This window comes from Cutibacterium avidum ATCC 25577, from assembly GCF_000227295.1.
GTDB classification, from domain to species: Bacteria; Actinomycetota; Actinomycetes; order Propionibacteriales; family Propionibacteriaceae; genus Cutibacterium; species Cutibacterium avidum.
The window spans coordinates 502,425-558,507 of sequence record NZ_JH165054.1 but is presented as its reverse complement, the minus strand read 5'-3'; the positions used below and the strand labels follow the sequence as shown (position 1 = coordinate 558,507).

General features: G+C 63.3%; 57 protein-coding genes, 4 tRNA genes and 1 pseudogene (2 of these 62 only partly in view). 52 read left to right on the top strand and 10 right to left on the bottom strand.

Features of this window, described 5'->3' with window-relative positions; genetic code table 11:
• Window positions 1–1,469, top strand: the 3' portion of a protein-coding gene (gene mptB / locus HMPREF9153_RS02525; protein ID WP_004809096.1) for a polyprenol phosphomannose-dependent alpha 1,6 mannosyltransferase MptB. It extends 121 nt beyond the left edge of the window; 1,469 of the gene's 1,590 nt are visible here — the last part of the coding sequence; its start codon lies off the left edge, out of view; the stop codon is at window positions 1,467–1,469.
• 16 nt (window positions 1,470–1,485) lie between these two features.
• Window positions 1,486–2,160 (top strand): metal-dependent transcriptional regulator, encoded by a 675-nt coding sequence (locus HMPREF9153_RS02520; protein WP_171023536.1) that lies wholly within the window; start codon window positions 1,486–1,488, stop codon window positions 2,158–2,160.
• Here the strand turns inward: HMPREF9153_RS02520 and HMPREF9153_RS02515 are convergent.
• The 3 genes from HMPREF9153_RS02515 to HMPREF9153_RS02505 are packed head-to-tail and all read right to left on the bottom strand — an operon-like array spanning window position 2,067 to window position 4,662.
• Window positions 2,067–3,008 carry a metal ABC transporter permease gene (locus HMPREF9153_RS02515; RefSeq protein ID WP_004809094.1) on the bottom strand — a complete coding sequence of 314 codons (942 nt, stop codon included), beginning with the start codon at window positions 3,006–3,008 and terminating at the stop codon, window positions 2,067–2,069. The genes HMPREF9153_RS02520 and HMPREF9153_RS02515 overlap by 94 nt on opposite strands.
• Complete coding sequence (locus HMPREF9153_RS02510; protein ID WP_004809093.1) at window positions 3,005–3,745, bottom strand: metal ABC transporter ATP-binding protein; 741 nt, start codon at window positions 3,743–3,745, stop codon at window positions 3,005–3,007. Before HMPREF9153_RS02510 ends, HMPREF9153_RS02515 begins: the two co-directional genes overlap by 4 nt.
• On the bottom strand, window positions 3,742–4,662 hold the full coding sequence (locus tag HMPREF9153_RS02505; RefSeq protein ID WP_004809092.1) for a metal ABC transporter substrate-binding protein: 921 nt from the start codon (window positions 4,660–4,662) through the stop codon (window positions 3,742–3,744). The genes HMPREF9153_RS02510 and HMPREF9153_RS02505 overlap by 4 nt, the downstream gene beginning before the upstream one ends.
• 196 nt (window positions 4,663–4,858) lie before the next feature.
• Between HMPREF9153_RS02505 and HMPREF9153_RS02500 the strand changes: the two genes are divergently transcribed.
• The gene (locus tag HMPREF9153_RS02500; RefSeq protein WP_023031891.1) at window positions 4,859–5,794 is read left to right on the top strand and encodes an enoyl-CoA hydratase/isomerase family protein; all 936 of its coding nucleotides are present in this window, start codon (window positions 4,859–4,861) and stop codon (window positions 5,792–5,794) included.
• 1 nt (window position 5,795) lies between these two features.
• On the opposite strand, the gene HMPREF9153_RS02495 is transcribed toward HMPREF9153_RS02500, so the two are convergent.
• Both HMPREF9153_RS02495 and HMPREF9153_RS02490 read right to left on the bottom strand, forming a co-directional pair.
• Window positions 5,796–6,689, bottom strand: coding sequence for an exodeoxyribonuclease III (locus HMPREF9153_RS02495; RefSeq protein WP_004809090.1), 894 nt, complete (start codon window positions 6,687–6,689; stop codon window positions 5,796–5,798).
• A 52-nt stretch (window positions 6,690–6,741) separates the two neighbouring features.
• Window positions 6,742–7,056 (bottom strand): GNAT family N-acetyltransferase, encoded by a 315-nt coding sequence (locus HMPREF9153_RS02490; protein ID WP_004809089.1) that lies wholly within the window; start codon window positions 7,054–7,056, stop codon window positions 6,742–6,744.
• A gap of 289 nt (window positions 7,057–7,345) precedes the next feature.
• Between HMPREF9153_RS02490 and HMPREF9153_RS02485 the strand changes: the two genes are divergently transcribed.
• The 19 genes and pseudogenes from HMPREF9153_RS02485 to HMPREF9153_RS12560 form a co-directional block, all read left to right on the top strand.
• Window positions 7,346–7,426 (top strand) — tRNA-Tyr (locus tag HMPREF9153_RS02485).
• Window positions 7,427–7,630: 204 nt separating this feature from the next.
• Window positions 7,631–7,703, top strand: a tRNA-Thr gene (locus tag HMPREF9153_RS02480).
• 63 nt (window positions 7,704–7,766) lie between these two features.
• A tRNA-Met gene (locus HMPREF9153_RS02475) sits at window positions 7,767–7,841 on the top strand.
• 56 nt (window positions 7,842–7,897) lie between these two features.
• Window positions 7,898–8,068: a 50S ribosomal protein L33 gene (gene rpmG, locus HMPREF9153_RS02470; protein ID WP_004809087.1), complete on the top strand. Its 171-nt coding sequence runs from the start codon at window positions 7,898–7,900 to the stop codon at window positions 8,066–8,068.
• Window positions 8,069–8,184: 116 nt separating this feature from the next.
• Window positions 8,185–8,613, top strand: a complete 429-nt coding sequence (locus HMPREF9153_RS02465; RefSeq protein ID WP_015582144.1) for an FAS1-like dehydratase domain-containing protein — start codon at window positions 8,185–8,187, stop codon at window positions 8,611–8,613.
• Window positions 8,610–9,026 (top strand): MaoC/PaaZ C-terminal domain-containing protein, encoded by a 417-nt coding sequence (locus tag HMPREF9153_RS02460; RefSeq protein ID WP_004809085.1) that lies wholly within the window; start codon window positions 8,610–8,612, stop codon window positions 9,024–9,026. Before HMPREF9153_RS02465 ends, HMPREF9153_RS02460 begins: the two co-directional genes overlap by 4 nt.
• On the top strand, window positions 9,023–10,153 hold the full coding sequence (locus HMPREF9153_RS02455; protein WP_004809084.1) for a UDP-N-acetylmuramate dehydrogenase: 1,131 nt from the start codon (window positions 9,023–9,025) through the stop codon (window positions 10,151–10,153). The genes HMPREF9153_RS02460 and HMPREF9153_RS02455 overlap by 4 nt, the downstream gene beginning before the upstream one ends.
• Window positions 10,154–10,255: 102 nt before the next feature.
• Window positions 10,256–11,521: an aspartate aminotransferase type Ic gene (locus HMPREF9153_RS02450; protein ID WP_004809082.1), complete on the top strand. Its 1,266-nt coding sequence runs from the start codon at window positions 10,256–10,258 to the stop codon at window positions 11,519–11,521.
• Window positions 11,522–11,652: 131 nt separating this feature from the next.
• Complete coding sequence (locus tag HMPREF9153_RS02445) at window positions 11,653–12,849, top strand: LCP family protein (protein ID WP_004809081.1); 1,197 nt, start codon at window positions 11,653–11,655, stop codon at window positions 12,847–12,849.
• Between the two features lie 108 nt (window positions 12,850–12,957).
• Window positions 12,958–13,030, top strand: a tRNA-Trp gene (locus HMPREF9153_RS02440).
• 93 nt (window positions 13,031–13,123) lie between these two features.
• Window positions 13,124–13,783 (top strand): preprotein translocase subunit SecE, encoded by a 660-nt coding sequence (gene secE / locus HMPREF9153_RS02435; RefSeq protein ID WP_004809080.1) that lies wholly within the window; start codon window positions 13,124–13,126, stop codon window positions 13,781–13,783.
• 23 nt (window positions 13,784–13,806) lie between these two features.
• Window positions 13,807–14,709 (top strand): transcription termination/antitermination protein NusG, encoded by a 903-nt coding sequence (nusG, locus tag HMPREF9153_RS02430; RefSeq protein ID WP_004809079.1) that lies wholly within the window; start codon window positions 13,807–13,809, stop codon window positions 14,707–14,709.
• A gap of 233 nt (window positions 14,710–14,942) precedes the next feature.
• Window positions 14,943–15,374, top strand: a complete 432-nt coding sequence (rplK, locus tag HMPREF9153_RS02425) for a 50S ribosomal protein L11 (protein ID WP_004809078.1) — start codon at window positions 14,943–14,945, stop codon at window positions 15,372–15,374.
• A 74-nt stretch (window positions 15,375–15,448) separates the two neighbouring features.
• Window positions 15,449–16,147, top strand: a complete 699-nt coding sequence (gene rplA, locus HMPREF9153_RS02420) for a 50S ribosomal protein L1 (protein ID WP_004809077.1) — start codon at window positions 15,449–15,451, stop codon at window positions 16,145–16,147.
• Between the two features lie 466 nt (window positions 16,148–16,613).
• Window positions 16,614–17,228, top strand: coding sequence for a 50S ribosomal protein L10 (gene rplJ, locus HMPREF9153_RS02415; protein ID WP_015582149.1), 615 nt, complete (start codon window positions 16,614–16,616; stop codon window positions 17,226–17,228).
• Window positions 17,229–17,241: 13 nt separating this feature from the next.
• Window positions 17,242–17,637, top strand: coding sequence for a 50S ribosomal protein L7/L12 (rplL, locus tag HMPREF9153_RS02410; protein WP_004809075.1), 396 nt, complete (start codon window positions 17,242–17,244; stop codon window positions 17,635–17,637).
• A 326-nt stretch (window positions 17,638–17,963) separates the two neighbouring features.
• Window positions 17,964–21,443 carry a DNA-directed RNA polymerase subunit beta gene (gene rpoB, locus HMPREF9153_RS02405; RefSeq protein ID WP_004809074.1) on the top strand — a complete coding sequence of 1,160 codons (3,480 nt, stop codon included), beginning with the start codon at window positions 17,964–17,966 and terminating at the stop codon, window positions 21,441–21,443.
• Window positions 21,444–21,611: 168 nt separating this feature from the next.
• Window positions 21,612–25,493 (top strand): DNA-directed RNA polymerase subunit beta', encoded by a 3,882-nt coding sequence (locus tag HMPREF9153_RS02400; RefSeq protein WP_004809073.1) that lies wholly within the window; start codon window positions 21,612–21,614, stop codon window positions 25,491–25,493.
• 228 nt (window positions 25,494–25,721) lie between these two features.
• Window positions 25,722–26,226, top strand: a pseudogene (locus HMPREF9153_RS12560) (choice-of-anchor M domain-containing protein); the annotation flags it as partial.
• Between the two features lie 18 nt (window positions 26,227–26,244).
• On the opposite strand, the gene HMPREF9153_RS02390 reads toward HMPREF9153_RS12560, so the two are convergent.
• Window positions 26,245–26,769, bottom strand: a complete 525-nt coding sequence (locus HMPREF9153_RS02390; RefSeq protein ID WP_004809070.1) for an EXLDI protein — start codon at window positions 26,767–26,769, stop codon at window positions 26,245–26,247.
• 63 nt (window positions 26,770–26,832) lie between these two features.
• On the opposite strand from HMPREF9153_RS02390, the gene HMPREF9153_RS12300 reads away from it, so the two are divergent.
• The 6 genes from HMPREF9153_RS12300 (at window position 26,833) to tuf (ending at window position 33,082) form a co-directional block, all read left to right on the top strand.
• On the top strand, window positions 26,833–26,994 hold the full coding sequence (locus tag HMPREF9153_RS12300; RefSeq protein ID WP_004809069.1) for a hypothetical protein: 162 nt from the start codon (window positions 26,833–26,835) through the stop codon (window positions 26,992–26,994).
• A 207-nt stretch (window positions 26,995–27,201) separates the two neighbouring features.
• Window positions 27,202–27,753 (top strand): hypothetical protein, encoded by a 552-nt coding sequence (locus HMPREF9153_RS13010; RefSeq protein ID WP_023031883.1) that lies wholly within the window; start codon window positions 27,202–27,204, stop codon window positions 27,751–27,753.
• Window positions 27,754–28,086: 333 nt separating this feature from the next.
• On the top strand, window positions 28,087–28,458 hold the full coding sequence (gene rpsL / locus HMPREF9153_RS02380) for a 30S ribosomal protein S12 (protein ID WP_004809066.1): 372 nt from the start codon (window positions 28,087–28,089) through the stop codon (window positions 28,456–28,458).
• 3 nt (window positions 28,459–28,461) lie between these two features.
• A complete protein-coding gene (rpsG, locus tag HMPREF9153_RS02375; protein WP_004809065.1) occupies window positions 28,462–28,932 on the top strand; it encodes a 30S ribosomal protein S7 in 471 nt (156 codons plus the stop codon).
• Between the two features lie 132 nt (window positions 28,933–29,064).
• Window positions 29,065–31,158 carry an elongation factor G gene (gene fusA / locus HMPREF9153_RS02370; RefSeq protein WP_004809064.1) on the top strand — a complete coding sequence of 698 codons (2,094 nt, stop codon included), beginning with the start codon at window positions 29,065–29,067 and terminating at the stop codon, window positions 31,156–31,158.
• A gap of 730 nt (window positions 31,159–31,888) precedes the next feature.
• Window positions 31,889–33,082 carry an elongation factor Tu gene (gene tuf, locus HMPREF9153_RS02365; RefSeq protein ID WP_004809063.1) on the top strand — a complete coding sequence of 398 codons (1,194 nt, stop codon included), beginning with the start codon at window positions 31,889–31,891 and terminating at the stop codon, window positions 33,080–33,082.
• 167 nt (window positions 33,083–33,249) lie between these two features.
• On the opposite strand, the gene HMPREF9153_RS02360 is transcribed toward tuf, so the two are convergent.
• The 3 genes from HMPREF9153_RS02360 to HMPREF9153_RS02350 all read right to left on the bottom strand — a co-directional run bounded on the left by HMPREF9153_RS02360 (window position 33,250) and on the right by HMPREF9153_RS02350 (window position 38,896).
• Window positions 33,250–34,911 (bottom strand): alpha/beta hydrolase, encoded by a 1,662-nt coding sequence (locus HMPREF9153_RS02360; RefSeq protein ID WP_004809062.1) that lies wholly within the window; start codon window positions 34,909–34,911, stop codon window positions 33,250–33,252.
• A 214-nt stretch (window positions 34,912–35,125) separates the two neighbouring features.
• The gene (locus HMPREF9153_RS02355; RefSeq protein ID WP_004809061.1) at window positions 35,126–37,081 is read right to left on the bottom strand and encodes a bifunctional metallophosphatase/5'-nucleotidase; all 1,956 of its coding nucleotides are present in this window, start codon (window positions 37,079–37,081) and stop codon (window positions 35,126–35,128) included.
• A gap of 102 nt (window positions 37,082–37,183) precedes the next feature.
• Window positions 37,184–38,896 carry a glutamine--tRNA ligase/YqeY domain fusion protein gene (locus HMPREF9153_RS02350; RefSeq protein WP_004809060.1) on the bottom strand — a complete coding sequence of 571 codons (1,713 nt, stop codon included), beginning with the start codon at window positions 38,894–38,896 and terminating at the stop codon, window positions 37,184–37,186.
• Window positions 38,897–39,024: 128 nt separating this feature from the next.
• Between HMPREF9153_RS02350 and gltX the strand changes: the two genes are divergently transcribed.
• Together gltX and HMPREF9153_RS02340 are read left to right on the top strand one after the other, a co-directional pair.
• On the top strand, window positions 39,025–40,449 hold the full coding sequence (gltX, locus tag HMPREF9153_RS02345; protein WP_036979948.1) for a glutamate--tRNA ligase: 1,425 nt from the start codon (window positions 39,025–39,027) through the stop codon (window positions 40,447–40,449).
• Window positions 40,450–40,846: 397 nt separating this feature from the next.
• Entirely contained in the window at window positions 40,847–42,109 is a 1,263-nt protein-coding gene (locus HMPREF9153_RS02340; RefSeq protein ID WP_171023538.1) for a hypothetical protein, read from the top strand.
• Here the strand turns inward: HMPREF9153_RS02340 and HMPREF9153_RS02335 are convergent.
• Entirely contained in the window at window positions 42,090–44,012 is a 1,923-nt protein-coding gene (locus tag HMPREF9153_RS02335; protein ID WP_004809057.1) for a 6-carboxyhexanoate--CoA ligase, read from the bottom strand. The genes HMPREF9153_RS02340 and HMPREF9153_RS02335 overlap by 20 nt on opposite strands.
• A 560-nt stretch (window positions 44,013–44,572) precedes the next feature.
• Here HMPREF9153_RS02335 and rpsJ point away from each other — a divergent pair.
• The 22 genes from rpsJ to HMPREF9153_RS02225 form a co-directional block, all read left to right on the top strand.
• Window positions 44,573–44,884, top strand: coding sequence for a 30S ribosomal protein S10 (rpsJ, locus tag HMPREF9153_RS02330; RefSeq protein ID WP_002514870.1), 312 nt, complete (start codon window positions 44,573–44,575; stop codon window positions 44,882–44,884).
• 11 nt (window positions 44,885–44,895) lie between these two features.
• A complete protein-coding gene (gene rplC / locus HMPREF9153_RS02325) occupies window positions 44,896–45,567 on the top strand; it encodes a 50S ribosomal protein L3 (protein ID WP_015582162.1) in 672 nt (223 codons plus the stop codon).
• Window positions 45,564–46,469, top strand: coding sequence for a 50S ribosomal protein L4, sunset domain variant (gene rplD, locus HMPREF9153_RS02320; protein WP_004809054.1), 906 nt, complete (start codon window positions 45,564–45,566; stop codon window positions 46,467–46,469). The genes rplC and rplD overlap by 4 nt, the downstream gene beginning before the upstream one ends.
• Window positions 46,466–46,774, top strand: a complete 309-nt coding sequence (gene rplW, locus HMPREF9153_RS02315; protein WP_004809053.1) for a 50S ribosomal protein L23 — start codon at window positions 46,466–46,468, stop codon at window positions 46,772–46,774. The genes rplD and rplW overlap by 4 nt, the downstream gene beginning before the upstream one ends.
• Before the next feature lie 26 nt (window positions 46,775–46,800).
• Window positions 46,801–47,637 carry a 50S ribosomal protein L2 gene (rplB, locus tag HMPREF9153_RS02310; protein WP_004809052.1) on the top strand — a complete coding sequence of 279 codons (837 nt, stop codon included), beginning with the start codon at window positions 46,801–46,803 and terminating at the stop codon, window positions 47,635–47,637.
• A gap of 15 nt (window positions 47,638–47,652) precedes the next feature.
• Window positions 47,653–47,934, top strand: a complete 282-nt coding sequence (gene rpsS / locus HMPREF9153_RS02305; protein ID WP_002544164.1) for a 30S ribosomal protein S19 — start codon at window positions 47,653–47,655, stop codon at window positions 47,932–47,934.
• Between the two features lie 17 nt (window positions 47,935–47,951).
• Window positions 47,952–48,413 (top strand): 50S ribosomal protein L22, encoded by a 462-nt coding sequence (rplV, locus tag HMPREF9153_RS02300; protein ID WP_004809051.1) that lies wholly within the window; start codon window positions 47,952–47,954, stop codon window positions 48,411–48,413.
• A 1-nt stretch (window position 48,414) separates the two neighbouring features.
• Window positions 48,415–49,227, top strand: a complete 813-nt coding sequence (gene rpsC, locus HMPREF9153_RS02295) for a 30S ribosomal protein S3 (RefSeq protein WP_004809050.1) — start codon at window positions 48,415–48,417, stop codon at window positions 49,225–49,227.
• Between the two features lies 1 nt (window position 49,228).
• Window positions 49,229–49,648 carry a 50S ribosomal protein L16 gene (gene rplP, locus HMPREF9153_RS02290; protein ID WP_002516060.1) on the top strand — a complete coding sequence of 140 codons (420 nt, stop codon included), beginning with the start codon at window positions 49,229–49,231 and terminating at the stop codon, window positions 49,646–49,648.
• Window positions 49,648–49,896, top strand: coding sequence for a 50S ribosomal protein L29 (rpmC, locus tag HMPREF9153_RS02285; protein ID WP_004809049.1), 249 nt, complete (start codon window positions 49,648–49,650; stop codon window positions 49,894–49,896). Before rplP ends, rpmC begins: the two co-directional genes overlap by 1 nt.
• Window positions 49,897–49,898: 2 nt before the next feature.
• Window positions 49,899–50,171 carry a 30S ribosomal protein S17 gene (gene rpsQ / locus HMPREF9153_RS02280; protein ID WP_004809048.1) on the top strand — a complete coding sequence of 91 codons (273 nt, stop codon included), beginning with the start codon at window positions 49,899–49,901 and terminating at the stop codon, window positions 50,169–50,171.
• Between the two features lie 619 nt (window positions 50,172–50,790).
• On the top strand, window positions 50,791–51,159 hold the full coding sequence (gene rplN, locus HMPREF9153_RS02275; RefSeq protein WP_004809047.1) for a 50S ribosomal protein L14: 369 nt from the start codon (window positions 50,791–50,793) through the stop codon (window positions 51,157–51,159).
• Window positions 51,160–51,528, top strand: coding sequence for a 50S ribosomal protein L24 (gene rplX / locus HMPREF9153_RS02270; protein ID WP_004809046.1), 369 nt, complete (start codon window positions 51,160–51,162; stop codon window positions 51,526–51,528).
• On the top strand, window positions 51,525–52,157 hold the full coding sequence (gene rplE / locus HMPREF9153_RS02265; protein WP_004809045.1) for a 50S ribosomal protein L5: 633 nt from the start codon (window positions 51,525–51,527) through the stop codon (window positions 52,155–52,157). The genes rplX and rplE overlap by 4 nt, the downstream gene beginning before the upstream one ends.
• A gap of 7 nt (window positions 52,158–52,164) precedes the next feature.
• Window positions 52,165–52,350, top strand: coding sequence for a type Z 30S ribosomal protein S14 (locus HMPREF9153_RS02260; RefSeq protein ID WP_002515981.1), 186 nt, complete (start codon window positions 52,165–52,167; stop codon window positions 52,348–52,350).
• A 165-nt stretch (window positions 52,351–52,515) separates the two neighbouring features.
• Window positions 52,516–52,923: a 30S ribosomal protein S8 gene (gene rpsH / locus HMPREF9153_RS02255; RefSeq protein WP_004809044.1), complete on the top strand. Its 408-nt coding sequence runs from the start codon at window positions 52,516–52,518 to the stop codon at window positions 52,921–52,923.
• 28 nt (window positions 52,924–52,951) lie between these two features.
• Window positions 52,952–53,494 carry a 50S ribosomal protein L6 gene (gene rplF, locus HMPREF9153_RS02250; RefSeq protein WP_004809043.1) on the top strand — a complete coding sequence of 181 codons (543 nt, stop codon included), beginning with the start codon at window positions 52,952–52,954 and terminating at the stop codon, window positions 53,492–53,494.
• A 1-nt stretch (window position 53,495) separates the two neighbouring features.
• Window positions 53,496–53,879 (top strand): 50S ribosomal protein L18, encoded by a 384-nt coding sequence (gene rplR, locus HMPREF9153_RS02245; protein ID WP_004809042.1) that lies wholly within the window; start codon window positions 53,496–53,498, stop codon window positions 53,877–53,879.
• A 24-nt stretch (window positions 53,880–53,903) separates the two neighbouring features.
• On the top strand, window positions 53,904–54,551 hold the full coding sequence (gene rpsE / locus HMPREF9153_RS02240) for a 30S ribosomal protein S5 (RefSeq protein WP_004809041.1): 648 nt from the start codon (window positions 53,904–53,906) through the stop codon (window positions 54,549–54,551).
• Complete coding sequence (gene rpmD / locus HMPREF9153_RS02235) at window positions 54,551–54,733, top strand: 50S ribosomal protein L30 (protein WP_004809040.1); 183 nt, start codon at window positions 54,551–54,553, stop codon at window positions 54,731–54,733. Before rpsE ends, rpmD begins: the two co-directional genes overlap by 1 nt.
• A 1-nt stretch (window position 54,734) precedes the next feature.
• Window positions 54,735–55,175, top strand: coding sequence for a 50S ribosomal protein L15 (gene rplO, locus HMPREF9153_RS02230; protein ID WP_004809039.1), 441 nt, complete (start codon window positions 54,735–54,737; stop codon window positions 55,173–55,175).
• A gap of 329 nt (window positions 55,176–55,504) precedes the next feature.
• On the top strand, window positions 55,505–56,083 hold the 5' portion of the coding sequence (locus HMPREF9153_RS02225) for an ABC transporter permease (protein ID WP_004809038.1). It continues 405 nt past the right edge of the window; the window shows 579 of its 984 coding nt (coding positions 1–579); its start codon is at window positions 55,505–55,507; the stop codon falls past the right edge of the window.

Sequence of the window (56,083 nt, the reverse complement as noted above, 5' to 3'; positions counted from 1 at the left end):
CCCTGACCCCGGCATATCTACCGTTGAACTCACCGTGGTGGTCCCGGCTCGACGAGGCCGGGCTGCGTGGCTCGACCTGGCGCATCGTCGGAACCCTCCTCGTCCTTGTCGGCGTCGGTCTGCTGGTGGATTCCTGGCTTTGCTTGCGTCCCGGCCGTGAGCCCCGTGACCTCGGCGCCGAGCCGCTTCCCAAACATGTGCGTCGGTACTTCAAGCGTCGTCCGGGAATCCGCGCCGGGCTGCGCCCGTGGGCCGTCCTCGGCGTATGGGGCCTGCCCTTCCTACTCGCCCCACCCATCTTCAGTCACGACGCCTACTCCTACGCTGCGCAGGGGTGGCTGCTGGAGAACGACATCAGCCCTTATGAGGGGTACCCAGGTCTGCTGCCGGGGGCCTTCGCCGACCAGGTGGCCCAGGAATGGCGGTACACCAAGACCCCCTATGGCCCGTTGGCCCTGGCCGTGCAGCACCTGATCGTTCATCTCACCGGTGACAACCCATACTGGTCCGCGGTGTTCATGCGGATCCCAGCCGTTCTCGGCGTCATCGCCATTGGCCTGCTGATGTCTCGGGTGGCCCGCAGGGTCGGCCGGGACCCGCACTTTGCCGCATGGTTCTCCACCCTCAACCCGATCCTCGTCGTCGACTTCATTGGCGGAGCCCACAACGACTCCCTCATGATGGGGCTGGTCGTCATCGGGTTGTGGCTGGCATGCATGACGAGCTGGTCGTGGCTCCTCGGAGCAGTCCTCGTCGGGGCGGCGGCGGCCGTCAAGCAGCCGGCCCTCATGGTGGCCGTGGCATTGCCATTCATCCGTCATCCCATGGAGTCGTGGCATCCCCGTCACCTCTTCCCAGCCCTGGGGCGAGCGGTGTGGTCGCTCGCTGTCTCGGTGGCGGTGTTCGCGGGTATTTCATGGGCATCCGGTCTGGGATTCGGCTGGTACCACGCCGTCGACGTCCCGGGCATGGTGCTGACGGTTTCGCCATTCACCCTCGTCGGCATGGGGGTGCGCATGATTCTCGGGCTCTTCGGGGCTCACCAGGCCGCGGCTGCCGTCATCCCCATCGCCCAGGCGATCGGCGTGCTCGTGGGAGCCGCGCTCCTCGTCGTCATGGCGATTCGTCTGCTGCCCCGCAAGCCGCTGTCCTTCCTTGCCCTGGGATTCCTCGCCGTCGCACTGTGCGCGCCCGCCCTGCACTCCTGGTACGTGCTGTGGGGAGCGCTGTTGCTGCCCTTGATCGACAAAGCCGCCCGGTACGTGCGCCCGGCAGTGTGGACCACCGTCATCCTGCTGTCCTTCGACGCCGTCAACCTGTCGTGGCGCAATAGTGCGGTGTCCCTTGGGGTCGCTCTGGTCCTGGTGCTGGCGGCCCGACTGGTCTGGCACGAGCGCAGCCTGGGACAAGGGTGGACGCACAAGGATGTCCACGTTCCGCATCGGCACACAGCTCACGAACAGTCGTGACCGGTATTCTGCTGCCATGTCTGTGACCAGTCTGACTGCGAGCTCCCAGACCTACCTTAAAGCGATCTGGAATCTCCAGGAGTGGTCTGACGACCCCGTCGGCACCTCGATGTTGGCTGCCAAGGTGGGGGTGCGGCTCTCGACCGTCTCCGAGGCCGTTCGAAAGCTGACCGAACAGGGGATGCTTCAGCACACCCGGTATGGGTCAGTTGCCCTGACCGAGGAAGGCGCCCAGCACGCCGTGGCGATGGTGCGCCGCCACCGTCTCATCGAGACCTTCCTGGCAGAAACCCTGGGATACCGCTGGGATCAGGTCCATGAGGAGGCCGAGGCCCTCGAGCACGTCGTCTCCGACTTCATGGTTGACCGTATCGACGAGTTGCTCGGGTACCCCACCAAGGATCCCCACGGCGACCCGATTCCCAGCCGAGCTGGGGACATTGAGCATCCGGACGGGGCGGTGCAGCTGTCGGCCGTCCACCCCGGGGTGGTCGTGCGCGTCGAGAGGGTGGCTGACGGTGACCCTGGTCTCCTGCAGTTCCTGGCTGAATGCGGCATCGGCGTTGGTACCCGGATGGAGCCGCGCCCGGGTGCCCCTTACTCCGATTCGATCGAGGTTACCGTGGCCGATCGGACCATACCGCTGGGCCGTTCAGCGACCGACGCCGTCTGGGTGAGCGTCGAGGGCTGAGATCGCCTGTGGCGACGTGCCCGCGTGACAACGCCGTGGCGCGGGCTGAAGAGGTAGACGAGTAGGAATGCCACGCCCTGCACGACGACGACCAGGCCGCCGGGGGAGACGTCGAACCAGTAGCTGAGGTAGATGCCGACCACCGTGCACAGCGCCGACAGGCTCGGCGCGATGACGAGCATCCGTGAGAATCGGTCGGTGAGCAGGTAAGCCGTTGCTCCCGGAATGATCAGCATCGCCACGACGAGAACGACCCCGACGATCTGCAGGGCGACGACCGCCGTCAGCGCCAGCATCCCGAGCAGGAGAGCCCCGAGGAGGCGTGGGGACAGACCGATGGCGTGGGCATGGACGGGGTCGAAGGCGTAGAGGGTGAGATCCCGACGCTTGAGCAGCAGCACGAGCAGGCTGATCCCGGCCAGGATCGCTACCTGAACCATGTCGGCCTTCGTGATGCCCAGCACATTGCCGAAGATGATGTGATTGAGGTCGGTCTGGCTCGGGGTCGTCGAGATCAGGATGAGACCGAGGGCGAACATCGTCGTGAAGACGATGCCGATCGCGGCATCCTCCTTGACCCTGCTGGTGCCGCGGACCACCCCGATCAGGATGACGGCGAGGAAGCCGAAGACCACGGCGCCGAGGGCGAAGGGCAGGTCGAGGATGTATGCCAGAGCCACTCCAGGTAGTACGGCGTGGGAGACGGCGTCCCCCATGAGAGACCATCCGACCAGTACGAGCCAGCACGACAGCAGGGCACAGACGACGGCCGCGACGACGCTGGTCGTCAGAGCGCGAACCATGAACTGGTAACTCAGTGGTTCGGTGAGCCACACGAGGGCATTCATGCCATCCTCCCGGATTCGGTGACGTCGACCCCGAAGGTCAACGCGAGGTTTTCTGGACGTAGTGCCTCGGCGACCGGTCCGTGGAACAGGATGGTGCGCAGCAGCAGGACCGCGTCGTCGGCGAGGTCGGGCAGGGCGTGGAGGTCATGGGTGGACACGATGAGGGTTCTTCCCTGGTCGGCAAGGTCACGCAGGAGTCTGACGATCGTCGCCTCGCTGCGTTTGTCGACCCCGGCGAAGGGCTCGTCGAGGAGCATGACGCGAGCTCCCTGGGCAATACCACGAGCGACGAAGGCGCGTTTGCGTTGGCCGCCCGACAGCTGGCCGATCTGACGATCCGTCAGGTCAGCCAGCTCGACCCGTTCCAAGGCCTCTGCCACGGCCTCGCGATCCTCGGCGCGTGGCCGTCGGGTGAATCCCTGCTGGCCGTAGCGACCCATCATGACGACATCGCGCACCGACACCGGGAAGGACCAGTCGACGTCCTCGGCCTGTGGGACATATCCGACGATGCCGTGACGACGAGCCTTGGCGGGGGAGTCGCCGTCGATGAGGACCCGGCCATGTTCGGGCCGAACCATCCCCATGATCGCCTTGAAAAGGGTGGACTTGCCTGACCCGTTCATCCCGATGAGACCGGTGACGCGACCCGGCTCGACGGAGACGGTGACGCCCGACAAGGCGACCACCTCCCCGTAGCGCACTGAGAGATGGTCGACGTCAACACATCCGGTCATGACTTCTTTCCGGTGAGGGCAGTGGTGATGGTGCGGGCGTCGTAGTTGATGAGATCGAGGTAGGTCGGGACCGGTCCGTCGGCCTTGGAGAGGGAATCGACGTAGAGGGTGCCGCCGAACTTCGCCCCGGTGGAGTTGACGACCTGCTTCATGGGTTTGAGGGAAACCGTGGATTCGCAGAACACGGCCGGAACCTTGTTCTTCCTGACGAAGTCGATCGCCGAGGCGATCTGCTTCGGTGTGCCCTCCTGATTGGCATTGACGGCCCAGAGGTACTTCTCGGTCAGGTCGGTGTCCCGAGCGAGGTAGGAGAAGGCGCCTTCGCAGCTGACCAGGGCACGCTCATTGCGCGGCAGGGCAGACAACTGGTGGGTCATGTCATCGGTGACCTTCTGGAGTTTCTCCTTGTAGGTGTCTCCGTTGGACTTGTAGTCCTTGGCATGGTCGGGGTCGAGTTTGCTGAAGGCCTTGACGATGTTGTCAGTGTAGATCTGGACATTCTTCGGGCTCATCCAGGCGTGCGGGTTCGGCTTGCCGGCGTACTCGTCCTCGGCGATGTTCATCGGTTCGACGCCCTCGGAGACGACGACGTGCGGGACGTCGGCGGATTCCACGAACTTCTGGAACCAGCGCTCCAGGCCCAGCCCGTTGTCGAGAATGAGATCGGCCTTCGACGCCTTCTTGATGTCGTCGGGGGTGGGTTCGTAGTCGTGGATCTCGGCGCCGGGCTTGGTGATCGACTCGACCGTCAGGTCGTCGCCGGCAATGTTCCTCGCGATGTCCTGCAACACGGTGAAAGTGGTGAGGACGACGGGTTTGTTGTGTGACTTCGGGGGATTGGCAGCGCCGCAGCCAGTTAGGGCGAGCGCGACTGCCGCGACGAGCCCGATGACCATGGCGTGAAGGGAGCGATGCATGGAGACCTCCTTGGAGTTGTGAAACTTAAAAGTTCGGTCAACCTAAGTTCAAGGCGAGGCTACATCGTGAGGATGGCGGGTGCCACCGTGAGTTTCTGGTGGGATGGGTGCAGGAGACATGTCCTCGCCATCGGCGAAGGCCTTCGTCAACCAGCTTTTCTGGGTGGTGATTCGGCAAGGTGGCAGGCTTGAGGTCATGGATGAGGTGAAGATCAGCGGTACCGACGATGTGACGATCACCCTGGATCGCCCCCGAGCCATCAATTCGTTGTCCGGCGAGATGCTGGCGGCCATCGGGAAGGCCGTCGAGGATTCGCCGCGCAGTATCGACCTGTCAGGCGCGGGAGAGCGCGGTTACTGCTCCGGGGCTGACATCCGTGAGCTCAGGTCGCTGGCTCTGGAGGATCCCGAGGCTGCCGGCGACTGGTTGGATTTCGAGTACGACGTCGATGCGGCGATCGCGGCGGTCCACTCCGGAACCGCGCATCTGCACGGGATCTCCATGGGCGGCGGTCTTGGTCTGGCCCTTCGCCTCAAGCAGGTCGAGGCACGAGAGGACCTCGTTCTGGCGATGCCGGAGACGGGTATTGGGCTGTGGCCCGACGTCGGTGTGTCTTTCGAGCTGTCCCGCGCCCCGCGGTATGTCGGGCGCCACCTGGCCATGACGGGAGCCTCCATCGACGCAGCCTCGGCGCTGTGGGCTGGTCTGGTGGACGAGGTCGTTGACGCCGACGGCAATCCTGCTGACGTCGATCCAGTTGCATGCCAGCTGGCCCGCGACGCGGTGTGGATCCAGGAGTGCTACGACACCGACGACCCGGTTGAGGTGTGTCGTCGACTGGCTGATCGCCCGGAGGAAGCCGCACGCAAGACCGCTGGGCATATCGCAACCCGCTGCCCGTTGTCGGTGGCCGTCGCGCTGGCAGCCGTCATCAAGGCTGAGAGTGCGTCAGGACTCGCTGAGGTTTTGGAGACTGATCGAGCCTTGGGGCGCTCCTTCATGCGCGACTCGGACTTCTGCGAGGGGGTGCGGGCTCAGCTGGTCGACAAGGACCGCAACCCCCACTGGTCACACGAGAGCCTGGCCGACGTCCCCGCGCGTCGTGTCGAGGAGATGTTCGACCCGTCCTGAGTCACAGGTCGTAGTCGACGACGACGGCCGCGTGGTCGGAGGTGCGCTCGGCATAGGAGGGGTCTCGGTCGATCTCGGCTGTGACGGCCTTCCTCGCCAGCTCCGGTGAGGCCAGGTGATAGTCGATACGCCATCCGGCGTCATTGACGAAGGCCTTGCCACGCCAGCTCCACCAGGAATAGGGGCCGTTGACGTCAGGGTGCTGGGCGCGCACGACGTCGACGAGGGTCTCGGGAGACAGGATGGTGTCGAACCACTGCCTCTCCTCGGGCAGGAATCCCTCGTTGCGTTGGTTGGACTTCCAGTTCTTGAGGTCGGCGTTCTCATGGGCGATGTTGAAGTCGCCCATGAGAAGGACATGACGCCCCTGGGCCGCGCACTCCTGGCGTCGGGTCGCCAGGTACTCACGGAACCCGGCGAGGAAGGTCATCTTGCGGTCCTGCTTGGCTATGGACTTCTCGTCCTTGGGGTCCGGAGTGGCTCCCTTGGGCAGGTACAGGCAGGCGACGGTGACGGGTGCGTCGGCGAGATCAACCTCGATGTAGCGCCCCTCGTCAGCGAAGGGAAGCAGCTCAGCTGGTAGTCGATCGGTGATTCCGGTGCGGACCTCGTCGAGATTGGGTGTCTCCCCGGGGGTCATGACGAGGTGGGTGCCCCAGGATCTGACCTCGGCCGGAGCGGTGCGGGTGAGCAGGGCGACGCCATTGCGTCCGGCCAACGAACCCGGCGCCCAGGAGACGTGACGATCGCCGAACGCCCCCTCCGGGAGATCGGCGGGACGGCAGCGCACCTCCTGCAGGCCGATGACGTCGCAGTCACGGGTCTCCATCCAGTCGGAGAATCCCCGTTTCAGGGCAGCTCGGATGCCGTTGACGTTGAAGCTGGCGATGCGCATGGGGAGAGTCTGTCACAGGGTGACGACGCAGTGACGCGACGGCTGTTCGGCATCACTCGTAGAGGTACCCGACGAAGGCCTTTCCCTCCTCGCGGGCGATGTCATGGAGTCCACACGACTCGTAGAAGGCGACGATCTCGGGGATGTCGTCGGAGAGCAGGACGATCTGGCGCAGCCCCGAGTAGTGCTCCATCATCGACGTCAGCAGGTGGCGGCCAATCCCATGCCGCTGCCACTTCGGATGAACCAGTAGGTCCTGGATGAGGGCGACCTGGACGCCGTCAGAGATGGCTCGTGAGAAACCGATGAGTTCATCGTCGATCCTGGCGCATCGCACCTGGTCGACTCGGTCGAGCAGCCCTTCCATCTTGTACGGGTGGGTGGTGTAGGCGGTTCAGCCAACCGAGTTGTACAGGGTCATCAAGTTGTACAGGGTCATCAATTCTTCGATGTGAGGGTGCTGATGGTCATAGGAGACACCCTGACATGTTGGTCCTGACATGTCGACATTGTCCAACTCGGCGTGCGGACGGGGAGCCTCATCACAAGGCCACATGCGGTGGTCCTGGCTGGTCCGTCGGGCTTGGTGACGGGCCGGATTGGTCACGACGCCGGCACGCCTGCTAGTATTTTCGATCGCTGGCTCGCGCCAGCAAGGCAGGTTGCCCGAGTGGCCAAAGGGAGCGGTCTGTAAAACCGTCGGTTCGCCTACGTTGGTTCGAATCCAACACCTGCCACGCAACCCCCGGGTCGGATGGATTCGGGGGTTGATTTCGCCAAAGCAAGATTCTTGGCCGACTCGTTCGGTCGGGGAAACGGTAGAGGTGAAACGGCCTGGTTCGATTGATTACCGGTTCCCACAGGGGATTTCATTCCGGGGTCAGGAGATTCGGGTTTCAATTTGCCAACGACTGGAAGCTCGTGTAGCTTTCTCATTCGTTGCCCCTATAGCTCAGTAGGCAGAGCGTCTCCATGGTAAGGAGAAGGTCAGCAGTTCGATTCTGCTTGGGGGCTCTGAGTGTGAATCGGCCCCACTTGCCCGGTGGGCCGGGCCCGAATGGGTGCCGAGGATCACATGGCGGGGTAGCTCAGGGGTAGAGCAAGCGGCTCATAATCGCTGTGTCGCGGGTTCGATTCCCGCCTCCGCTACCAAAACAAACCGGGGAAACTCGGGAGCGCACACTCCACACGGCTCGAAAGTAGGAAAGATGGCCAAGAAGTCCGGCGACGTTCGCCCGAAGATCACGCTCGCCTGCACCGAGTGCAAGGAGCGCAACTACATCACCAAGAAGAACCGCCGTAACAATCCTGATCGCATGGAGATGGCGAAGTTCTGCCCGCGCTGCCACAAGCACACCGCGCATCGCGAGACCCGCTGACGTCGGGTTTTCAATCCAAGAACCTTTGATGAGGGGTCACCTGAGGGTGGCTCCTCGTCTTTTCGCTCGTTCTCAAGGGTTCTGTGGCGTCGGGGGTCTGGGATAGCCTGAACGACATGCCGATCAGTCCTGATGACGTCGGGCGCACGTATCCGACGACAGATCCCTACCTCGTTACCGCGGAGAAGATCCGGGAGCTCGCCACCGCCTTGGGTGACACTGCTCCGGCCTACCGGGGGGACGACCCCATTGCTCCGCCCACATTTGCCATGGTGTTGGCGTCCCGGGCGTGGGAGGCACTGTTCGACGACGAGCAGCTTGGCCTCCAGCTGGAGCACATGATTCACACCGATCAGTCCTTCAACTGGATCCGTCCGCTCCACAAGGGTGACGAGGTCACCTCGACCTTGAGGATCACCTCGGTTCGCATCCGGGGCAACACCGACATCATCGGCATCGACGTCTCCTTGGACCACGTCAATGGCGAGCATCTCGGCAACGCCACCTCGACCTTGTGGCACACCCGTCCGGAGGCGAATGCATGAGCGCGCAGCTGACGGAAGGTCAGACATTCGGGCCGCGAGCCATCGGTGTCACCCGGACCACCTTGGTCCGCTATGCCGGTGCGTCAGGGGACTTCAATCCGATCCACCACAGCGACCGTGCTGCCCGGGAGGCCGGCATGGATGGCGTCATTGCCCACGGCATGTGGACGATGGGGGCGGCTCTGGGCGCCGTCATCGAGTGGGTCGGGGGGCCTGAGCAGGTACTCTCCCAGAGAGCTCGCTTCACCCGCCCGGTGCTCGTCCCCGACACCAAGGAGGGGGCCTCCATCGAGGTCGCCGCCACGGTTCGCAGGGTCGTTGATGACACCGCGACCCTTGGTGTCGACGTCAAGTGCGGCGGGCAGTCCGTTCTCGGACGAGTTGAGGTCGTCGTCAAGCAGGAGGAGCAGTGAGTACCACTGTCATCGGCCCCTACGAGGACGACGACCTCACCGAGGCGTGCAGCACCATCCATCACGAGGCGATCGGCACGAAGGCCACCCTCACCGGAGGGGATGACGTCCCGCTCGCCCCGCTCACGACGTTCAAAGTGGGTGGCCCGGCCCGTCATCTCGTCATAGCCACGACCAATGACGAGCTCCTGCAAACCGTCCGCGACTGCGATCGACGCGGCGAGCTCTGCCTTGTGCTCGGAGGCGGCTCCAACGTCCTCGTCGGCGACGACGGATTCGACGGCACCGTCGTGCGCGTCGCGACCTCGGGGCTGTCCGCCGAGGTGTCCTCATGCGGTGGTGCCCTGGTGACGGTTGCCGCCGGTCAGGTCTGGGACGATTTCGTCGTCCACGCCATCGAGCAGGAGTGGATCGGCCCGGAGTTCCTCTCCGGCATCCCCGGCCTCGTCGGCTCGACGCCCATCCAGAACGTCGGCGCCTATGGCGTGGAGGTCTGCGAGTTCATCGCCCGGGTGCGTACCTGGGATCGTGTCGATGACACTCAGCGCACCTTCACCGCGGACCAGTGTGGCTTCGGCTACCGCTCCAGCCGGTTCAAGGCCGAACCAGACCGCTATGTCGTCCTGGACGTCACCATGCAGTTCAACCTCGGTACTCGGTCGCTGCCGGTGCGCTATGCCGAGCTGGCGCGTCGTCTGGGGGTCGAGCCAGGGGAGAGGGCCAACACCTCCGAGGTCCGTGAGACCGTCCTGGAGGTGCGTGGTGGCAAGGGTATGGTCCTCAACCCTGATGACCACGACACCTGGAGTGCGGGGTCCTTCTTCACCAACCCGCTGGTGGCTCCCGACGAGGTTCCGGAGGCTGCACCCGCCTTTGTCCAGCCTGATGGTCGTGTGAAGACCAGCGCCGCATGGCTCATCGACCACGCCGGATACGGCAAGGGGTTCATGGTGGCCGAGGACTCCCCGGCCAGCCTGTCGACCAAGCACGTGCTGGCCCTGACCAACCGCGGCAGCGCCAGCTCCGATGACCTCACTGCTCTGGCGCGCACCATCATCGAGGGAGTTCGCGACGCGTACGGCATCACCTTGGTGCCCGAACCACGCCTCGTCGGTTGCGCCATCTGAGGTCGGTGGAACTCGTCCAGACCGACGACCCTGCCAACCTCGTATGGCCGAGTGTGGAGGGTCGTCTGTCATTGTGGTGGGCCCAGGGGCCAGAATTGGCCTATGACGACCCCGCTGACCGACTTGTCCCCCGATGACCTGTCCGCCCTGCACGAGCAGCTGAGCGATGAGCATGCCGAGCTCGTCGCCCGTGGTGTCTCTCTTAACATCACCCGCGGCAAGCCTTCCCCGGCGCAGCTTGATCTCAACGCGGACCTGTTGACGATTGATGTCCCTTCCCACGCCGAGGATGGCCAGGATGTCCGCAACTACGGAGGCAACCGCGGACTCACCGAGATCCGCCGCATCTTCGGTGAACTGCTGGGGGTCGACGTCGACCACATCATCGCTGCCGACAACTCCAGCCTGTCGATCATGCACGATCTCGCGATGTTCGCCTTCGTCCATGGCATCGCGGGTGAGAAGCCGTGGTTCGGCCAGAACGTCAAGTTCATCGCCCCAGTCCCCGGCTACGACCGCCACTTCGCCATCTGCGAGCACCTCGGCATCGAGATGATCCCGGTGGAACTGGGGGAGCACGGCCCTGACGTCGACGAGGTGGCCAAGCTGGCCGCCGACCCGTCCGTCAAGGGCATGTGGGTGGTGCCGATGTATGCCAACCCGAACGGCGTCGTCTACGACGAGGAGACTGTTCGTGCCCTGGTGTCCATGCCTGCCGCCCCCGATTTCCGTATGTGGTGGGACAATGCCTACGCCCTGCATCACCTGACTGACACCGAGCGTCCACCGCTGCCGGTGCTGCAGTGGGCTGAGGAGGCTGGTAACCCTGACCGCGTCTTCGAGCTCGCCTCGACCTCCAAGATCACCTTCGCCGGCGACGGCATCTCCTTCCTGGCCTCCTCGAAGGCCAACCTGGACTGGTACCTGGGACATGCGGGGATCCGCTCGATCGGCCCTGACAAGGTCAATCAGTTGCGTCACGCGAAGTACCTGGGTGACGCCGAGGGTGTTCGCAAGCTCATGCGTGCCCACCGCGAGATCCTCACCCCGAAGTTCGCCCTCGTCGACGAGATCCTCACCAACCGCCTCGGTGGTCGTGAGGTCGCCACGTGGACTCATCCGACCGGCGGTTACTTCATCACCCTCGACGTCATGGATGGCACGGCTTCTCGCGTGGTGGCCCTGGCCAAGGAAGCCGGCATTGCCCTCACCCCGGCCGGGGCGTCTCATCCGCTCCACGATGACCCGCACGATCGCACCATCCGTCTGGCGCCGTCCTTCCCTGGCATGGACGAGCTGCGAGAGGCCATGGAGGGTGTCTCGACCTGCGTCCTGCTGGCAGCCGCTGAGAAGCTTCTCGCCAACTGAAAGAGGCCTTTCTGCAATTCGGCGAAACCCTTATTATGGCCCCACACGCGCGAGAAGTGTGTGGGGCCATTGGCGTTGCGTATTCTGAAGGCCTACTGGTCCGCTGAGTTTCAGCAGGAAGGGGCATACCCGTGGCTCACGACGACGGACTCAATCTGTTCGACGACCCGGACGATTTCGAGGGCGAGAACGACGTCGAGCCTGACGCCAGTGACACACCTCGTCGTGGATTCCCCGCCGGGGATGCTGAGCCGACTGCCGGACGGCGCGGTTATGACCCGGACGAGGAGGACGCCACCGTCGACGAGCTTTTCGAGGAGCGCTCCGACGACGATGATGAGGACCGTGCCGCATCGGCAACGGCGGCCAGGCGCAAGCGTCGTTGGCCGAAGGTCTTCCTCGTCATCGTCCTGGCGCTGCTGCTCATCGTCGTCGGCATCATCGCCTACTACCTGCGGTCGATCAATGTCGGCATGAACAACGTCAATCGCGCCCCGGTGGCGGTGCAGGGCACTCGTCCGCCGTCGGTCGAGACCGGTGCGCAGACCTTCGTCCTCGCCGGGTCGGACTCCCGCGGATGGGATCGTGGCCGTTCGGACACCCTCATCGTTGCCTACCTGCCCGCCAATCGCGAGAAGCTCTACCTCATCAGCTTCCTGCGTGACATGTGGGTGACGATCCCGGCTAATGACGTCGTCAAGAAGGATTCCAAGGCCAAGATCAACGCCGCCTACTCGTGGGGTGGCATGCCTTTGACGATCAAGGTGCTGGAGGGGCTGACCAACGTCAAGATGAACCATGGTGCCGTCATCGACTTCAACGGGTTTAAGCAGCTCAGCAGCGACCTTGGTGGCATCCAGGTCTACAACCCGCAGGAGTTCGACAGCATGGGTCATCACTTCGACAAGGGCAACGTGACCCTCGAGGGGGATGCTGCCTTGGCGTACGTCCACGAGCGCAAGAGCCTCAAGCACGGCGACCTGGATCGTGCTGCCAACGAACGAGCCGTCCTCACCACGATGATTGACAAGATCTTCTCGGCCGGCACACTGACGAATCCGAAGAAGTTCTCCGAGGTGGTGTCCGACGTTGGTTCCACGATGACGGTCGACGACGCGCTCACCAACAAGGAGGTGCGCAAGTTGGCTACCAGCCTCAAGTTTGGCTCTGGGGCCGACGTCGTCTCCCTGCAAGCTCCCATCAAGGGGTTTAGTAGGTCGAAAGACGGCCAGCAGTACGACATCGTCGACGAGGCCGGTATGCAGGAGTTGGCACAAGCGATGAGGACTGACACCATGGATCAGTACGCGGCCAGACACCCTGCGTGATGGATGACCGGCGGGGAGTTTTGGAGAGGACCTGCGAGTCTGATTCGACGTGAGACCGAATCCTCTCCTATACTCCCTGTGCTGGCGTTGCCAACCAGGCAGCGCCGAAGGGCACTAGCTCAATTGGCAGAGCAGCGGTCTCCAAAACCGCAGGTTGGGGGTTCAAGTCCCTCGTGCCCTGCGAGACGCATGTGCGGGGCGTATCCCTGGTGCGCAGCCGTGGCGAAGTCCTGGTCCACGGCACCAACCGTCAGGCAGGACCCGAAGGAACAGCGTGACCGACGAGAAGCGAAACCTCAGTGACGGAGACGATCCTTCCGTCGAGGGCGAGCTGTCTCCGAGAGGGGAGGATCTCGCATCCCGCAACCTTACGGAGGCTGAGGAGTACGACGTCGTCGATCCCGAGGCTGAGGAGTTGACGACTCCTGACGATGTCGTCGACAAGACTCCTGACAAGGCCGACCCCGAAGACATGGTGGTCGACGATCCCGAGCAGCTCGAGGAAGCCGAGAAGGCTGCAGTCTCCGCTCGTTCCAGCCGTCCGGTTCGCAAGAAAGACGCCGCTGGCAAGCCGGCTCGGCGTGGCAAGCCGGTGCGCAAGGGTACCAAGGAAGCTGACGCCGTGGATGGGAAGCCCGCAGCTGCTTCTGCTGCCAAGCCTGCTGGCCCTGGGCCGAAGCGCGAGTTGACCAAGGCTCCCGTCCGCAAGCAGAGCAGCAAGCAGGAGGCTGCCGAACAGGGCAGCCATCGCACCGGCCCGGTAACCTTTACGAAACAGTCGGTTGCCGAGCTGCGCAAGGTCAAGTGGCCCACCGGCGACGAGCTGGGTCAGTACTTCCTCATCGTCCTCGTTTTCGTTCTGCTCATCATCGCTTACGTCAGTGGCTTGGACGTCCTCTTCGGATGGATCATCATCAAGCTCTTTGGCAACTGACGATCACATTGGAGAATTGACCTGTGACTGACAGCCCCCATTTCAGCGAGAACGACGACGTCGAGATCAACCTCGACGTGTTAACCCCTGACGAGACCGAGAAGAAGGACGACCAGGTCGACATTGACCTCGGAGACCTCGGCGAGGAGGACTCCGCCAAGGAGCCTGAGATTAACCTCGACTTCGGTGACGACAAGTCCGAGGAAGCGTCGGATGACGACATCGCCCGTAACCTCGGCATCGGCCAGGCTGCCGACGGCGAGGAGAAGTCCGACGAGGACGAGCCAGCCGATGCCGGAAACCAGGACGCCGTCGACGCCGCCATTGAGGAGTTGCGCGACGAGCTGTCCTCGAAGTTCGGCGAGTGGTACGTGCTCCACACTTACTCCGGCATGGAGAACAAGGTGAAGCAGAACCTCGATGCCCGCGTGCAGAACTTCAACATGGAGGACTACATCTTCGAGACGGTCGTCCCCACCGAAGAGGTCGTCGAGATCCGTAACGGCACCCGCCGCACGATCACCAGGGTGTACCTGCCCGGTTATGTGCTGGTGCGCATGGACCTGACCGATGACTCGTGGGGCATTGCGCGTCACACCCCGTCGGTGACCGGGTTCGTCGGTCAGTCGACCACCCCGATCCCACTGACCTTCGACGAGGTCGTCACGATGCTGACGCCGTCGGTCGTCGCCAAGGTCGCCCACGAGAATGCTGACAAGGCCCCCTCGCCCAAGGCCAAGCCGAAGGTCGAGGTTGCTGATTATGAGGTCGGCGAGTCGGTGCAGATCACCGATGGCCCCTTCGCCGGAGTCCCGGCTCAGATCACCGAGATCAACACCAACAATCAGCGTGTCAAGGCCTTGGTCGAGATCCTCGGACGTTCCACCCCGGTGGATCTCGAGTTCAACCAGATCGAGAAGATCTGAGAATTTTTCGATTCTCTACGCGAGCCGGACCGTGATGGGTTCGGCTCGCGTCGTCCAGGCCGACCGAGCCCCGGTGTGATGCCTGCTGGTCATACCGTCGACCCCTTGATTTTGGACCCACCGGCCGAGTCGCTTAGACTTGATCGGTGCGTCTGTGTCCGGATGCTCGTCACGCCCGGACTCGCACTGGCGGCATCAACCGATGCCGTCACGACCGAAAGAAGGACCCATCAATGCCTGCTAAGAAGAAAGTAGCGGCTCTCGTCAAGGTCGCTCTCCAGGCTGGACAGGCCACCCCGGCCCCGCCAGTCGGTACCGCTCTTGGTCCCCATGGTGTCAACATCATGGAGTTTTGCAAGGCCTACAACGCTCAGACCGAGGGGCAGCGCGGAAACGTCGTCCCGGTTGAGATCACCATCTACGAGGACCGCACCTTCAGTTTCGTCCTCAAGACCCCGCCGGCTGCTGAGCTCATCAAGAAGGCTGCCGGAATTAAGAAGGGCACCGAGAACCCGCTCACCCACAAGGTCGGCAAGATCACCAAGGATCAGGTCCGCGAGATCGCCGAGACCAAGATGCCTGACCTCAATGCCAACGACGTCGAGGCCGCCATGAAGATCGTGGCCGGCACCGCCCGCTCTATGGGCGTCGAGGTCGAGGCCTGAAGCTCACAACCCACAGACAGTTCTTGTGGAGGGGCACGCGCTGCCCTCACCACACCTGGTGAAAGGAACCAGACATGAAGCGCAGTAAGGCATATCGCGCAGCCGCTGAGAAGGTGAACTTCGACCAGCTCTACTCCCCGGAGGAGGGTCTGGCCCTGGTCGCATCCGGTGCATCGGCCAAGTTCGACGAGACCGTCGACGTGGCCATCCGTCTCAGCGTCGACCCCAAGAAGGCCGACCAGATGGTTCGCGGTACCGTCAACCTTCCCAACGGCACTGGCAAGACGGCACGGGTCCTCGTCTTCGCCACCGGTGAGAAGGCCGAGGCCGCCCGTGCTGCGGGCGCCGACGAGGTCGGTGACGACGACCTCATCGCCAAGGTCCAGGGCGGATACCTGGACTTCGACTCCGTGGTCGCCACCCCGGACATGATGGGCAAGGTCGGTCGTCTGGGCCGCGTCCTCGGTCCCCGCGGCCTGATGCCGAACCCCAAGACCGGCACCGTCACCATGGACGTCGCCAAGGCCGTCTCTGACATCAAGGGTGGCAAGATCGAGTTCCGTACCGATCGTTACGCCAACCTCCACTTCCTCATCGGGAAGGTGTCCTTCGGGCCGGAGAAGCTGGTTGAGAACTACTACGCCGCTCTTGACGAGATCCTGCGTCTCAAGCCGAACTCCGCCAAGGGTCGTTACCTGCGCAAGGTGACCGTCTCCTCGACGATGGGTCCGGGCGTGCAGATCGATCCTGCCTCCGCTCGCGTCGCTGAGTGACGTACTGACTGACGACGGCCCCTGCAGCCATGGTGCTGCGGGGGCCGTTCTGTGATGTCGGGGGGCGGGATCATGCAAAGGACCAGATACGGACAACATCCGCGTCAACTCCGTCTTCGGGGCTGACTGGTACGTCGGCGTCCGTGACGTGGACGAGGCCTTCTCCCACACGGCATGGGTGATGCCGAGAGTGGTCGGCCCGTGCCGCTGGGGCGGGCAACGGGGGCCTCCCGCTCAATTTGGTCCACCGCTCTCCGTCAGTTACACTGTACAAGTTGCCGTAGACCGCTGGCCGGGTTTCCCGCCAAGCACCCGGAGTGACGGATGGCCCGCGCAGGTGAACGCCGAGATGCTTTGCTACCCCGTCGTGCGCCTGTGCACCGGGGTTTTCTTTTGTCCTCCCTGCGGCTCCGGTGCTGACAGCCCAGCTGCCAGCATGACGTACGAGAAGTGGGAAGGAGACCCAATGGCTAGGCCTGACAAGGTCGCCGCGGTCGCTGAGCTGAAGGAGAAGTTCTCCTCGGCCGACGCCACCGTGCTGACCGAGTACCGCGGTCTCTCCGTGTCGGCGCTCAAGGATCTGCGCCGTTCACTGGGGAGTGACGCCACCTATGCCGTTGCGAAGAACACCCTGACCCGCATTGCCGCCAAGGAGGCGGGTATTGAGGGACTTGACGAGCAGCTCGTCGGCCCCACCGCCCTCGCCTTCATCAACGGTGACGTGGCCTCCGTGGCCAAGGGTTTGAAGAACTTCGCAAAGGACAACCCGCTCCTGGTCATCAAGGGCGGCGTGATGGACGGCAACGTCCTCGACGCCGACCAGGTCAAGAAGCTTGCCGATCTCGAGTCCCGTGAGGTCCTCCTCGCCAAGCTCGCCGGTGGCCTCAAGGCCAACCTCACGAAGGCCGCTGTGGTCTTCAACGCCCTGCCGTCCAAGGCCGCCCGCGGCCTCGGCGCCCTGCAGGAGAAGGCTGCTGCTGATCCGTCCGTGATCGGTGGAGCTGGAGAGGCTTCCGACCAGGAGCCCAAGACAACCGAGACCCCTGAGGCGTCCGCCGCCCAGGACAACACCAACGAGTGAAAGGACGCCCATCATGGCGAAGCTCAGCAACGAAGAGCTCCTTGACGCTTTCAAGGAGATGACCCTCATCGAGCTCTCCGAGTTCGTGAAGCAGTTCGAGGAGACCTTCGACGTCTCCGCTGCCGCCCCCGTGGCTGTCGCCGCTGCTGCCGGTGCTCCGGCTGCCGGTGGCGAGGCCGCTGCCGCTGAGGACGAGAAGGACGAGTTCGACGTCATCCTCGAGTCGGCCGGCGACAAGAAGATCCAGGTCATCAAGGAGGTCCGTGGCCTCACCAGCCTGGGTCTGAAGGACGCCAAGGACCTCGTCGAGGGCGCTCCGAAGCCCGTCCTCGAGAAGGCCAAGAAGGAGGACGCCGAGAAGGCCAAGGAGGCTCTCGAGGCCGCCGGCGCCACCGTCACCCTCAAGTGACGATCCTCGCGTAGCGACTGTCTCGACAGTTCAGGAGATCCGCGTCAACCCCTGGGGTTGGCGCGGATCTTCGTTGTCATGGGGGGAGTGGGGCCGTACCCGTGCGGCTCTGCATCGTGACGCCTGGCGCGTTGGGTTGCGTCCCTGGCCGCTATCGGGCACAGTTTGGGTGCAGCATTGGCGCCGATTTGCAAGATACGTTAACGGTGACGTAAAATCATTCCTTGCACCATAGCCAGCGATCGCCCATGCTTGACATGGGCGGTTCGTCATGCCCCCAGGCCGGCCGACGGGTCGGTTGTAGGAGTTCTCGGAAGGACCGCACATTGGCCGCCACGCGCACTGCGTCGAAGAACACCAACGCCATTTCGCCCCAGTCGGGACGAATCTCATTCGCCAAGATTCACGAGCCGTTGGAGGTTCCCAACCTTCTCGACCTGCAGGTTGAGTCGTTCAACTGGCTTGTTGGCAACGAGATATGGCAGTCCCATGTGGACGCCGCCCTTGCAGAGGGACGCACCGATATCAACACCAAGTCAGGCCTCGAGGAGATCTTCGAGGAGATCTCCCCGATCGAGGACTACTCCCAGACGATGTCCTTGTCTTTCCGGGATCACCGTTTCGAGGATCCCAAGCACAGCGTCGACGAGTGCAAGGATCGCGACACCACCTACGCGGCCCCGCTGTTCGTGACCGCGGAGTTCATGAACAACGAGACCGAGGAGATCAAGTCCCAGACGGTCTTCATCGGTGACTTCCCGCTCATGACCTCGAAGGGCACCTTCATCATCAACGGCACCGAGCGTGTCGTCGTCTCCCAGCTGGTGCGTTCCCCGGGTGTCTACTTCGAGAAGACGGCCGACAAGACCTCCGACAAGGACATCTTCACGTGCAAGGTGATTCCGTCGCGTGGCGCTTGGCTCGAGTTCGAGATCGACAAACGCGACACCGTCGGAGTTCGTCTGGACCGTAAGCGCAAGCAGAACGTCACCGTTTTCCTCAAGGCCCTCGGCTGGACCGCTGACCGCATCCTCGAGGAGTTCGGCGACTACGAGTCGATCCGTCAGACCCTCGAGAAGGATCACGGTGTCGAAACTCAGGATCAGGCGCTGCTGGACATCTACAAGAAGCTGCGTCCTGGCGAGCCGCCGTCCCGTGACGCCGCCCAGCAGCTGCTCGAGAACTACTACTTCAACCCGAAGCGCTACGACCTGGCCAAGGTTGGTCGTTACAAGATCAACAAGAAGCTCGGTCTGTCCCTGCCGTTCGACCAACAGGTGCTGACGATCGACGACATCGTCGCAGCGATCCACTACGTGTGCGCCCTGCACGAGGGCACCGAGATGCTCCCGCGCGAGGGACGCGACGACATCGTCGTCGAGGCCGACGACATCGACCATTTCGGCAACCGTCGTCTGCGCACCGTCGGTGAGCTCATCCAGAATCAGCTGCGTACCGGTCTTGGTCGGATGGAGCGTGTCGTGCGTGACCGCATGACCACCCAGGACATCGAGGCCATCACCCCGCAGACCCTGATCAACATCCGTCCGGTGACGGCCGCGATCAAGGAATTCTTCGGAACCTCCCAGCTGTCGCAGTTCATGGACCAGAACAACCCGCTGGCCGAGATGACCCACAAGCGTCGTCTGTCGGCCCTGGGACCCGGTGGTCTGTCCCGTGACCGCGCCGGCATGGAGGTTCGAGACGTTCACCCGTCGCACTACGGTCGTATGTGCCCGATTGAGACCCCTGAGGGTCCGAACATCGGTCTGATTGGTTCGCTGGCCTCCTTCGCCCGCGTCAACGCCTTCGGCTTCATCGAGACCCCGTACCGTAAGGTCATCGACGGTCAGGTCACCGACCAGGTCGTCTACCTGACCGCAGACGAGGAGGATCGTCACGTCATCGCCCAGGCCAACGCCAAGGTCGATGACGACGGTCGTTTCGTCAACGATCGCGTCCTGGTGCGTCAGCGTCACGGCGAGGCCGACGAGGTCCCGAACTCCGAGGTCGACTACATGGACGTCTCCCCGCGCCAGATGGTGTCGGTGGCGTCCGCCCTCATCCCGTTCCTCGAGCACGACGATGCTTCCCGAGCCCTCATGGGCGCCAACATGCAGCGTCAGGCCGTGCCGCTGGTGCGTACCGAGGCTCCGTTCGTCGGAACCGGTATGGAGTACCGCTGTGCGGTTGACGTCGGTGACGTCACCCTTGCCGAGAAGGCAGGTTCGGTCCTGTCGGTGAGCGCTGACCTCATCGACATCGCCTGCGACGACGGCACCTACCAGACCTATAAGCTGGAGAAGTTCCGCCGTTCCAACGCCGGTACCTGTATCAACCAGCGTCCGCTGGTCACGGTGGGGCAGCGCGTCGAGGTCGGTACCCCGCTTGCTGACGGCCCGTCGACGGACAAGGGCGAGCTCGCCCTCGGCCGCAACATGCTGGCTGCCTTCATGCCGTGGCAGGGCCTCAACTACGAGGACGCCATCATCCTGTCTCAGCGCATCGTCTCCGACGACGTCCTCACCTCGATCCACATCGAGGAGCACGAGGTCGACGCCCGTGACACCAAGTTGGGCGCCGAGGAGATCACGCGGGACATCCCGAACGTCTCCGAGGACATGCTGGCCAACCTGGACGAGAACGGCATCGTGCGCATCGGAGCCGAGGTCGGTACCGGCGACATCCTCGTCGGCAAGGTCACCCCGAAGGGCGAGACCGAGCTGACTCCTGAGGAGCGTCTGCTGCGCGCCATCTTCGGTGAGAAGGCCCGCGAGGTCCGCGACACCTCCCTCAAGGTCCCCCACGGCGAGGAGGGCACCGTCATCGGCGTGCGCGTGTTCGACGCCGAGAACGGTGACGAGCTGGCCCCCGGAGTCAACCAGATGGTTCGCGTCTACGTCGCCCAGAAGCGCAAGATCTCGATCGGTGACAAGCTCGCCGGACGTCACGGTAACAAGGGCGTCATCTCGAAGATCCTGCCCGTCGAGGACATGCCGTTCCTGCCGGACGGCACCCCGGTTGACATCATCCTCAACCCACTGGGTGTGCCTTCCCGCATGAACGTCGGTCAGGTGCTCGAGATGCACCTCGGTTGGATCGCCCACTCCGGCTGGGACATCACCCAGGCCGAGGGCGACTGGGCCGAGCGTCTGCGCGAGGTCGGTCTCATCGACGTCCCCGAGGAGTCCCGTCTGGCCACCCCGGTCTTCGACGGTGCCACGGAGGAGGAGATCACCGGTCTGTTGCAGTACGGTCACCCGACCCGCGACGGCGACATGCTCGTCGACGCCGACGGCAAGGCCACCCTCTTTGACGGCCGTACCGGCGACCCCTTCCCGTCCAAGGTGGGTGTCGGCTACATGTACATGCTGAAGCTGCACCACTTGGTCGACGACAAGATCCACGCCCGTTCCACCGGTCCGTACTCGATGATCACCCAGCAGCCCCTTGGTGGTAAGGCTCAGTTCGGTGGTCAGCGATTCGGCGAGATGGAGGTGTGGGCCATGGAGGCCTACGGCGCCGCCTGGGCGCTGCAGGAGCTGCTCACCATCAAGTCCGATGACGTTCCGGGCCGTGTCAAGGTCTACGAGGCGATCGTCAAGGGCGAGAGCATCCCGGAGCCGGGCATCCCCGAGTCCTTCAAGGTACTCGTCAAGGAGATGAAGTCGCTCTGCCTGAACGTGGAGGTGCTCAACTCGGAGGGCCAGGAGATCGATCTGCGCACCTCCGACGAGGACACCCGGTCCGGTCTGGGTATCGACATCGGGCGTCGCCCCGGTGCCGACAACGCCATGGCCGACTGACCTGCCCATTCTGCCGGGGCGACGACGTCGCCCCGGCCCCCTGAACACAGTCCGTTTGACGGGGGTGGGGACGGGCCCGGACAACCCGCCCCACACAGACACCCCGACTGGAACCTCTCCTGACGAGGAGGGGCTACCACCCACCCAGGTGGGGGAAAGAGAACAATCGTGCTGGACACCAACTACTACGACCGGTTGCAGATCGGCCTGGCCACGGCCGACCAGATCCGTGCGTGGAGCCACGGCGAGGTCAAGAAGCCCGAGACCATCAACTACCGCACCCTCAAGCCCGAGCGTGACGGCCTCTTCTGCGAGAAGATCTTCGGCCCGACCCGTGACTGGGAGTGCTACTGCGGCAAGTACAAGCGCGTCCGCTTCAAGGGCATCATCTGTGAGCGCTGTGGCGTCGAGGTGACCCGTTCCAACGTGCGTCGTGAGCGCATGGGACACATCGAGCTGGTCGCCCCAGTGACCCACATCTGGTACTTCAAGGGAGTTCCCTCCCGCCTGGGTTACCTGCTCGACATTGCCCCGAAGGACCTCGAGAAGGTCATCTACTTCGCGGCTTACATGATCACCGCCGTCGACGAGGAGGCTCGCCACCGCGACCTGCCGTCGCTGGAGGCCAAAGTGCAGACCGAGCGCTCCCGCATGGAGCAGCGTCGTGACTCCGAGATGGAGGCCCGCCGGGTCAAGCTCGAGGAGGACATGGCTCAGCTCGAGGCCGACGGTGCCAAGGCTGACACCCGCCGCAAGGTCAAGGACGGTGCGGAGAAGGAGCTCAAGCACATCGAGACTCGCGCCCAGCGCCAGATCGATCGTCTCGACGCCGTGTGGGATCGCTTCAAGAACCTCAAGGTCCAGGACCTCGAGGGTGACGAGATCCTCTACCGCGAGATGAAGTCGCGCTTCGGCAAGTACTTCGAGGGTTCGATGGGCGCCGAGGCGATCAAGCGTCGTCTCCACGACTTCGACCTCGCTGCCGAGTCCGAGAAGCTGCGCGAGATCATCAAGACCGGCCGCGGGCAGAAGAAGACCCGCGCCCTCAAGCGCCTCAAGGTCGTGCAGGCCTTCCTCGAGTCCGGCAACTCGCCGGAGGGCATGGTCCTGGACTGCGTCCCGGTCATCCCGCCGGATCTGCGCCCGATGGTGCAGCTCGACGGTGGCCGCTTCGCCACCTCGGACTTGAACGACCTCTACCGTCGCGTCATCAACCGAAACAACCGCCTCAAGAGGCTGGTTGACCTCGGCGCCCCGGAGATCATCGTCAACAACGAGAAGCGCATGCTCCAGGAGTCCGTCGACTCACTGTTCGACAACGGTCGCCGTGGGCGCCCGGTGAGTGGCCCGGGCAACCGTCCGCTCAAGTCGCTGTCCGACATGCTCAAGGGCAAGCAGGGTCGTTTCCGTCAGAACCTGCTCGGTAAGCGAGTCGATTACTCCGGCCGTTCGGTCATCGTCGTCGGCCCGCAGCTCAAGATGCACCAGTGTGGCCTGCCGAAGGCCATGGCCCTGGAGCTGTTCAAGCCCTTCGTCATGAAGCGTCTCGCCGACCTCGAGCACGCCCAGAACGTCAAGTCCGCCAAGCGCATGGTCGAACGCCAGCGTCCCGTGGTGTGGGACGTCCTCGAGGAGGTCATCAAGGAGCACCCGGTTCTGCTGAACCGTGCACCTACCCTGCACCGTCTGGGTATCCAGGCCTTCGAGCCCCAGCTCATCGAGGGCAAGGCCATCCAGCTTCACCCGCTCGTCTGCTCGGCCTTCAACGCTGACTTCGACGGTGACCAGATGGCCGTGCACCTGCCGCTGAGCCCTGAGGCCCAGGCCGAGGCCCGCGTCCTGATGCTGTCGACGAACAACATCCTCAAACCGGCTGACGGTCGCCCGGTCGCCCTGCCCTCGCACGAGATGATCATCGGCGCTTACTACCTGACGATGGCCCTCGACGGCCTCAAGGGTGAGGGACGTGCTTTCTCCTCGCTGGCCGAGGCAATCATGGCCCATGATCTTGGCGAGCTCGAGATCGGCGCCAAGATCAAGCTGCGTCTCAAGGGCGTCGTGCCGCCGCACGGCGAGACGGTTCGCGCTGACGGCTCCGTCATCCTCGACACCACCCTGGGACAGGCCCTGTTCAACGAGGTGCTGCCGGACGACTACCCGTACGTCGACTACCTCGTCGGCAAGAAGCAGATTGGCAAGATCGTCAACGACCTCAGCGAGCGGATGACCCAGCTCGAGGTGGCCCACGTCCTCGACAATCTCAAGAACATCGGTTACAAGTGGGGTTCGCTGTCCGGCGTGACCGTCTCCATCGGCGACGTCCAGACCCCGCCGACCAAGCCGGAGATTCTGGCCGGGTACGAGGCTCGCGCCGCCAAGGTCGACCGAGAATACGACCGTGGTGCCGTGACCGAGGAGGAGCGTCGTCAGGACCTCATCCAGATCTGGACCGAGGCCACTGCTGAGCTGACCGCCGCCATGGAGGCCAACTTCACCCAGACCAACCCGGTTCACATGATGGTCGACTCGGGCGCTCGAGGCAGTATGACCCAGATGCGTCAGATCGCCGCCATGCGCGGTCTGGTGGCTGACCCGAAGGGTGACATCATTCCTCGCCCGATCAAGTCCAACTTCCGCGAGGGCCTGACGGTTCTGGAGTACTTCATCTCCACTCACGGTGGTCGTAAGGGACAGGCTGACACCGCTCTGCGTACCGCTGACTCCGGTTACCTGACTCGTCGTCTGGTCGACGTGTCCCAGGACGTCATCGTCCGCGAGGAGGACTGCGGCACCACCCGTGGCATGCCCAAGACCATTGCTGTCGACGCAGGCAACGGCAACTTGGTGCGCGCCGAGGGGCTGGACACCGCGGTGTACGCCCGATGCCTGGCTGCCGACGCCCTCGACGCCAATGGCAATGTCGTGGTGGCGGCCAACTCCGATCTCGGTGACGAGGAGATCTCCAAGCTCATCGCTGCTGGTATCTCGCAGATCAAGGTGCGTTCGGTGCTCACCTGCACTGCAGCCCAGGGCTGCTGCGCTCGTTGCTACGGACGTTCACTGTCGACCGGTCACCTGGTTGACGTCGGTGAGGCCGTCGGCATCATCGCTGCTCAGTCGATTGGTGAGCCTGGTACCCAGCTGACGATGCGTACCTTCCACACCGGTGGTGTCGCTGGTGACGACATCACCCAGGGTCTTCCCCGTGTCGTCGAGCTCTTCGAGGCCCGTAGCCCGAAGGGCAAGTCGCCGCTGGCCGAGGCCGCTGGTGTCATCCGCATCGACGAGTCGGACAACCGTCGCAAGCTCATCCTGGTACGTGACGACGGCGAGGAGGACGTGGAGTACGTTCTGCCGCGCCGTGCCCGTCTCGAGTTCGACCTCGACGGCACTCACCGTGTCATTCGTGACGGAGTGCGGGTTGCCGCAGGTGAGCAGCTCATGGGTGGTACCGCTGACCCGCAGGACGTCCTGCGCATCTCCGGTGTTCGCCGGGTGCAGGAGTACCTCGTCAAGGAGGTTCAGAAGGTCTACAACACCCAGGGCGCTGGCATCCACGAGAAGCACATCGAGATCGTCATTCGCCAGATGCTTCGCCGCATCACCGTCATCGAGTCCGGTGACACCCAGATGATGCCCGGAGAGCTGGTGGACCGTAACTCCTACGAGAACGCCAACCGCAAGGCTGTCGCCGAGGGCGGTCGCCCGGCTGAGGGTCGTCCGGTGCTCATGGGCATCACGAAGGCCTCGCTGGCCACCGAGTCCTGGCTGTCGGCTGCCTCCTTCCAGGAGACGACGAAGGTACTCACCGATGCCGCCATCAACGGCAAGACGGACACCTTGGTCGGTCTCAAGGAGAACGTCATCCTCGGTAAGCTCATCCCGGCCGGTACGGGTCTGGAGGTCTACCGCAACATGAGGGTGGAGCCGACCGCCGAAGCCAAGGCTGCTGCGTTCACGATGAACTACGACCCGTTCGACTACGACTTCGGTTCGGGGTCGGGCGCGGCTGTTCCGCTGGACGACCTGGATCTGGGTGATTTGAGCTGAGGCTGGGACCCGGCTGCGAAAGCCTCTCCTCCCCATGTGGGGAGGAGAGGCTTTTGTATGAAGCCTGAACGTCGGTCATGGTGTGTCGTTGTCCTTGACGCTTCACGCGGAGGAAGCGTGAGGCCCCCACTGCCATGCAGTGTCCTCGCGGCTTGTCCGTCGGAGGTGCGCAGTGATACCAGGAGTCGCCTGCGGGCTGAGCTGTCCATCTCGTTGGAAAGAAGTGGTATGCGGACTAAGAAGAAGCAGCTGGCGCCAGTGGTGCTGGCCGTCTTCATAGCCCTGCCAGCCACGGTGCTCGCACCGATGGCATGAGCGGCAGCCGCAAAGATTGCCTTAAGCAAAGATCACACGGACGAGTTCTATGTCACCACCGATACCGGAGCCCCGTCGTTAAGTGTGGACGACGGCTTCACTCGCGGATGTATGACCCTAACGATGTCGAATTTCAGATCCAGTCCGATATGTACGGAAAGTACAAAGCCTACCGGAGTGAGCGAATCGTATCCCGAGGGCTACTAAACCGGCAGTGAGGAAGCTGGTGAATGGTTCGAACCAGGGTGGAACGCCTCGGGCTTTAAAAGAGAACGGATTCAATGCCTTACCGGTTGATTTCACTGCGATTACTGGTCCAGGCGCGATGGTCCTCGTTGGTAACTCTCTCGAGGAGAATGAGAACGTCAAGCTCGGCACCGTCCATGCCGATGACAGGTGTGAGGTTGTCAAAGGGGCTCTTCCGGGAGAAAGCATGTCATATGTCCAGAACTTCGAGAGGGGGGATGGAGAGGGCTGATTCAACGCGTTCAGCCAAAACAGCGTGTGCCTGACGCAGGCGCTCGGTATCGGGGTATACGACCAGCGTCTTGTCTCCAGTGGTCCAGAAGTCGCGGTCCCAGGTCTCGGGGTGTGACCAGATGTTCTCCTGGCTCGCGGTCCAGTCGGGTAGCTTCCTTTGAATCTTGGTGGCGACAGCCAGCTGGTTCTTGGCCGTCTGATAGACGGTGTCGATGCGGGTCCCTTCTGGAACTGGTTGCCTGACGCGAACCAGACGCCGTCCCATGAAGGTCGCCCGGTGGTCGACGCCGTCAGTGCGCAGCGCGAGCTCGATCTCCTCATAGCCCTCAGCCGCTCGCTGATGCTTCTTCACGTAGTCGCGGAGCGCCTCCGCGACGGCCGCTGATAGGCCGCCAGCGATCTCACTGGCTTCGGTGAATAGACTCACGTCGTCTTCCGACACGTACACGTTTCTACTAGGCATGTACATAACTATGCGCATATATGTAGCGTTCGTCAACCCCTGCTCAAGTAAGGATTGCTGGGTACTGCACACCAACAGGACATGCTGTCTTCGGGGTGGGACACCAATGGCGTTGCCCTTGACTTCGGTGCTATTGATCTCGACTTTGTCGAGGTGAAGGGGTCAGGAAGGGTCTACATGTTCATGCAGGGGATCGGCAAGCTGCGATCTCTGCTGGTGAGGCCGTCGTTTCTGAACCTGTGACTTACACCTGGGCTGTCGGTGACCAACATGGTGATCAGGCGGCAGGGGCGTCGAGGAGCCAGGCTGCCGCCGGGTTTACTGATCAGCCGTCTGGAACACCGGCCGGATCGGTGCGGTACTACGGCGGACAGGCGAGGTGTGATTGGAGGCGTAGACTGCGGTGGTACGCCTGCTAAGGTGCTTGCTGTGTTACGAGGGGATAGCGGGATGAAGCGAACAGTTCTGACGGGGATGGTTGCAGCATGCTTGGGACTGGCCGTTTTTGTAGGGATGGCTCCGGGGGCAAGTGCGCACCAGGTTGCTCCCGTTCCCGTTCCGACGTCCCGGGTCACTACGGACGCCCGCCCGACTCATCGTGCATCGGTGCATGTGAGTGTCGGCGTCAGCCTGCCGCCTCACCATCGCCGCATCGTGCCTCCGGAGATTCGTGGCGGCACCGTTTACCTGCCGAACGTCAGTGCTGGCCCCATCATCCTGCCGACCATCAAGGGCGGAACGATCACCCTTCCCGACGTCAAGGGCGGCACCATCACCCTTCCCGACGTCAGTGGACGTCCCATCGTCCTGCCGAAGATTGAAGGTGGGACGGTGAGCATCCCGCCGATCGTCTTCCCCTCCATGCATGCCATGGGCAGCCTCAGCGTCAACGGAACGATCAGGGGGCAGGTCAACGGCAAGAGCCATGGCAACTTCCTGGCTGCGGGCGGCGTGGGTGCTCCTGTGTCTCGCCCGGCGGCCCTTCCTCGAACGGGCGCCTGAGGAGCTGCGGACGCAGCGCTTTTCACCCGTGGAGTTTGACCTCCATGGGGTTTCGTGGCGCCCCTCCGCGCGCCTCCTCGCAGCGTCGCTGAGTTTGACCCCCTGAAACCCGGGAGATACCCTGTTAACGCGTGTCCGGTTCGACCGGATACTTGTGCGTGCCCTGGCATGGCGACAAACGACCACTCGAGTTGCTGCGAGAAGGTCTGCCCGTGCGGAGTTCGCACGGCACTCCCAATCTGCAGCGAGGGGCAGCGGTGATCCCGACGCAGCGATGGAGGGGTGCACAGCCAGGGAATTCCGAACCCACCAGACGGAAAGAGATACCAGCCGGTGCCTACAATCCAGCAGCTGGTCCGCAAGGGCCGCACTGACAAGATCAGCAAGAACAACACGCCTGCCCTCAAGGGCTCGCCGCAACGTCGTGGCGTGTGCACCCGTGTGTACACCACGACGCCGAAGAAGCCGAACTCGGCTCTGCGAAAGGTCGCCCGTGTGCGCCTGTCGTCGGGCATCGAGGTCACGGCCTACATTCCCGGTGTCGGACACAACCTCCAGGAGCACTCGATGGTGCTCGTGCGTGGCGGTCGTGTGAAGGACCTCCCGGGTGTGCGTTACAAGATCGTCCGCGGCTCCCTTGACACCCAGGGTGTCAAGGGCCGCAAGCAGGCCCGTAGCCGTTACGGCGCCAAGAAGGAGAAGTGATCCATGCCTCGTAAGGGACCCGCGCCGAAGCGCCCAGTGATGGTCGATCCCGTCTACGGATCTCCTCTCGTCTCCCAGCTCGTGAGCAAGATCCTTCTCGACGGCAAGAAGACTGTCGCCCAGAACATCGTTTACACCGCCCTCGAGGGTTGCCGCGCCAAGACCAACACCGATCCGGTGCAGACCCTCAAGCGCGCGCTCGACAACATCAAGCCCTCCCTGGAGGTCAAGTCCCGCCGTGTCGGCGGTGCCACCTATCAGGTGCCGGTCGAGGTCAAGCCCGCTCGCCAGACCACCCTGGCCATGCGTTGGCTGGTTGCCTTCTCCCGTGAGCGTCGTGAGAAGACCATGGCTGAGCGTCTCATGAACGAGATCCTCGATGCCTCCAACGGCCTCGGTGCTTCCGTGAAGCGCCGTGAGGACACCCACAAGATGGCTGAGGCCAACCGCGCCTTCGCCCACTACCGCTGGTGATTGTTGGCCCCCTTTCCGTCGGGAAGGGGGCACCATCACGTCCAGCCCAGAAAACCTCGCGGTTCACCGCAGGTTCATCTGCGTCGAGCATCATACGAAGACCACTAACTCCAAGATTCGAGGTCAAGAACAGTGGCCAAAATTGACCTGAGCAAGGTTCGCAACATCGGCATCATGGCCCACATCGATGCCGGCAAGACGACGACGACCGAGCGCATCCTCTACTACACCGGTAAGTCGTACAAGATCGGTGAGGTCCACGACGGTGCCGCCACCATGGACTGGATGGAGCAGGAGCAGGAGCGCGGCATCACCATTACCTCCGCCGCGACCACCACCTTCTGGCACGACACCCAGATCAACATCATTGACACCCCCGGACACGTGGACTTCACCGTTGAGGTGGAGCGCTCCCTGCGTGTTCTGGACGGTGCTGTCGCCGTGTTCGACGGTGTCGCCGGCGTCGAGCCGCAGTCAATGACTGTGTGGCGTCAGGCCGCCAAGTACGGCGTTCCGCGCATCTGCTACGTCAACAAGCTTGACCGCACCGGTGCTTCCTTCGATCACTGTGTGCAGACCATCAAGGATCGTCTGCACGCCATCCCGGTTCTGTTGCAGCTGCCGATCGGTGCCGAGGACAAGTTCATGGGCATCGTTGACCTCGTCGAGATGAACGCCAAGACCTGGCGTGGCGAGACTGAGCTCGGGGCTCATTATGAGACCGAGGAGATCCCGGCCGACATGAAGGACGAGGCGGAGGCCGCTCGTGCCGAGATGCTCGAGACCGTCGCCGAGAACGACGAGGAGTTCATGGAGCTCTACCTCGAGGATCCGGACTCGGTGACCATCGACCAGCTCAAGGCCGCCATTCGTCGCGGTGTGCTGGCTTCCGCCTTCACTGCAGTCACCTGTGGCACCTCGTTCAAAAACAAGGGTGTGCAGCCGCTGCTCGACGCCATCGTCGACTACCTGCCTTCCCCGCTCGACGTCCCGGCCATCTCCGGCTTCAAGCCTGGTGACGAGTCCGTCGAACTGCAGCGTCATCCCTCCGACGACGAGCCGCTGTCGATCCTGGCCTTCAAGATTGCCTCTGACCCGCACCTGGGCAAGCTGACCTTCGTGCGCGTCTACTCCGGCGTCATGCACGCTGGCGACCAGGTGCTCAACGGTACCAAGGGCAAGAAGGAGCGCATCGGCAAGATCTACCAGATGCACGCCAATAAGCGTGAGGAGATCGAGAGCATCGGTGCTGGCATGATCTGCGCCGTCATGGGCCTCAAGGACACCACCACTGGTGAGACTCTCTGCGACCCGAGCAACCCGATCATCCTTGAGTCGATGACCTTCCCGGCTCCCGTGATCGAGCAGGCCATCGAGCCGAAGTCGAAGGCCGATCAGGAGAAGCTGTCGAACGCCATTCAGCGTCTCGTCGAGGAGGATCCGACCTTCCGCGTCCACACCGACGAGGAGACCGGACAGACCATCGTCGCCGGTATGGGCGAGCTCCACCTGGACGTCTTCATCGACCGCATGAAGCGTGAGTTCCACGTGGAGGCCAATATCGGCAAGCCGCAGGTGGCCTACCGCGAGACCCTGCGCAAGCCGGTCGAGAAGTACGAGTACACGCACAAGAAGCAGACCGGTGGTTCTGGTCAGTTCGCCCGCGTCATCATCGCGATCGAGCCCCAGGAGCCTGGCTTCGGCTACGAGTTCGTCAACGCCGTTACCGGTGGTCGCGTCCCCAAGGAGTACATCCCATCGGTCGACGCTGGTGTCCAGGAGTCGATGCAGTTCGGTGTTCTCGCCGGCTACCCGGTCGAGGATGTCAAGGTCACCCTGCTCGACGGCGCCTACCACGAGGTCGATTCCTCCGAGATGGCCTTCAAGATCGCCGGTTCGATGGCCTTCAAGGAGGCCGCTCGCAAGGCGAACCCGGGTCTGCTCGAGCCGCTGATGGCCGTTGAGGTGACCACCCCCGAGGACTACCTCGGTACCGTCATCGGCGACCTCAACTCCCGTCGTGGCCAGATCCAGGAAATGGTCGAGGAGCACGGAAACAAGGTCGTGCGCGCCCTGGTCCCGCTGTCCGAGATGTTCGGATACGTCGGTGACCTTCGCTCGAAGACCTCCGGACAGGCGACCTACTCGATGGAGTTCGACTCCTACGGCGAGTGCCCGTCCACCGTTGCTGACGAGATCATCGCCACGGCCAACGGAGGCAAGTGAGCTTGCTGCTATAGCTGATTGACGAATCGGCCCGGTTCCACATATGTGGAACCGGGCCGATTGTCGTGAATGACCCTGCGGAGTCAATCCCCTCAGCTTCCGAGCTCGCCTCCTACCCGCCCCAGGCGCCTCTGGCGCCGGGCTCCAGGGTGGTCCACAGGATAGTTCGAAGCCCTTTCCACAGCCCGGAACTCCGTGGAACGGTGGCGCTGTACTTACGGTCCCGGGCTAGGCTCGGCGGCGTGGCCATGGCAGATGGACGCCCCAATCGGTTTGGTGCGGTGGAACGGATGCTCAAGACGACACGGCGTGGTCATCCCTCACGTGCCTTTGATCTTGCGACCCCCAATGCTCTGGGGATGAGCAGCGCTGGCCTAGGCCGAGTTCGTCGGCTTCGCCTATGCGAACCTGCTGCTGCAAGCGACGAAGAATGAAATATGAATCAATCGGTACGTGCTCCGAGTTGACGGATTGGGTAGCTCGTGGCGGTTCTGGTTGGCGGTGCGCCGAGTCAGTTGGCTCGACACACCGCTGTTGTTCATGGATACGGCGAGGGAGTTAGGGCCTCGTGCCGCCCTTGGTTTGACTATCACGGACTACTGCAGAACAATAAGACAAGTTCCCTGACCTCTGGTCGGGGGCCCGTCCAGAAACGTTCCTGGGAACCTCCCAGGAATATCCACATGACGCGTCCCGTGCACAAGCGGGCGACATTCCAGAAGGAGCCCCAGTGGCAAAGGCCAAGTTCGAGCGGACCAAGCCGCACTGCAACATCGGCACCATCGGACACATCGACCACGGCAAGACGACCCTCACCGCGGCGATCTCCAAGGTGCTGCACGACAAGTACCCGGAGCTGAACGAGGAGTCGCCGTTCGACCAGATCGACAAGGCTCCCGAGGAGCGTCAGCGCGGCATCACGATCTCGATCGCTCACATCGAGTACCAGACCGAGAAACGTCACTATGCTCACGTTGACTGCCCCGGTCACGCTGACTACGTCAAGAACATGATCACTGGTGCTGCCCAGATGGACGGCGCCATCCTCGTGGTCGCCGCCACCGACGGCCCGATGCCCCAGACTCGTGAGCACGTCCTGCTCGCCCGCCAGGTGGGCGTGCCGGCCATCGTCGTCGCCCTCAACAAGTGCGACATGGTCGACGACGAGGAGCTCATCGAGCTCGTCGAGATGGAGGTTCGCGAGCTGCTGACCTCGCAGGACTTCGACGGCGACAACTGCCCGATCGTTCGCATCTCCGCCTTCCAGGCCCTTCAGGGTGACGAGAAGTGGACTCAGTCGATCCTCGACCTCATGGACGCCGTGGATGAGTACGTCCCGCAGCCTGAGCGTGACCTCGACAAGCCCTTCCTCATGCCGATTGAGGACGTCTTCACCATCACCGGTCGTGGCACCGTTGTCACCGGTCGTGTTGAGCGCGGCGTCGTCAAGACCAGCGAGGAGGTCGAGATCGTCGGTATCCACGACAAGATTCAGAAGACCACCGTCACCGGCGTCGAGATGTTCCGCAAGATCCTCGACGAGGGTCGCGCTGGTGAGAACGTCGGCATTCTGCTCCGTGGCACCAAGAAGGAGGATGTCGTTCGCGGCATGGTCCTCTGCAAGCCCGGTTCCACCACCCCGCACACCGACTTCGAGGGCCAGGTCTACGTTCTGAAGAAGGATGAGGGTGGCCGTCACAAGCCGTTCTTCTCGCACTACAGCCCCCAGTTCTACTTCCGCACCACGGACGTGACTGGCACTGTTGAGCTCCCCGAGGGCACCGAGATGGTTATGCCTGGTGACAACACCGACATGACCGTCCACCTGATCCACCCGATCGCCATGGAGGAGCAGCTCAAGTTCGCCATCCGTGAGGGCGGTCGCACCGTTGGTGCCGGTCGTGTCACCAAGATCATCAAGTGATGTGATCTGAGATTTTGACGAGGTCCGTCCCCACAGGGGGCGGACCTCGTTGCATGTTTAGGGTAGTTGCATGTCTAGGGTATGGGTGGAGGAGATCGGGCACATTCATGGCAACCAACCAGCTGCGAGGGGATGGAGCGCGGCACCAGCCCCGACAGACGCGGCGATCACCGAGGAGCTGAGGTCTTGGGGATCGCCTTCGCGATGGCATCCATGGTGTGACGATCGCAGTGAATGCCGAGGACTGCCGACCAAATGGGGATGAATTCGCTGTGGTAGTTGTGCCCATGCCCACCAGGCGGAGTCGTCGACAAGGCCATGTCGGCCGTGACCTGCCAGAAACTCGACCATGGCGTCCACTGAATGTGGGGATTGACGTCGTCTCCAGCGCGCTCGCGCATCCAGTCGGGCTCTGACCAGATCATCTCGGGGGACCACCACGTCACCGGATCGGACGGGTGCTGTACATAGGCGATGCGTGTGTGGGCTGACCAAGGAGGATAGGCGGCTCCCCAATGATCGTGGTAGATCTCGCCGGGACTACCCATGAACCTCACGATTCGGCCACCGTCGATCACGGGGACGATGGCGGGGGAACCCTCTCGTCGGTTCGCCTCCAAATTCTTCCAGATCGGCGTGAACCCGGGGGTTCCGACCCACACGGCGCCGTCAACCTTGGCGATCATGTCGTCGATGGATGGGAAGGCGGACTGACCACCGTAAGAGCCCAGGGACACACCGCTCGTGTAGAGCTTCGGACGAGTTTCGGGGGCCAGGGTGGCCCAGTAGTCGTGGATGACGCTGAACAGGGCCTGGGCACCTTCCTTGGGAGATTCGCGGTCCAGGAGGAAGGCCCCGACGCTGCCCAGGTACGAGTACTGCATCGTGGCCGTCGCGCAGTCACCGCCGGTGAGATACTCCACGGCCGACACCGACCACTCCTCGATCCAGCCGGACCCGGTGCCGTTCTGGACGACGAGCACCTTGCGATGGAACGCCCCGGTACGGATGAGCTCGGCGAGAACGCCATTCGCCTCGGCGACGTAGTCGCGACGGGAATTGAGCCCGGCGTAGACGCGGATGGGCTCCTTGGCCGACTGACCGGTGACCTTTCCGATCATGGCGGCGTCGGGGCCGTCAGTGACGGCGTCCTTGCCCTCCCGGCCCAGGCTGTCCCAGGTCTGAAGCGAGGCGGGGGACCCGGACCGAAGGGGCGACGTCGGGGGTTTCCGTCCGGCGGCCGTCTGCGCATTGGTTTCAGCCATGACGTGGGCAACACCGTTGGCCGTCGTCCTGACGATGACGTTGTTCGTGGCCCAGAGCAGGAGTGAGATGCTCAGCACCACGACGACAATTGCCAGTACCGGCTGGGCGATGAGACGGTGTACGCCGGTGTACAGATTTCGGATGCCATGAGCGATGAGGCGGATGAGCAGTACCGTCGCGGTGAAGAGGATCAGCCCCGTGAACACGCCAACGGTCTGCGCGACCCAGACCTTCCGTGGCAGACCGACTTCCTCTGAGACGTGCTTCTGCTGTCTCGTGCACCACATGAACATCCACAGCGATATCAGGGCGAGAATGGCGTACCAGCTACGTCGGATGCCCCGGACCGCGTGAGTTGAGATCATCACCTGCAAGCGCGTGATCTCAGCTAACCACCGGGAAATCCGCCCGATGAGCCCTCCGACCCCATAGGCGAGAAGGGTCGACAACCACACGTTGACGGCCACCATCCACCAGGTCCGGGGGACCAAGGACGGTGTCAGGGCGGTCCACAGACCGAAAAGGGCGAAGACGAGGCCAGCAATGCTGGCACGGCGCAGCACCCTTGCCGGCCAACGTCGGTTGCCCAGCCGAGCCGGGAGTCCATGCCTGGGATTCCGTGGAACGATTTGGGTTGTCAGCGCTGCGTCCTTTCATTGTCAGTGGTGAAGGTTGCCCTCGCCAGATGCCACGGGACACTCTTCCACGTCGTGAGGACAAGAAGGGCCTCGGCCCACCAAGTCGGGTGGGCCGAGGCTCAACTGTTGTCGGAACCGGTCAGACGCCGGTGCGCGGCAACGTGGTCGGACGATCGCCGGAACCGGGCTTGAAGCCGTTGCCGGGCTTGGTGTCGTCGCCGGGCTTGCCCGTGGCCGGCCAGGTCTCCCCAGTCGTGGTGAGGAACCAGTTGCGATCGAAGAAGTCCTTCGGATCGATGGTCTTCATCTTCGAGGCGGTGTCGATGAGCAGCTGACGGATCTCGAGGATCTCGTCCCAGACGACCGGGGCCTCCGCGACGTGCGGGTAGGCGCCGCCACCGCTCATGCGGTAGTTGTTGATGGCCAGGACGAACTTCTGGTCGTCGGCGACCGGCTGGCCCTGCCAGGACAGGCCCAGGATGCGCTTGCCCACCGGCTTGGAGACGTCGATGGAGTACTTGACACCGGTGACGGCGTCGTAGTTGTAGTCCCACACCGGCTTGCCCTGGTAGTCAGCCTGGGTGTCGCCGCCCTCGCTGGCCGGAGCCGGGTTGACGATGGCGCCCTTCTTGACCTGCTTGAAGTACTTCGCGGAGTACTCCAGGTAGTCCTTGAGTTGTTTGCCGGTGAGCAGGATGCCCGCCAGTGTGTTGTCGAAGACGTACAGGCCAGCGATGTCCTTGATCTTGACATCGCCTTTCGGGAAGGCAGCGGTGCGTGAGAACGGCGAGACCTGGGCGATGACCGGAATACCGTCGTACTTGCCACCCTTGATCGCCTTGGCGACGGTGTCGGCCTCGACCTTGCCGATGAAGTCGAGGATCGGGGTGTCCTCAACCATCGAGCGCTCGGTGGTCAGCTTCGTCGTCGAGGTGGCGACGACGGAGTTGACGTACTTGACGGTGGCCTTGTGGCCGGCCTGCAGCTCGGAGTCAGAGGCGAACTCCTTGTCCTCCTCGACGTCACGGGTGTAACGCGGCTTCACGGTGACCCTGTCGTGGAGCACGGAGGCCTTGCCGTCGGAGAAGTCGAGCGGGATCGTCACCTGGGAGACTGAACGGGCCCAATAGTCGGGCTGGGTGATGACGACCTTGTGGCCCGAGATGCCGTCGACGATCTCGACCGGGTCGTCCTGGTGGGTGTGACCGATGACGACGAGGTCGACCTCGGGAACGGACTTGGCCAGGACGGTGGCATTGTTCTCTGGCAGACCCTTGTAGACCGGGGCGGCCTGGTCCTCCGACAGTCCGGCGTGGACGAGGACGACAACGACGTCAGCCCCTTCTTTGCGCAGTGTGACCGAGCACTTCGCAGCGGTCTTGACCGGGTCAGCGATGTCGACCTTGCCAGTGAGGTTCGCCTTGTCCCAGACCATCGAGCCAGGGGTGGTGACGGCGACGACGCCGACCTTGACCTGGTGGCCGTCGACGGTCTTGGTGAGCATGAGGGTGCCCTGGGTCAGCGGCTTGCCGGTCTTGAGGTCGATGACGTTGGCGCACAGCAGTGGGGCGTCGAGGTCGTTCTTGTAGCGGTTGAGTTCCTTGAGTCCGTAGTTGAACTCGTGGTTGCCGATGTTGGCCGCGTCATAACCAACGAGGTTGAATGCGCGGGCCATGACCTCGGTGCGGCCAAGTTTCTCGGGCTGCTTGGCAGAGAGGTAGGTCAGCGGGGTGCCCTGGATGGTGTCACCGTTGTCGAGCGTGACGACGGAGTCGGCACCCTTCTCGGCGCGGAGCTGCTTGACGATGGTGGCCACCCGACTCACGCCCAACGGAGCCGAGGACCGACCCTTGTCCGACGGCGGGTAGGGAGCGTCGGCGAAGTAGTCCCAGTCGTAGACGTGACCGTGGATGTCGGTGGTGGCGAGCACCGTCAGCGTTGCGGCACCGGCAGCAGAGCCTGCGGTGGCGGGAGCGGAAGACGTCGACGGCGACGCGAAGGAATTCCCGACAGCAGTCATCGCGAGCCCTGTCCCCAGGGTGCCGACCAGCACGGCGCGACGCGACAGGTTCGTACCAAGTGGGTTGTCATGCATGGATGGTGTCCTTCCAACGGGATGGGAAAGCGGTACCATCCTTGCCGAATGAAGTGACGGACGGGTGACAATTTGATGATTACCACCGTCAACAACACCTGGTCAGCCCTGACGCCTCTGCAGCTGGGCCCATTCGTCACGCAGACCAACGGTGCGGTGGAACACCGTGGTGTCCTGATCCGCCGCGAAATACCCCAGCCGCTCGAACTGCACCACCTCGCCGGGAGCCACCTCGGCCAAGGCCGGTTCGGCCATGACGTTGGTGAGGGTCTCGCGCGAGTTCGGGTTGAGGTCGTCGAGGGCCTCGCCGCTCTCCGATCCGGGAATCTCGGCGGTGAAGAGACGGTCATAGAGGTTCGCGGTTACCGGCACGGCATGGGCGGCGGACACCCAGTGCATCGTCGACTTCACCTTGCGACCGTCGGGGGCGGTGCCGCCGCGGGACTCCGGGTCATAGCTGGCGTGAACCTCGGTGATGGTGCCGTCTGGGTCCTTGACGACGTCAGTGGCCGTCACCAGGTAGGCACTACGCAGACGCACCTCACGACCGGGGGAGAGGCGGAAGAACTTGCGGGGCGGGTCCTCGCGGAAGTCGTCGGCCTCGATCCACAGCTCTCCGGTGAAGGGGACGCACCGGGTGCCGTCATCAGGATTCTCCGGGTTGTTGACGAGCTCGAACCATTCGACGACCGGGTTGCCGTTCTCGTCAGTAGGCCAGCCGTCCAGGACCAGTTTGAGCGGGTGCAGGACGGCCATGCGGCGCTGCGTGGTGGCGTTGAGCTCGCGGCGCACGAAGGACTCGAACTCCTCGATGGCCTTCACGGAGTTGTTCTTGGTGGTACCGACGGCCTGGCAGAAGGCACGGATGGCAGCAGCCGGGTAGCCGCGACGACGCATCCCGCGCAGGGTGGGCATGCGGGGGTCGTCCCAACCGTCGACGACGCCGTCGGTCACAAGGGACCTGAGGCGACGCTTCGAGGTGATGGTGTGGGTCAGTTCGAGACGGGCGAACTCGCGCTGCTTGGGGGCCGGGGCGTCGAGCGGCACATGGGCGAGGAACCAGTCGTAGAGGGGGCGGTGGCTGTTGAACTCCAGGGAGCACAGCGAATGGGTCACACCCTCTATGGCGTCGGACTGACCGTGGGCCCAGTCATAGGTGGGGTAGATGCACCACGTGGTGGCGGTCGAGTGATGGGCCTGGTGGCGGATGCGGTACATGACCGGGTCACGCAGCCACATGTTCTCCGCCTGCATGTCGATCTTGGCGCGCAGACAGCGGGAGCCGTCGGGGAACTCGCCGTTGCGCATCCGCTCGAGCAGGTCGAGTGATTCCGCTGCGGGACGGTCGCGGTAGGGGCTCTCGATACCCGGCTTGCCGTAGCCGCCTTTCTGCTCGCGGATCGTCTCGGGGGACTGGTCGTCGACGTAGGCCAGGTCCTCGCGGATGAGGTACTGGGCCCACTCGTACAGCTTGTCGAAGTAGTCGGAGGCGTGGACGACGTGGGCGGGGGAGTACCCGAGCCACTCGATGTCCTCGATGATCGACTGGACGTACTCAACCTCCTCGGTGCCCGGGTTGGTGTCGTCCAGACGCAGGTTGCAAATGCCGCCGAAGTCCTCCGCGACGCCGAAGTCAGTGACAATGGCCTTGGCGTGGCCAATGTGCAGGTAGCCATTGGGCTCGGGTGGGAACCGGGTCTGGACCCGTCCTCCATAGGTGCCCTGTTCGTTGTCCGCGCGAACGACCTGATGAATGAAGTCCGAGCCGGACTCGGCCGGGGCGGCGGGAGTCGGGGTTCCAGTGGGTTCTGCCATGGCGGGAACCTTACCGGAGTCTGTCGGTACTTCCCGATAGACTCCGAGGCATCATGACTGAGTTGCATCCCGCGCGCACACGCGTCGCCCCCTCGCCCACCGGAGACCCTCACGTCGGTACGGCCTACATGGCGTTGTTCGACAAGGCTTGGGCACAGCGCACCGGCGGCCAGTTCGTGCTGCGCATCGAGGACACCGACCGCAACCGTCTGGTGGAGGGTTCGGAGGAACAGATCTACGAGACCCTTGACTGGCTGGGCCTGTCCCCCGATGAGTCGCCGCGGGTCGGTGGACCGTACGAACCGTACCGGCAGTCTGAGCGTTTGGACACCTACAAGCCGCTCGTCGACAAGCTCATCGAGTCTGGTCACGCCTACCGCTGCTGGTGCTCCCAGGAGAGGCTCAAGGCACTGCGCGAGGAGCGCGCGGCCGCGAAGTCCCCGGACACCGGTTACGACCGCATGTGTCTGGGCATGTCCAAGGAGGAGCGGGCCAAGCTGCCGGGTTTCACCGAGACACCCGTCGTGCGCATGCTCATCCCTGAGGACGTCGAGCTGGAGTTCGACGATCTCATTCGCGGCAAGGTCCACGCCCCACGTCCCGATGACCAGGTCATCCTCAAGGCCGACGGATTTCCGACGTACCACATGGCCGTCGTCGTCGATGACCATCTCATGGGCATCGACACGGTCGTTCGTGGTGAGGAGTGGATCTCCTCGACGCCGAAGCACCTGTTGCTCTACAAGTGGCTGGGCTGGGAGGTGCCGAGGTTCGCGCACATGCCGCTGCTGCGCAACACCGACAAGTCCAAGATCTCCAAGCGCAAGAACCCGGCTGCTCGGTTGATGTGGTTCCGTGAGCAGGGTTATCTGCCCGAGGCGCTGCGCAACTTCCTGCAGCTGCTGGCATACCCGACGATCGCCGAGGGTCAGGAGATGGAGGACCTCGACTCCTTCGTGTCCCGCTTCGACTGGGCGAGCGTCTCCACTGGCGGGCCGGTCTTCGACGTCACCAAACTTGACTGGCTCAACGGCCAGTACATCCGCAGTCTTGACGCCGAGGACCTCACCGATCGCGTGCTCGAGTACGCCGATCGCACCGGTCAGGCCCAGGAGGTGCTCGGCCGTGATCTGACGTGTGAGGACCGTGAGATCATCCATGCCGCGATGCCACTCATTCGTGAGCGTCTGGTGCTGCTGTCGGAGGCACTGCCGAAGCTGGCATTCCTGCTGATCGACGACGACGCCCTGGTCTTCGATGGGGATTCCGTGGCCAAGCTCAAGACAGGAGCCGACGAGATCCAGCAGGCGTCCACCGAGGTCCTCAAGGGGCTTGACGATTTCTCCGCCGATGCCATCCAGGTGGCGCTGCGCACCAAGCTCTGCGACGAGATGGGTATCAAGCCGCGTCTCGCCTTCGCCCCGATCCGCGTCGCCGTCACCGGTTCGCGGGTGTCCCCGCCACTGTTCGAGGCCATGGAGATTCTCGGCAAGGGGTCGACTCTTCGTCGTATGGAGCGGTTTGAGGCTGAGATAGAGCAGAGTAGTGATTGAACACGATGAGACGAGGCCTGGGCTCCTGCGACGTCCAATAGTGTGGTTCTGGGTGCTCGTCACCTGTTATTGGGCGTTGGTGTGGCGGACACCTGTGTGGGATATCGATGATCTGTATTTCGCCACCCGATCTGGCACTCCCAGCGGTCGTATCGACTGGGCGGATTTTGCACGGCTCACCGTATACGATCTGGGTGGGCGTAATGGCCGTTTCTCGGACATGATGGTGCAACTCGTCATGGCGATGGGTGGATGGATTCGTGTTCCCCTCGTGCTCTCATCCCTGTCAACGTCGCTGGCACTGTGGCTCATGATGCGGGCCCTCATCCGGGATCTACGGGGAGTGGTGTCTCCCGGTGTTGACTTGTTGGCAGGCGTAGGTGCATTTCTCGTGCCGATGACCCTGATTGGTATCGAGCCAAACATGGGTGGGGACACGATCATGTTCATAGCTGCGAACATCGGCTACATGTGGGGCTTAGCGCTCGGGATCGTATCCATCCTCCTGCTGTGGTCCCAGCGGGGGCCGAACGTTGACCACGGCTGGGTTTTGTGGGTGGCGGTGGCGCTGTCCTATGTGGCAAGTATTCATCATGAATTGAATGCGCCGGGAATCGTCGGGGCAATCGTCGCGATGGCGCTCATCACACCCGCAGGGAAATGGACTACTCGGTGGGCGGTGGCGCTGGTCATGGTGGCCGCGGGAAATACTGCGAGAATGGGAATGCCCGGTTTATGGGCACGTAGCCGTCGACTTGGGGGGCCGTACCCGTACCCGAAAATAACTGGCGAGATTCCCAAACGGGTGTCGTTCGTCGTCCACTCCGTCAGCCATTCGCTCACAAATTACCCGGTCGTGTTCTTTGCGATCATGCTGTCAGTCATCGTCATGTGCCTGGTGGTTATGAAACGCGGATTCCATCGCCGCGCCATCGGTATCCTCCTCGCACTGTTCTGTGTGGCATCTGTCGGGCTGGCCGCGACCAGCCTGCGAGTTGTTACGGTGCTCGCGCGACGAAAGCTCGTTGGAGATATTCGACTGTACCTTTCGGCCACCGGGCTGTTGGTTGGAGTGTGCTTTAGCGTCGTGATGGTGATCCTTGTGGTGCTCACTGTGATGGTTGCTCGCATACCGGGATGCTGCATGGTGGGGGTTTCGACGGGCGCGGCGTTTGGTTATTACGCGCTCCCGATGATTCAAGGGTCCCCAGGGGGACGAACGTCCTTTTTAAGTCTGGTGGTCTTCACCATGAGTGCGTTGGTGTGGACATGGGCTGCTGTCGGATTGGCGCAGAGAGGCACGAACCAGGTTGACGGCGGTGCCTCATCCATGGAATCTGGTGGACGACTCGCGGCTGCGACACCGGGGTCGCAGCTCGCTATGGTTCTGGTTACCATCGCTACGGCGGCATGCCTGGGCACCGGCCTGCAGGGAGCGTGGGGGATGCTCCAGGGAGCGACGATCAACGGCAGTGTCTGGCGACAGGTAAATGCCCAGGTAGACCTGGCGCGTCGCGGGGAGCGCGACACGGTCGTCGTCCCGAAGGCGTTACCTGCCCCGGACTGGTTGCCCGACTACGCGGGACAGCGTGGATCCGTCGTCGATGGCCTGCATCAGTATTATGACCTCCCGAAGAACGTCACCGTGGTGCGTCGTTGAGAGTGCTGTCGAGGACCTCGCTGAGGGACGCGACGAGAATCCTGATGTGCTCGTCTGTGTGACGTGCCGTCAGGCAGATACGTAGGATTGCGTCGCCTTTCGCGACGGCGGGGTAACGGACCGCAACGACCATGAGGCCCCGTCGTGCCAACTCCTCTTGCGCCGCGACGGCACGATCCTCGGGACCCACCGGAACCCTGATGATCGGACCGAGATCATTGGCTGTAGGGGCGGGAATGAGCCCGGCCCCGAAGAGTGCACGGCGCGCGCGAGCCACAGTGGTCTGGAGCCTCTGGACGGGAGAGGCATCGGTTCGTAGCTGATGCACGGATGCCGCCACGGCAGCTACGACGGCGGGGGAGGGGGCGCTGGAGAACACGTATCCTCGTGCGCAGTTTCGAATCAGCGTTGCCAAGGTCTCGTAGACGCAGACGAAACCGCCCTCGACGCCCAGGGCCTTGCTGGCCGTTCCCAGCAGGACGTCCGGTCGCAGTTCCTGGGGCAGACCTTCGGTGACGCCACGCCCGGTGGGCCCGACAGTGCCTATCCCGTGGGCGTCGTCAACGATGGTCAAAGCGCCGTGACGACGTGCGATCCGGACGAGGTCAGCAATGGGAGCGACGTCACCTCCCATGGAGTAGACCCCCTCCGTGAGCACGATGGCTCTTTCGGTGGTGACGTGATCAAGGGCATGGTCGATGGCATCGAGGTCCGCATGAGGGACGACGACCGTGCGCGCCCGAGCCAACCGACACCCGTCGATGAGACTGGCATGGTTGTCCGCATCGGAGACGACGGTGACGTCAGGACCTGCCACCAGCTGCATGGTCGTGACATTTGCCTGGTAGCCGCTGGCCATGAGGACTGCCTGGGGATACCCCAACCAGGTGGCGATCTCATGTTCAGCATGGTGGTGTGCCACCGAGGTTCCTGTCGTGAGGCGTGAGCCACCAGAACTGCATCCCAGCTCACTGACGACGTTGATCATGGCCTCCTGGACGGCCGGCTCCGTGGACATGCCGAGGTAATCAGAGGACGAGAACAGCAGGGCAGGACCGTCGGTGGTAACGGCGTCAGGAACCTGAGACGACGAGAAGGTGCGTGGATGGCGCTCGAGTCCGGAAGCCCGCCACGAGTCGAGACGGGATCGAATGTGGTCATGCCAGGACGCGGTGGTGTGAGTACTGGGAGAGTGGGTGGCAGGTCCGATGAGAACGGGGTGATTCTCCAACCAGTCCGTGATCATGGCGGGATCCGCGTACGAGGTGTCGACAAGAATGACGCGCCCCCCGTTGGGGTCACCATCGGCCTTGACGTTCGTCACCGTTGTGTACACCCCGTCGGCGCAGACATAGCCACGGGTGTAATGGGGATCGTCGGAGATGCAGAGTTCCGCGAGAACTCCGGGTGCAGCAGCAACCTTGCTCGCGAGGAGGACCGCTTCATGGTGGTGCCTCTTGTGAGCCAAGGATGTTCCCGGGGCAGATTCCGTGAGATCCCCGAATCGAGTCACACGAACGCCACGTAAGGGATCGGTTTCCAACCGTCGTCCGCTGCCCACCTCGACCATGGCGGCCCCACGCATCGTTGGTCCGGCGGTGAGAATGCGCATGACCTGCTCCGGGTTGGGCACGAATCGGGACAAGACGTCAAGGAAGTGGTGATGTGCGGAGTCGATGTCGATACATTCGTTGATGTCTGCGGGCAGGATAGGGATGACAGCGGGATCGACGTCGAGCTGATCCAGGCTGAGTCGCACCTGCCGAGCCTCGACGGTGTGACCAGGGGAGAGCGCGCGATGGGTGAGCCCCGTCAACGTCTGCCCGATCATGTCCGGAGACACCAGCGACTCGGCTCCGCTGACGTGGTACGGCTCCCCGTCGAGGACTCCGGTCGCGCGCATCCGCACACTCCACCAAGGCGTGGCAGTAGGTGTTTGCGATGGATCTGACATGATGACTCCTCGGCGTTGGCGACCGCTCAATATTGAACACCATTCAATTCCCGGGGTCCGGAGAGGGTCGTCATTCCAATTTGCCTTGCTGGTTCATCGGTGACAGACTGTACAAGTTGCTCCGAACGGGGCTGCAGTGCGTCACGCTCCTGACCCTTGAGGTCGAGCCCGGCCACTGAAGCCCGACGGCAGAGGTGTCACCACCAAGGTGAGTCCGCTGCCGGGCCCACGGGAGCGGGTCAGCATCGGAAGCCGGCAGACAAATCCACAGTGTTCACGGGGTCCTTGATGACTGGTGAGCGGTGGGCGTCCTGCGGCTTGTGATGCGCGACACGCCCGAGCGCGTGGGTCGGGGAGGGGTGATGTGACCTCCCGGTTTTCACACCAGTTGGAAACCGTCAGGTTGGGACCAATGAGGAGTTCGCTCCTCACGCCGGAACCCTCTGGGCGTACCGGACTCCCATGTCAGGGAATCTTGGACGCGGCAGAGACGAGTAGAAGGAACAACTGTGGCGGGACAAAAGATCCGCATCAGGCTGCGGGCCTACGACCACGAGGTCATCGACTCGTCGGCGCGCAAGATCGTCGACACGGTGACCCGCACGGGTGCCAAGGTCGCCGGCCCGGTGCCGCTGCCGACCGAGAAGAACGTTTTCTGTGTGATCCGTTCGCCCCACAAGTACAAGGACAGCCGCGAGCACTTTGAGATGCGCACCCACAAGCGGCTCATCGACATTCTCGAGCCGACCCCGAAGACGGTCGATTCGCTTATGCGTCTCGATCTGCCGGCCGGTGTCGACATCGAGATCAAGCTTCCGTGAGGTTGAGCACCATGACCAATGAACGCACTGTCAAGGGCGTGCTGGGCACCAAGCTCGGCATGACCCAGCTGTGGGACGAGCACAACAAGCTCGTTCCTGTGACCGTCATCCAGGCCGGGCCGTGTGTCGTCACCCAGGTGCGCACCCCCGAGACCGATGGCTACTCCGCCGTCCAGCTTGGCATCGGAGCCGTCAAGGCCAAGAAGGTCACCAAGCCGGAGGCCGGCCACTTCGAGAAGGCCGGCGTGACCCCTCGACGTCACCTCGTCGAGTTGCGTACCGCCGATGCCTCTGAGTACACCCTGGGCCAGGAGATCACCGCTGACGTGTTCTCCGAGTCCGATTTCGTCGACGTCACCGGCACCAGCAAGGGCAAGGGCACCGCTGGCGTCATGAAGCGTCACGGCTTCGGCGGCCTGCGTGCCACCCACGGTGTGCACCGCAAGCACCGCTCGCCGGGCTCCATCGGCGGCTGCTCGACGCCAGGCAAGGTCATCAAGGGCCTCCGCATGGCTGGCCGCATGGGTGCCGAGCGTGTGACTGTCCAGAACCTGCAGGTTCACTCCGTCGACGCCGAGCGTGGGATCATGCTGGTCCGTGGCGCCGTTCCCGGCCCGAAGGGGTCCCTGCTCGTCGTCCGCAGCGCCGCCAAGAAGGCCGCCAAGAATGGGGATGCCGCATGAATGAGACCAAGACCATCGACGTCCTTGACGTCAAGGGCAAGAAGGCCGGATCGGCTGAGCTTCCCGGTGACGTCTTCGACGCGAACACCAACATTCCGCTGATCCATCAGGTCGTCATCGCCCAGCTCGCGGCTGCTCGTCAGGGCACCCACGCCACGAAGACTCGTGGCCTGGTCTCCGGTGGTGGCAAGAAGCCGTGGCGCCAGAAGGGCACCGGTCGTGCCCGTCAGGGTTCGACCCGTGCACCACAGTGGGTCGGTGGCGGCACCGTTCACGGTCCGCAGCCGCGCTCCTACGCTCAGCGCACCCCCAAGAAGATGGTGGCTGCTGCTCTGCGTGGCGCTCTGTCCGACATGGCTCGCGACAATCGCATCTTCGTCGTGACCTCCCTGGTTGACGGTGACAAGCCCTCGACCAAGCAGGCCAAGGCCGTCCTCTCCGGTCTCGCCGAGCTCCGCAAGGTGCTCGTCGTCTTGGATCGCAGCGAGGAGGTCGCCTGGCTGTCCGTGCGCAACCTCAACGGGGTCCACGTCCTGGCCGCCGATCAGCTCAACACCTACGACGTCGTCAACGCGCGGACCATCGTGTTCAGCCAGGCCGGACTTGACGCCTTCGTCGGTGCTCGCAGCGCCAGCACCCAGGCCCTGGCCGCTGAGCCAGAGGTCCCGGAGACCAATGTTGCGGACCAGCATCCCTACGGTGAGGACTCCTTCCGCGGAGACAACCCGCCGGCCGGATTCGACATCAAGGGCAATGAGGACTCCAAGAAGTTCCACGCCCCGACGTCGCCCTGGTACGGACGCACCATCGCTGAGGTGTGGTTCCGTTCCGCCGAGGCTGCTGAGGCCGCTGGCTTCGTCAACGCCGTCAAGTCTGACTCCGACAAGGAGGACGCCAAGTGAGCGAGCTGAAGATCCGAGATCCCCGGGACATCATCCTCGCCCCGGTCGTCTCCGAGAAGAGTTACAGCCTGCTCGACCAGAACACCTACACGTTCCTGGTCAAGCCGACTGCCAACAAGACCGAGATCAAGATCGCGATCGAGCAGATCTTCGGTGTGAAGGTCACCTCGGTTAACACGATGAACCGCAAGGGCAAGGCACGCCGTACCCGCTTCGGCATGGGCAAGCGTCCCGACACCAAGCGCGCCATCGTGACCGTCGCCGAGGGTGATCGCATCGACATCTTCACCGGCCCGGTCGCCTGAGCCGCGAGAGAAGGAACGAAGTACCAATGGGTATCCGCAAGCACAAGCCCACCACTCCGGGCCGTCGCGGCTCGAGCGTGTCGGACTTCGTCGAGCTCACCCGCTCGACCCCTGAGAAGTCCCTGCTCGTTGCCAAGCCCAAGACCGGTGGACGCAACAACACTGGCCGCATCACCACCCGCCACATCGGCGGTGGACACAAGCAGGCCTACCGCATCATCGACTTCAAGCGTTACGACAAGGACGGCGTGCCGGCCAAGGTCGCTCACATCGAGTACGACCCGAACCGCACTGCTCGCATTGCCCTGCTCCATTACGCCGACGGTGAGAAGCGTTACATCATCGCCCCCGATGGCGTCAGCCAGGGAACCGTCGTGGTGTCCGGCCCCGAGGCCGACATCAAGCCGGGCAACAACCTGCCGCTGCGCAACATCCCGGTCGGTACCACGGTTCACGCCGTGGAGCTGCGTCCGGGTGGTAGCGCCAAGATGGGTCGCTCCGCCGGCGCGTCGGTGCAGCTGGTCGCCCGCGAAGGCAAGTACGCCACCCTGCGCCTCCCCTCTGGTGAGATGCGCATGGTGGACATCCGTTGCCGCGCCACCATCGGCGAGGTCGGCAACGCCGAGCAGACCAACATCAACTGGGGCAAGGCCGGCCGTAACCGCTGGAAGGGCATCCGCCCGACCGTCCGTGGTGTGGTCATGAACCCGATCGACCACCCGCATGGTGGTGGCGAGGGTCGTACCTCTGGTGGTCGTCACCCGGTGAGCCCCTGGGGCAAGCCCGAGGGTCGTACCCGTAACAAGAACAAGGCGAGCAGCCGTCTCATCGTGCGTCGCCGCAAGTCCGGCAAGAAGCGCTGATTGGGAGTCTGAGACATGCCACGCAGTCTGAAGAAGGGCCCCTTCGTCGACGAGCATCTGGCCAAGAAGGTCACTGCCCAGAACGAGGCGGGCACGCACAACGTCATCAAGACCTGGTCGCGTCGATCGATGGTTACCCCCGACATGATCGGGCACACCATCGGCGTGCACGACGGTCGCAAGCACGTCCCGGTTTTCGTGACCGAGTCGATGGTCGGGCACAAGTTCGGAGAGTTCGCCCCGACCAGAACCTTCAAGGGTCACGTGAAGGACGACAAGAAGGCGCGCAGGCGCTGACGAGAGGGATCTGATTCATGAGCAACACTGAGAGGCCCAGCCGTCGCGCCGCCCTGCTCGGCGATCGCCCCGGCTCGTACGCCATCGCGCGTCACGTCCGGATGAGCGCCAGCAAGTGTCGTCGCGTCGTCGACCTGGTTCGCGGGATGGACGCCGCTGACGCGGTGGCCATGCTGAAGTTCCAGCCGCAGGCCGCGGCTGAGCCGGTTCGCAAGGTCGTCGCCTCGGCCATGGCCAACGCCGAGCAGACCGAGGGTCTGCGCGCCGAAGACCTGTACATCTCGCAGGCCTTCGTCGACGAGGGCGTCACCATGCGCCGCATCCGTCCCCGCGCCAAGGGATCCGCCAGCCGAATCCTGAAGCGCTCCGCCCACATCACCGTGGTTGTCGAGCCCAAGGACGCCCGTCCGGCCCCCAAGAAGGCCAAGAAGGGTCGCCCGGCGGCTGCAGCCAAGTCCGAGACCGAGAAGGGAGCCTGACATGGGCCAGAAAATCAACCCCCATGGTTTCCGTCTCGGTGTGACGACCGATCACAAGACCCGCTGGTACGCCGAGAAGCAGTACGCCGAGCTCGTGGGTGAGGACGTCAAGATCCGGGAGTGGCTCCACAAGAACCTGGAGCGCGCCGGTATTTCGTCCATCGAGATCGAGCGTCGCTCCGAGCGCGTGACCATCTTCCTCTACGCCGCCCGCCCGGGCATCGTCATCGGGCGCAATGGCGCCGAGGCCGAGCGCGTGCGCGGTGAGCTGGAGAAGCTCACCGGCAAGCAGATTCAGCTGAACATCCTCGAGGTCAAGAACCCCGAGACCGATGCCCAGCTGGTCGCCCAGGGAATCGCCGAGCAGCTCGCGGCTCGTGTCGCCTTCCGTCGCGCCATGCGCAAGGCTCAGCAGTCCGCCATGAACGCAGGCGCGCTTGGTATCCGTATCAAGTGCTCCGGTCGTCTGGGCGGTGCCGAGATGAGCCGTTCCGAGGGTTACCGCGAAGGCCGTGTGCCGCTGCACACCCTGCGCGCTGACATCGACTATGGCTTCTTCGAGGCCCGCACCACCTTCGGCCGCATCGGTGTCAAGGTGTGGATCTACAAGGGCGACGTCACCGGCACCCGTGCCGAGCGCGCTGCCCAGAAGGCTGCTCGCCAGGCCGCCCAGGGCGGTCGCGGTGGACGCGGTGGCAACCGCCGTGGCCGGGGCGATCGTCCCGACCGTCGCGGTGGACGTCGTCGCGCCGAGGCCGCCAAGCAGCAGTCCGCCGAGACCCCGGCCCCGCAGACCGAGAACGCAGGAGCCTGACATGTTGATTCCTCGTCGAGTGAAGTACCGCAAGCAGCACCATCCCAAGCGGACTGGCGCTGCCAAGGGCGGCACCCAGCTGGCCTTTGGTGACTACGGCATCCAGGCCACCGAGGGTGGGTACCTGACCAACCGTCAGATCGAGGCCGCTCGTATCGCCATGACCCGCTACATCAAGCGTGGTGGAAAGGTGTGGATCAATGTCTACCCGGACCGCCCGATGACCAAACACCCCGCCGAGTCCCGTATGGGTTCCGGTAAGGGCACGCCTGAGTGGTGGATCGCCAACATCAAGCCCGGACGAGTTCTCTTCGAGCTGTCGGGTGTGCCGGAGGACGTGGCCCGCGAGGCCATGCGTCTGGCCATCCACAAGCTGCCGATGAAGGCTCGTTTCATCTCCCGTGAAGGCGGTGACAACTGATGCCCAAGCTTTCTGCTGCTGAGCTGCGCCAGCTTTCCGGTGAAGAGTTGCGCAACAAGGTTCGCGAACTCAAGGAGGAGCTGTTCGGGCTGCGTTTCCAGTCGGCGACCGGCCAGCTCGAGAACACGGCTCGCCTGCGTGAGGTCCGCAAGGACATCGCTCGCGTCTACACCGTGCTCCAGGAGCGCAACCTCAACATCGTCGATGATCCCGACGCTGCCAATCCCGAGAACGATAAGGAGGCCTGAGCATGAGCGAGAACACCGCTGAGCGGACGACCCGCCGCAAGGTCCGTGAGGGACTGGTCGTGTCCGACAAGATGGACAAGACGATCACCGTCCTGGTCGAGGACCGTGTCAAGCACCCGCTGTACGGCAAGGTCATGACCAAGTCTGTGCGCCTCAAGGCTCACGACGAGAAGAACGAAGCCGGCATGGGAGACCGCGTGCGGATCATGGAGACCCGTCCGCTGTCCGCCACCAAGCGCTGGCGTCTGCTCGAGATCGTCGAGAAGGCCAAGTGACCCACTGGTGAGCTGATCACCAGGTTTTGCTGCAAGGCGACCCATCCGAGAGGGTGGGTCGCCTTGTTGCGCGCGCGTGGGGGAGAGTATCCGGGCCGCGCTTGTCGAGATTCAGCATGGCGCCTTGTTGCGCGCGCGTGGGGGAGAGAGGGGGAGGAGTGGTGGTCGGGGTACGAGTGCGGGCCACTTGACTGGTGTGGTTTGCCTCGTCGTGAGCCCCTGAGCCAGCTGTGTCAGTTGTGCCGCCCCACCTGCGCCATTTTCCAACAGTCGTCCCCTGTGATGGTTCCCGGGTGACGGGTTGGGCCCGACCGTGATCCGGCTGGGAAGAACTCAGACGCCGCCACTACACCAGACCACCGCCAATTCGCTATCCCGGCCGAAGAGAGTTAGACTGCTCAAGTTGTCTTGCGACTGTGCCCACCTTCAAGCACAGTACGGAGCCTCCGACTCCACGGAGACGGAGGCCATCGTGCGCCGCCCGAGGGTGGCGGGACCTCTCGCGGACGACAACCGCGTACCCCCTGAGGTACGGGTTGCCCCCTGGCAAAATCCAGGGGGTTCGTGTTCAACAGTCCTACCAGGCCCGGGAGGGAACCAGTGGGACAAAGGAGAAGACATGATCCAGCAGGAGACGCGACTCAAGGTCGCCGACAACACTGGTGCGAAGGAGCTCCTTTGCATCCGTGTTCTCGGTGGATCGAAGCGTCGCTACGCCTACCTCGGTGACACCATCGTGTGCACCGTCAAGGACGCCATCCCCGGCGGAAACGTGAAGAAGGGCGAGGTCGTCAAGGCCGTCGTCGTTCGCACCGTGAAGTCGCACCGCCGTCCCGACGGGTCCTACATCAAGTTCGACGAGAACGCCGCCGTGCTTCTCAAGAACGACGGGGAGCCTCGTGGCACCCGTATTTTCGGCCCCATCGCCCGCGAGCTGCGCGAGAAGAAGTTCATGCGCATCGTCTCGCTCGCCCCGGAGGTGATCTGAGTGAAGTCCCTCAACATCAAGAAGGGTGACCGTGTCAAGGTCATCGCCGGAAACGACAAGGGCACCATCGGTGAGGTTCTCTCGGTGGACCCGGCCCGTGAGCGCGTCGTCGTCGAGGGTGTGAACATTCGTAAGCACCATCGTCGTGACATGCCCACCCCGCAGGGCGGCACCACCAAGGGCGGAATCATCCAGTCCGAGGCCCCGATCCACGTCTCGAACGTCCAGCTCGTGACGAAGATCGACGGCAAGGACGTCGTGACCCGTGTCGGCTACCGTCGTGAGGACGTCACCAAGCGTCGTCCTGACGGCTCCGAGTACGCCGCTCAGCGCAGCGTCCGCTACCTCAAGAAGGAGGAGGCCAAGTGAGCACCGACACCTTCGCGCACGAGATGCCTCGTCTGAAGAAGCAGTACCGCGAGCAGATCCGTCCTGCCATGCAGGAGGAGTTCGACTACAAGAACCCGATGCTCATCCCCGGTCTCGAGAAGATCGTGGTGAACATGGGTGTTGGTGACGCCGCTCACGACTCCAAGGTCATGGACGGTGCCGTTCGCGACATCACCGCTATCACCGGCCAGAAGCCGCAGGTCACCAAGGCCCGCAAGTCCATCGCTCAGTTCAAGCTGCGTGAGGGACAGCCCATCGGTTGCCACGTCACCCTTCGTGGTGACCGCATGTGGGAGTTCGCTGACCGCCTGCTGACCCTGGCCCTGCCCCGTATCCGTGACTTCCGCGGGCTCAACGCGAACCAGTTCGACGGCAAGGGCAACTACACGTTCGGCCTGTCCGAGCAGGTCATGTTCCTCGAGATCGACCAGGACAAGATCGACCGCGTCCGTGGCATGGACATCACCTTCGTGACCACCGCGCAGACGAACGAGGAGGGCAAGGCCCTGCTCAAGCACCTGGGATTCCCGTTCAAGGCGAAGGATGACCCGAAGAAGGCGAAGACCAAGCGCGGTCCCGCCTACTACGCCAAGAAGAAAAAGAAGTGAGGATCTGATGGCCAAGACAGCTCTGAAGGTCAAGGCGGCCCGCAAGCCCAAGTTCGGTGTCCGTGCTTACACCCGTTGCCAGCGCTGCGGTCGTCCGCACTCGGTGTACCGCAAGTTCGGCCTGTGCCGAATCTGCCTGCGCGAGATGGCCCACGCCGGTCAGCTCCCGGGTGTCACCAAGTCCTCCTGGTGACCAGCGCGCGTCCGTCAAGGATGCAGATCCACGGGCCCTACCAGGCCCCGGCGGGTTGGTAACCCGCCCCACAAACACCTGAACAACACAGAAGGTCCCCGAGCCGGACGCCCCAGGGGAGGACGGCAGCAGGGAAACCGTTGTGAGAAAGAGGCCAAACCAGCCATGACCATGACTGACCCGATCGCAGACATGCTGACTCGTCTGCGTAACGCCAACCAGGCGTACCACGACCAGACGTCGATGCCTCACTCGAAGATCAAGGCCGGAATCGCCGAGATCCTCAAGTCGGAGGGCTACATCGCCGACTACAAGGTCAACGAACCCAAGGAGGGCGAGGTCGCCAAGACCCTGACCCTCACCCTCAAGTATGGCGAGAGCCGTGAGCGTTCCATCGCTGGCGTTCGCCGTATCAGCAAGCCCGGACTTCGCGTCTACGCCAAGTCCACCGCCCTGCCGAAGGTGCTCGGCGGCCTGGGCATTGCCATCATCTCCACCTCTCAAGGGCTGCTCACTGACAAGCAGGCCCACGAGAAGTCCGTGGGCGGGGAAGTCCTCGCCTACGTGTGGTGACCGTCGACGAGACAGATAGGAGTAATCAATGTCGCGCATTGGCAGGCTTCCCATCGCCGTCCCGTCCGGTGTCGAGGTGAAGCTTGATGGGCAGGACGTGGAGGTGAAGGGTCCGAAGGGAACCCTGAACTTCACCGTTCGCGAGCCCATCACCGTGAGCAAGAATGATGAGGGAGAGATCCTCGTTGAGCGTCCGGACGACGAGCGTGAGAACCGCTCGCTGCACGGCCTCACCCGTACTCTCATCAACAACATGGTCATCGGTGTGACCGAGGGCTACGAGAAGAAGTTGGAGATCCAGGGCGTGGGTTACCGCGTGATGTCCAAGGGTCCCAAGCAGCTCGAGTTCAACCTCGGCTTCTCGCACCCGGTGATCGTCGACGCCCCGGAGGGAATCACCTTCGCCGTCGAGAACCCCACCAAGTTCTCGGTCCAGGGCATCGACAAGCAGGTCGTCGGCGAGACCGCGGCCAACATCCGCAAGATTCGCAAGCCGGAGCCCTACAAGGGCAAGGGTGTGCGTTACGAGGGCGAGAACGTCCGTCGCAAGGTTGGAAAGGCAGGTAAGTGACATGGCAAGCACCCTGACTGTTCGCAAGAGCCTGTCCGACCGCGCCAAGGCACGTGCTCGTCGCCAGGCCCGTGGTCGCAAGAAGATCTTCGGGACCGTCGAGCGTCCCCGCATGGTCGTGACCCGTTCGTCGAAGCACGTCTTCGTCCAGGTCATCGACGATGTTGCCGGAAACACCCTCGTGTCGGCTTCCACCATGGAGGCTGTGCTGCGCGAGATGTCCGGGGACAAGACCGCCAAGGCTGCCCGCGTTGGCACCATCATCGGTGAGCGCGCCAAGGCCGCTGGCATCGACAAGGTCGTCTTCGACAAGGCCGGGAACCAGTACCACGGGCGGATCGCCGCGCTGGCCGATGCGGCCCGCGAGGCCGGTCTCGACTTCTGACCCACGAAAGGCAAGTGAGCAACGATGAGTGGAACCCAGCGCCGCGGTGGCGGTGCAGGTGGTGAGCGTCGTGGCCGTGACAACCGTCGTGGCCAGAACGATCGCAACCGCAATCAGAATGAATATCTCGAGCGCGTCGTGGCGATCAACCGCGTCGCCAAGGTGGTCCAGGGTGGCCGTCGCTTCAGCTTCACGGCGCTGGTCGTCGTGGGCGATGGCGAGGGCACCGTGGGCGTCGGCTACGGCAAGGCCAAGGAGGTGCCCGCGGCCATCGCCAAGGGCGTCGAGGAGGCCAAGAAGCACTTCTTCAAGGTGCCGCTGGTCGGTCGTACCATCACCCACCCGGTGATTGGTGAGAAGGCTGCCGGCGTCGTCCTGCTGCGTCCGGCTTCCCCCGGTACCGGTGTCATCGCCGGTGGTTCGGCCCGCGCCGTTCTCGAGTGCGCCGGCGTGCAGGACGTGCTCGCCAAGTCTCTTGGCTCCTCCAACGCGATCAACGTGGTTCACGCCACCGTTGCCGCGCTGCAGCAGCTCGAGGAGCCCGAAGAGGTTGCCCGTCGCCGTGGCAAGTCCGTTGAGGACGTCGCCCCGGCAGCCATGCTTCGTGCCCGTAAGGAGGCCGACGAGGCCGCTGCTGCTGCCCGCATGGAGGAGAAGGCAGGGGTCAACTGATGAGCAAGCTGAAGATCACCCAGATCAAGTCCGGCATCTCCACGAAGCCGAATCATCGCGAGACCCTGCGCAGCCTCGGGCTGAAGCGCATCGGTGACACGGTCATCAAGGAGGATCGCCCGGAGTTCCGCGGCATGGTCCAGACCGTTCGTCACCTCGTCACCATGGAAGAGGTGGACTGACATGGCTATTGAGCTCCATGATCTCAAGCCCGCTCCTGGTGCCCACAAGGCCAAGACCCGTGTTGGCCGTGGTGAGGGTTCCAAGGGCAAGACCGCTGGTCGCGGTACGAAGGGCACCGGCGCACGCAAGAACGTGCCCGAGTTCTTCGCTGGCGGCCAGATGCCGATTCACATGCAGGCCCCGAAGCTGGGCGGGTTCCACAACCCGTTCCGCACCGAGTACCAGGTCGTGAACCTGGACAAGGTCGAGGCCCTGTTCCCCAAGGGCGGCAAGATCACCGTCGACGATTTCGTCGCCGTCGGTGCCGTCCGTGACAACGAGCTCGTCAAGGTTCTCGGAACCGGCGAGCTGACCGTCAAGGTTGACCTCGTCGTCGACGCCTGGTCCAAGTCGGCCCAGGAGAAGATCGAGAAGGCCGGCGGCAGCGTCACCAAGCGCTGAGGTCAACCTGCAAGTATCAAGTGACGTCGTGAACACGACCGAATGACGTGTGAGGGACGGGAAACATCACAGTTTCCCGTCCCTCCTGTCATATGCCCGTGCAGTGCATTTGCAATGACGAAATGCGTTGCCCTTTTGGTCTCAACAGACAAACCCAGGGGTTTGGTGTGTGTAAGATCACACGCACCAAAACGGCCTGCGTGCCGAGATGACCCCATGCCGAATCGTGTGCAGCGGTAGAAACTACCGACAGGGTCACTCCCCAGCCACACTCGCCGGCGGCCCACCTGCCCTCCCGGCAGGTCTGCACACTGTGAGAAAGGACGATCGTGCTCAGATACGTGGTGCGTCGCCTCATCAATTACGTCGTGCTGTTGTTCATTGCGGTTTCCTTCGCATACCTGCTCGCCTCGTACGCCCTGGACCCGCGCAACGCTTTCGACCAGACGAATCCGAAGCTCAACTGGACGGCGATCAACCAGTCACTGACCAACTACAACATCAACCCCGACACCAGCATTTGGGTGCGGTACGAACGGTGGTTGAAGATGGTGTTCCTGCATTGGAACTGGGGCTGGACCCCACATGGTGACGCGATCAACTCGCTGATTGGCACCCGCATCGGTGTGTCCGTCCGTCTCGTGATCTGTGGAACGATTATCGGCATGGTCGGCGGTGTCGCTGTCGGTGCCTGGTCGGCCGTCCGCCAGTACTCGGCCGCTGACCGAATCGTGTCCTTCCTGTGTCTGCTGCTCATCTCGACCCCGACGATGGTGTTGGCGGTCCTGCTGCAGCTCGGTGCCATTCACATCAACCAGGCGACCGGAACGCAGTTCTTCCAGTTCATCGGTGAGGTCGGATCTCACGGCAATTACTTCGGGGCCGAGCTGCTCAGCCGTATGCAGCAC

Bases quoted from the DNA above. Each gene is read 5' to 3' on its own strand.
- HMPREF9153_RS02520 (WP_171023536.1), top strand. From the start codon at position 1,486: ATGTCTGTGACCAGTCTGACTGCGAGCTCCCAGACCTACCTTAAAGCG.
- HMPREF9153_RS02515 (WP_004809094.1), bottom strand. From the start codon at position 3,008: ATGAATGCCCTCGTGTGGCTCACCGAACCACTGAGTTACCAGTTCATG.
- HMPREF9153_RS02510 (WP_004809093.1), bottom strand. From the start codon at position 3,745: ATGACCGGATGTGTTGACGTCGACCATCTCTCAGTGCGCTACGGGGAG.
- HMPREF9153_RS02505 (WP_004809092.1), bottom strand. From the start codon at position 4,662: ATGCATCGCTCCCTTCACGCCATGGTCATCGGGCTCGTCGCGGCAGTC.
- HMPREF9153_RS02500 (WP_023031891.1), top strand. From the start codon at position 4,859: ATGGATGAGGTGAAGATCAGCGGTACCGACGATGTGACGATCACCCTG.
- HMPREF9153_RS02495 (WP_004809090.1), bottom strand. From the start codon at position 6,689: ATGCGCATCGCCAGCTTCAACGTCAACGGCATCCGAGCTGCCCTGAAA.
- HMPREF9153_RS02490 (WP_004809089.1), bottom strand. From the start codon at position 7,056: ATGGAAGGGCTGCTCGACCGAGTCGACCAGGTGCGATGCGCCAGGATC.
- rpmG (WP_004809087.1), top strand. From the start codon at position 7,898: ATGGCCAAGAAGTCCGGCGACGTTCGCCCGAAGATCACGCTCGCCTGC.
- HMPREF9153_RS02465 (WP_015582144.1), top strand. From the start codon at position 8,185: ATGCCGATCAGTCCTGATGACGTCGGGCGCACGTATCCGACGACAGAT.
- HMPREF9153_RS02460 (WP_004809085.1), top strand. From the start codon at position 8,610: ATGAGCGCGCAGCTGACGGAAGGTCAGACATTCGGGCCGCGAGCCATC.
- HMPREF9153_RS02450 (WP_004809082.1), top strand. From the start codon at position 10,256: ATGACGACCCCGCTGACCGACTTGTCCCCCGATGACCTGTCCGCCCTG.
- rplK (WP_004809078.1), top strand. From the start codon at position 14,943: ATGCCTGCTAAGAAGAAAGTAGCGGCTCTCGTCAAGGTCGCTCTCCAG.
- rplA (WP_004809077.1), top strand. From the start codon at position 15,449: ATGAAGCGCAGTAAGGCATATCGCGCAGCCGCTGAGAAGGTGAACTTC.
- rplJ (WP_015582149.1), top strand. From the start codon at position 16,614: ATGGCTAGGCCTGACAAGGTCGCCGCGGTCGCTGAGCTGAAGGAGAAG.
- rplL (WP_004809075.1), top strand. From the start codon at position 17,242: ATGGCGAAGCTCAGCAACGAAGAGCTCCTTGACGCTTTCAAGGAGATG.
- HMPREF9153_RS02390 (WP_004809070.1), bottom strand. From the start codon at position 26,769: ATGCGCATAGTTATGTACATGCCTAGTAGAAACGTGTACGTGTCGGAA.
- HMPREF9153_RS12300 (WP_004809069.1), top strand. From the start codon at position 26,833: ATGCTGTCTTCGGGGTGGGACACCAATGGCGTTGCCCTTGACTTCGGT.
- HMPREF9153_RS13010 (WP_023031883.1), top strand. From the start codon at position 27,202: ATGAAGCGAACAGTTCTGACGGGGATGGTTGCAGCATGCTTGGGACTG.
- rpsG (WP_004809065.1), top strand. From the start codon at position 28,462: ATGCCTCGTAAGGGACCCGCGCCGAAGCGCCCAGTGATGGTCGATCCC.
- HMPREF9153_RS02355 (WP_004809061.1), bottom strand. From the start codon at position 37,081: ATGCATGACAACCCACTTGGTACGAACCTGTCGCGTCGCGCCGTGCTG.
- HMPREF9153_RS02350 (WP_004809060.1), bottom strand. From the start codon at position 38,896: ATGGCAGAACCCACTGGAACCCCGACTCCCGCCGCCCCGGCCGAGTCC.
- gltX (WP_036979948.1), top strand. From the start codon at position 39,025: ATGGCGTTGTTCGACAAGGCTTGGGCACAGCGCACCGGCGGCCAGTTC.
- HMPREF9153_RS02340 (WP_171023538.1), top strand. From the start codon at position 40,847: ATGACCCTGATTGGTATCGAGCCAAACATGGGTGGGGACACGATCATG.
- HMPREF9153_RS02335 (WP_004809057.1), bottom strand. From the start codon at position 44,012: ATGCGCGCGACCGGAGTCCTCGACGGGGAGCCGTACCACGTCAGCGGA.
- rplC (WP_015582162.1), top strand. From the start codon at position 44,896: ATGACCAATGAACGCACTGTCAAGGGCGTGCTGGGCACCAAGCTCGGC.
- rplD (WP_004809054.1), top strand. From the start codon at position 45,564: ATGAATGAGACCAAGACCATCGACGTCCTTGACGTCAAGGGCAAGAAG.
- rplB (WP_004809052.1), top strand. From the start codon at position 46,801: ATGGGTATCCGCAAGCACAAGCCCACCACTCCGGGCCGTCGCGGCTCG.
- rpsS (WP_002544164.1), top strand. From the start codon at position 47,653: ATGCCACGCAGTCTGAAGAAGGGCCCCTTCGTCGACGAGCATCTGGCC.
- rplV (WP_004809051.1), top strand. From the start codon at position 47,952: ATGAGCAACACTGAGAGGCCCAGCCGTCGCGCCGCCCTGCTCGGCGAT.
- rpsC (WP_004809050.1), top strand. From the start codon at position 48,415: ATGGGCCAGAAAATCAACCCCCATGGTTTCCGTCTCGGTGTGACGACC.
- rplP (WP_002516060.1), top strand. From the start codon at position 49,229: ATGTTGATTCCTCGTCGAGTGAAGTACCGCAAGCAGCACCATCCCAAG.
- rpmC (WP_004809049.1), top strand. From the start codon at position 49,648: ATGCCCAAGCTTTCTGCTGCTGAGCTGCGCCAGCTTTCCGGTGAAGAG.
- rpsQ (WP_004809048.1), top strand. From the start codon at position 49,899: ATGAGCGAGAACACCGCTGAGCGGACGACCCGCCGCAAGGTCCGTGAG.
- rplN (WP_004809047.1), top strand. From the start codon at position 50,791: ATGATCCAGCAGGAGACGCGACTCAAGGTCGCCGACAACACTGGTGCG.
- HMPREF9153_RS02260 (WP_002515981.1), top strand. From the start codon at position 52,165: ATGGCCAAGACAGCTCTGAAGGTCAAGGCGGCCCGCAAGCCCAAGTTC.
- rpsH (WP_004809044.1), top strand. From the start codon at position 52,516: ATGACCATGACTGACCCGATCGCAGACATGCTGACTCGTCTGCGTAAC.
- rplF (WP_004809043.1), top strand. From the start codon at position 52,952: ATGTCGCGCATTGGCAGGCTTCCCATCGCCGTCCCGTCCGGTGTCGAG.
- rplR (WP_004809042.1), top strand. From the start codon at position 53,496: ATGGCAAGCACCCTGACTGTTCGCAAGAGCCTGTCCGACCGCGCCAAG.
- rpsE (WP_004809041.1), top strand. From the start codon at position 53,904: ATGAGTGGAACCCAGCGCCGCGGTGGCGGTGCAGGTGGTGAGCGTCGT.
- rpmD (WP_004809040.1), top strand. From the start codon at position 54,551: ATGAGCAAGCTGAAGATCACCCAGATCAAGTCCGGCATCTCCACGAAG.
- rplO (WP_004809039.1), top strand. From the start codon at position 54,735: ATGGCTATTGAGCTCCATGATCTCAAGCCCGCTCCTGGTGCCCACAAG.